Below are 56491 nucleotides of genomic sequence, written 5' to 3' on the forward strand. Positions count from 1 at the left end.
CACCGCGGCCCAGTGCTCGAGCCGGTCGGTCAGCCTGCGGGGCACCTCGCCCAGCGGCTCGGTGGACCGCCACAGCCGGGTGCCGTCGCCGCACTGCTCGACCGTCGCCTGCACGCAGCCGGCAAAACGCGCAGGGCGGTACGCGGTGGCTGCGCCGGGCTGCATGGCCGCGACCATGGTCAGTCCTGCGTGATCTTGCGTTCCTGGATGATCTTGGCGTAGCGCGCCATGTCGGCGCGGATGACGTCGCCGAACTCGCGCGGCGTGATCGGCTGCGGCTCGGCGCCGAGGGCGCGGATCGCCTCCACGACCGGCGGCGTGCCGAGCGCGCGGTTGATCTCGCGGTTCATGCGGTCCACGATGTCGGCCGGCGTGCCCGCGGGCGCCCAGAAGCCGTGCGTGGTGCCGGCGTCGAAGCCCGCCAGGCCCAGTTCGATGAGCGTGGGCGCGTCGGGGAACAACCGCGAGCGCCTGGCCGACCCCACCGCCAGCAGCCGCAGCTTGCCCGAGCGCACATGCGGGAACGCGATGCCGGGGTCGAAGGTGTAGTCCAGCGAGCCGGCGAGCAGGTCCTGCAGCACCGCCGCCGAACCGCGGTAGGGGATGTGCACGCTGAAGATGCCGGCCTGCGACTTGAGCATCTCCCCGGCGATGTGCGGGCTGGTGCCGTTGCCCGGCGAACCGTAGCTCAGCTTGCCGGGATTGCGCTTGGCGTGGGCGATGAACTCGGCGTAGGTCTTGTAGGGCGCGTCGGCGCGCGCCACCAGGAACAGTTCCAGGCGCGCCGCAGCGGCCACGGGGATGAGGTCCTTGGCCGGGTCGTAGGGCATCTTGTTGTTGAGCAGCGGCAGGATGGCCGCCGCGCTGCCCGAGCTGAGCAGGATGGTGTAGCCATCGGGCGCGCTCTTGGCCGCCGCATCGGCACCGATCATGCCGCCGGCACCGCCCCGGTTGTCGACCACGATCTGCTGCCCCAGGGCCTGCGACACCGGGCCGGCCACGGCCCGCGCCACGGCGTCGGGCGAGCCGCCGGCCGGAAAGTTGACGATCAGGCGGATGGGCCTGGCCGTGGGCCAGGCCGGCGTCTGCGCCTGGGCGGGCAGGCTGGGCACGGCTGCCAGACTGGCGGCGGTACCAGTGGCAAAAACGACTTGGCGACGGTTCAAGCAGCCGGTGTCAGGCATGGAGGTCCCTCGTATTGGAAGCTGGCCGCGATCAACGGAACCACTCGGGTTTGGTGCCGGTGCCCGGGCACGTGTCAACCGTTGATTCGATCCAATTCGATGGGTTCTTTCCATCATGGAGAACCTTAGCCGGCTTGGGATCCAAGCGATGACATGATGTGGGGCGAGGATCGGGCACACGCGAGTTCTGAGCGCGGCGTGCTGCAGCAGTGCCTGGCCCCCGGCGACGTGGCAGACGCGCGGCGCTGAGGGCCCGCTGCGGCGCCGCGCCGTGGTGCAATCGTCGCCACCATGGACGGCGCCGTCTCGCCCCTGTACCTGCTCGAACGCTTCGACGTCGGCGTGATCGAGCTCGACGCTGCGCGCAACGTGACCGCGATGAACGACTTCGCGAGCCGCGTGCTGCCCGTGGCCGAGAAGCAGCCCTTCGGCCGCAGGGTGCTGAGCTTCCACCCCGAGCGCTCGCAGCCCAAGGTGGAAGGTGGCCACGGCCGAGGGCCGGCGCTTCTGCAACCTGGCCATCGGCGACCTCGAAGGCCGGCTCGACCCCGGGCACTTCATGCGCGTGCACCGCAGCCACATCGTCAACCTGCGGTGCGTGGCGCAGCTGCAGCGCCTGGCCGGGCGGCTGCTGCTGCAACTGGGCGGCGTGGCCGAGCCGGTGCCGGTGTCGCGCAGCAGTGCGGCCGAGGTGCTGCGCCGCCTCGGCCTGCCGTCGGCGGCGCCGGCGATGGACGACCAGGGTTAACGAGGCCTGGGACTTTCCCGTATCCCGGCGGACGCGCGGCCCCGCCGCGGCCGCTGTTCGTGGCCTTCGGTTGCCACTCGTGCAGCCCAGCGCACCGTTCGTGCGAAATCAGGCCCCTGACGCCGCTGTGGCGCGGCATGCCCGCGTGATTCAGGAGGATTAGGCTGCGCATCCACCATCCGCGGCGCGGCCCAAGCCCCGCGAGCCGCGTGCGCCTGGGCCCGTCCAGGCGCCGCCCGAACAGGAGACGACGACCGTGATCCCCCCGTCCTTCGACTACCACGCGCCCAAGTCCGTGGGCGAGGCCCTGGGCCTGCTCGGCAGCTTGGGGCAAGACGCCAAGCTGCTGGCCGGCGGCCACAGCCTGCTGCCGATGATGAAGCTGCGCTTCGCACAGCCGGCCCACCTGATCGACCTCAACCGCATCCCCGAGCTGCGCGGCATCTGTGAGGACGGCAACGACGTGGTCATCGGCGCGATGACGAGCGAAAACGAGCTTATTGCCAGCCCCGTGCTGCGCGAACGGGTGCCGCTGCTGGCCGAGGCGCCCAAGCTCATCGCCGACCCGCAGGTGCGCAACCGCGGCACGATCGGCGGCGACATCGCCCACGGCGACCCGGGCAACGACCACCCGGCGCTGAGCCTGGCGCTCGACGCCACCTTGCACGTCGAGGGCCGCGGCGGCCGCCGTGCCGTGAAGGCCGACGACTTTTACCTGGGCCTCTACACCACGGCGCTGGCCGAGGACGAGATCCTCACCGCCATCCGTGTGCCGGCCTTCGCCTCGGGCACGGGCTGGGCCTACGAGAAGCTCAAGCGCAAGACGGGCGACTGGGCCACGGCCGGCGCGGCGGTGGTGATGAAGATGAGCGGCGGCACCGTGAGCCAGGTGCGCATCGCGCTCACCAACCTGGCGCCCACGGCCATCCGCGCGCACGACGCCGAGAAGGCGCTGCTCGGCCAGGCCGTCACGCCCGCCACGCTGCAGGCCGCGGCCGACGCCGCGATGGCGGTGTGCCAGCCCGCGGCCGACTTGCGCGGCGACGAGGAATACAAGACGGCGATGGCCGGCCAGATGGTCAAGCGCGCCCTCGCGGCCGCAGCGGCGCGTTGCGCCTGAAGGAGCAACTGAACATGGCAAAGAAGATCGTTTCCATGAAGGTCAACGGCAAGGCCGTTGAAGAGGCGGTGGAGCCGCGCACGCTGCTCGTGCACTTCCTGCGCGAGAAGATGCAGCTCACCGGCGCGCACATCGGCTGCGAGACCAGCCACTGCGGCGCCTGCACGGTGGACATCGACGGCCAGAGCGTCAAGTCCTGCACGCACCTGGCGGTGCAGTGCGAAGGCTCCGAGGTGCTCACCGTCGAAGGGCTGGCCCAGGCTGGTGTGCTGCACGCCGTGCAGGAAGGCTTCTACAAGGAGCACGGCCTGCAGTGCGGCTTCTGCACCCCCGGCATGCTGATGCGCGCCTACCGGCTGCTGCAGGAGAACCCGAACCCGAGTGAGACCGAGATCCGCGCCGGCATGGCCGGCAACCTGTGCCGTTGCACGGGCTACCAGAACATCGTCAAGGCGGTGCAGTACGCGGCCGCCAAGCTGGCCCAGAAGCAGGAGGTGACGGCATGAACGCTCCCGACAAGGACGCCATGGACCGCATGGCCGCGCTGCAGGGCATGGGTGACAGCCGCCTGCGCAAGGAAGACGCGCGCTTCATCCAGGGCAAGGGCAACTATGTCGACGACATCAAGATGCCCGGCATGCTGCACATGGACATCGTGCGCAGCCCCATCGCGCATGGCCGCATCGTCAAGATCGACAAGTCCGAGGCGCTCAAGGTGCCGGGTGTCATCGCCGTGCTCACGGCCGATGACCTCAAGCCCCTGAAGCTGCACTGGATGCCCACGCTGGCCGGTGACGTGGCCGCGGTGCTGGCCGACCAGAAGGTGCACTTCCAGATGCAGGAGGTGGCGGTGGTGATCGCCGAAGACCGCTACGCCGCCGCCGACGGCGTGGAAGCCGTGCAGGTGGAGTACGAAGAGCTGCCCGTCGTGCTCGACCCCTTCGCGGCGCTCGAACCTGGCGCGCCCGTGCTGCGCGACGACCTCGCCGGCAAGACCAGCGGCGCCCACGGCCCGCGCGAGCACCACAACCACATCTTCACCTGGGACGCCGGCGACAAGGCCGCCACCGACGCCGTGTTCGCGAGCGCGCCGGTCACCGTCCAGGAGCACATCTTCTACCCGCGTGTGCACCCGTGCCCGCTCGAGACCTGCGGCTGCGTCGCCAGCTTCGACCCCGTGCGCGGCGAGCTCACCACCTACATGACGAGCCAGGCGCCGCACGTGGTGCGCACGGTGGTGAGCCTGCTGTCGGGCATCCCCGAGAGCAAGGTGCGCATCGTCAGCCCCGACATCGGCGGCGGCTTCGGCAACAAGGTCGGCATCTACCCGGGTTATGTCTGCGCCATCGTCTCGAGCATCGTGCTGGGCAAACCCGTGAAGTGGGTCGAAGACCGCATCGAGAACATCAGCTCCACCGCCTTTGCGCGGGACTACCACATGGACGGCGAGCTCGCCGCCACGGCCGACGGCAAGATCCTGGCGCTGCGCACGCATGTGCTGGCCGACCACGGCGCGTTTGATGCCTGCGCCGACCCGACCAAGTTCCCGGCGGGCCTGTTCCACATCTGCAGCGGCAGCTACGACATCCCCGCGGCCTACGCGCAGGTCAAGGGCGTCTACACCAACAAGGCGCCGGGCGGCGTGGCCTACCGCTGCAGCTTCCGCGTTACAGAAGCCGTGTACCTGATCGAGCGCATGGTCGACGTGCTGGCGCAGAAGCTGGGCATGGACAAGGCCGAGATCCGCGCCATGAACTTCGTGCGCAAGGAGCAGTTCCCGTACAAGAGCGCCTTCGGCTTCGAGTACGACAGCGGCGACTACCACACGGCCCTCACGAAGGTGCTCGATGCGGTGGACTACAAGGCCCTGCGCGCCGAGCAGGCCGCGCGCCGCGCCGACCCTGCGGCCACGCACCTGATGGGCATCGGCCTCGTCACCTTCACCGAGGTGGTGGGCGCGGGGCCCAGCAAGATGTGCGACATCCTCGGCGTGGGCATGTTCGACAGCTGCGAGATCCGCATCCACCCCACGGGCAGCGCGATCGCGCGCATGGGCACCATCACGCAAGGGCAGGGCCACCAGACCACCTACGCGCAGATCATCGCCACCGAGTTGGGCATTCCCAGCGAGGTGATCCAGGTGGAGGAGGGCGACACCAGCACCGCGCCCTATGGTCTGGGCACCTACGGCAGCCGCTCCACGCCCGTGGCGGGCGCCGCGATTGCGCTGGCGGCGCGGAAGATCTTTGCGAAGGCGCGCAAGATCGCCGCGCACCTGCTGGAGGTGGGCGAGGCCGACCTCGACTGGGAGATCGACCGCTTCCACGTCAAGGGCGACCCGGCGCGCCACAAGACGATGAAGGACATCGCCTGGGCCGCCTACAACAACGTGCCCGCGGGCCTGGAGATGGGCCTGGAGGCGGTGCACTACTACGACCCGCCCAACTTCACCTACCCCTTCGGCATTTATCTGGCCGTGATCGACATCGACCGCGGGACGGGTGAGACGAAGGTGCGCCGCTTCTACGCGCTCGACGACTGCGGCACGCGCATCAACCCGATGATCATCGAGGGCCAGATCCACGGCGGCCTGACCGAGGGCTTCGCGGTGGCCATGGGCCAGCAGATGCCGTTCGACGCGCAGGGCAACCTGCTCGGCAACACGCTGATGGACTACTTCCTGCCGACCTTCGTGGAAACGCCGCACTGGGAGACCGACCACACCGTCACCCCGAGCCCGCACCACCCCATCGGCGCCAAGGGCGTGGCCGAGTCGCCGCACGTGGGCTCGATCCCCACGTTCACGTCGGCCGTGGTGGACGCGTTTGCGCACGTGGGCGTGACGCAGCTGACCATGCCGCACAGCGCCTTCAACGTCTGGAAGACGCTCAAGGCCACCGGTCTGGCCCTGTGATGGGCGGGCAGAGGTTCTAATCGCGGCATGGAAGTCAAACTCGACAAGCGCTATCCCGTTGCCGCCACGCTCGAGCAAGCGTGGTTGGTGCTCTCCGACATCCACGCCACGGCGGCCTGCATGCCCGGTGCGCAGATCACCGAGCAGATCGACAACACCCACTACAAGGGCACGGTCAGGAGCAAGGTCGGCCCGGCAGTGATGGTGTTCAGCGGCGACATCGAGCTTCAGGGCATCGATGCGACCGCGAAAGAGCTGAAGATGCTCGGCAAGGGCGCCGACAAGAGTGGCTCCTCGGCCTCGATGCAGCTGACGGCGCACCTGGAGCCTGGCGAAGCCGGCACCGGCTGCGTGCTCGCGGGCGTGGCCACCATCATCGTCAGCGGCAAGCTGGCGCAGTTCGGCAGCCGGCTCCTGGTGCCGGTGTCGGACGCGATGCTGGCGCAGTTCGCGGACAACTTCCGCGCCGCGGCGGCGGCGGTGCCGGTGGCTGCCGAGGCCGCGCCGGGCGAGCGCTCCGCAGTCCGCATGGTGCAGGGTGGCCAGGCGCCGGGTGCCCTCCCACCCGCTCCCCCGGTGAAGGAGCTCAACGCCCTGGCGCTGATGTGGACCGTCATCAAGGCCTGGTTCGCCGGCCTGTTCGGCAAGAAGGCCTGAAGGCCGGCACCGGGGGCGCATGACGACGGAGGCGAGCCCGCAAGCCCTGCGTGAGGCACTGCACCGCGCTGGCTATATCGCCGACGAGGCACTCGCCACCACGCTGTGGCTGGCCGACTCGCTGCAGCGCCCACTGTTGGTGGAGGGCGACGCCGGTGTCGGCAAGACGGCGCTGGCGCAGGCGCTGGCGGTGGCCGAGGGTCGGCGGCTGGTGCGGCTGCAGTGCTTCGAGGGCCTGGATCTCGCGCAGGCCGCCTACGAGTGGAACTACGGCCGCCAGCTCCTGGCCATCCGCCGCGCGGAAAACACCACCGCCTTCGCCGACGACACCGCCCTGTTCTCGCGGGAGTTCCTGCTGCAACGGCCGCTGCTCGAGGCCATCGTGGCGGACGAGCCCTGCGTGCTGCTCATCGACGAGATCGACCGCGCCGACGAGGCCTTCGAGGCCTTCCTGCTGGAGGTGCTGGCTGACTGGCAGATCACGGTGCCCGAGCTGGGCACCATCCGCGCCAGCCACGTGCCGCGCGCCGTGCTCACGAGCAATGGCACGCGCGAGTTGAGCGACGCGCTGCGCCGCCGCTGCCTGTACCACTGGCTCGACTACCCCACGCTGGCGCGCGAGATCGCCATCGTGCGCGCCACGCTGCCGCAGGCCGAAGGGCAACTCGTGGAGCAGGCCGTGGCCTTCGTGCAGCGCCTGCGCCGCGAAGATCTGGGCAAGACCCCCGGCGTGGCTGAGAGTCTGGACTTCGTGCGCGCGCTGCACCAGCTGGGCCACCAGCGCCTGCCCGACGAGCCCGCGGCGCTGGCCCATGTGCTGGCCTGCCTGCTGAAGACGCGCGAGGACCGCTTCCAGTTTGGCCCGGAGCGGCTGCTGCAGGTGCTGGAAGGCCGCAAGGCCGGCGGTGACGGCGTGGCGGTCAGGCAGGCGGCGCCCTTGTCATGAACATCGCGTCGCTGCCCACGGCCCAGCCGCTGGCGGCCCTGGCCGGCTTCGCGGCGCACCTTCGCGAACACGGTTTCGTCGTCGGCGTGGCCGAGCAGCAGGCCATGGTGCAGGCCGCCTTGCGCCTGCCCGGCGCGCTGGCCCAGCCGGCGCGGCTGGGCGAGGCCTGGCGCGCCATCGCTTGCCACGGCGCGCGTGACTGGCGGCGTTGGCCCGACCTGTTCCTACGCTACTGGCAGCCCCACCGCAGCACCGGCAGCACGCGCGTGAGCGGCCGTACGCGGCCGCCGCGCGACATCCGCCAACTCGTGCAGCACTTGCACGACAGCCTGGGCGAGGGCGGCAGCAAACCCGGCGTCAGTGCCGCCGACACGGCGCTGGCCGACAGCCCTGCCGAAGGCGATGCCTTGAGCCGCCATCAGGGCGGTGCAAGCCGCACCGAGGCCCTGCACGACCGCAGCCTGCACGAATGGCTGCCGCAAGACCTGACCCTGCTGCAGCGGCTGGCCGAGCGCATCGCGGCACGGCTGCGCCGCCGCCTCACGCGCCGCTGGCACGCGCAGGCGCGGGGCCAACGGCTCGATCTGCGCCGCACGCTGCGCAAGAGCCTGAGCACCGGCGGCGTGCCCCTGGCACCGGCCTGGCGCCAGCCGCGGCGCGAGCGGCCGCGGCTGTTTGTGCTGGTCGACGTGAGCCGCTCGATGGAAACACACGCGCAGCTCTTCCTGCGCATTGCGCGGGCCTTCGTGGTGGCGGCGCAGGCGCGCGTGTTCGTGTTCCACACCCGCCTGGCCGAGGTGACGCCGCTGCTGCAGCGCGACAGCGGCGCGGTGCAGGAGACGCTCAACGCCATGACCGAGGGCTTTGCCGGCGGCACGTGCATCGCCACCAGCCTGGACGACTTCCACCGCGCGCACGCCCGCGCACAACTCGGCCGCCGCGCCCGGGTGTGGGTGCTGTCCGACGGCTTCGATGCCGACGAACCGCACCGCCTGGCCGAGGCGCTGGCCAGCGTGCGCGGACGCGGGGCGCGCATCACCTGGTTCCACCCCTCGCCGGCCGTGCCCGCATCGGCCGCGATGACGGCCGCGCGCGCGCACGTGCAGCACTTCGTGCGACTGGCCTCGCTGCGCGACCTGGCACTGGCCGCCGACCTGATTGCCTGAAAGGACAGCTTCCATGAGCAGCCTCGATGTCCTCGCCCACGCCCTGCGCCTGCAGCAGCAGGGCGAGCCTTTCTGCCTGGTGAGCGTGTTGCGCGTGCAGGCCCCAGCCTCGGCGCGCCCCGGCGACAAGGCCGTGGTGAGTGGGCAGCGCATCGAGGCCGGCTGGATCGGCGGCGGCTGCGCTCAGCCGGCCGTGCTGCGCACCGTGAAGCAGGCGCTGGCCGACGGCCGCTCGCGCCTGATCCGCATCACGCCGTCGGATGCTGGCCCCCAGACGGCTTCGCCGTCGCCCCCTGAGGGGGTTGGGTCGTCCGGCGAAGCCGGCCCGTCCCGAGCAGGCACGGAACGCACGCTGCAGGACGTGCTCGAGTTCGGCATGGCCTGCCACAGTGGCGGCACGCTGGACCTGTTCGTGGATCCCGTGCTGCCGCGTGCGCGCCTGGTGGTGGTGGGCGACTCGCCGCTGGCCGCTGCGCTGGCGGGCTTGGCGCCGCGCGTGGGCCTGCCGGCGACGGTGGTGGCCCACGGCGCCGACTCGGTGCGCTTTGCCGATGCCGAGCGCGTGATCGCCAGCGACGACGCGGCCGAGGTGGCGGCGCAGGTGGCGCCCGGCGCCTTTGTCGTCGTCGCCACGCAGGGCCGGCGCGACTTGCAGGGTTTGCGCGCCGCGCTGGGGTTGCAGGCACGGCAGGTCTTCTTCGTGGCCAGCGCGCGCAAGGCGGCGGTGCTGAGGGCGGCGCTGGTTGAGGCCGGGCACGCGGCCGAGGCAGTCGGTGCCATCGTCGCGCCCGCTGGCGAGCCGATCGGCGCGCAGACCCCGGAGGAGATTGCGCTCTCGGTGCTGGCCACCGTGGTGGCGGCGCGGCGCGGCACCAGCGCTCCGACAGGCTCAGCGCGAACGGAGCCCGTCGACCACACCCACACCGATCGGGCTGAGCTGGTCGAAGCCCCGGCGCCGCGCCCGCAGCGCGTGGCACCGGCTGCATGGCCCGAGCTGCCGCCCATCAAGGGCTCCTGCTGCGGCGACTGAGCGCGGAGCGCCACGATGGGATGCATCCTCAAGGGCGGAGGCGGCCTGTACAGCCGCTTGGTGGTGGGCGCGGTGGTGCTGGCGGCCGGGGCGGGGTCGCGCCTGGGTGGGCGGCCCAAGTGCCTGCTGGAGCTGGGCGGCGTGCCGCTGATCCGCCGCACGCTGATCGCGCTGTCGGGCGCGGGGGTCGACGAGGTGGTGGTGGTGCTGGGCCACCACGCGCTTCAGATCGAGCCGCTGGTGCAGGACTTCCCCGTCACGCTGGCGCGCAACCCCAGCCCCGACGACGGTCCCGTCTCGTCGCAGCGCACGGGCCTGGCCGCGCTGGGCGGCAAGCTCGACGCGGTGCTCGTGGTGCTGGCCGACCAGCCGCTGCTGGGCGCGGCCGACATCACCGCGCTCATCGGCGCCTGGAAGAAGCGGCCCAAGGAGACGCGCGTGGTGCAGCCGCACGTGGGCGGGGAGCGCGCCAACCCGGTGATCTTCGACGCCGCGGTTCGCGATGAGATCCTCACGGGCGCGGCCAGCATCGGCTGCCGCCAGTGGCAGGCCGAGAACAGCGCGCAGGTGCATGCCTGGGCCAGCGACAACCGCCGCTACCGAGTCGACATCGACACGCCCGAGGACATCGCCGCCTTCGAGCGCGACACCGGCCACGTGCTGCGCTGGCCGGCCGGGCTGAGCGTGCCCGCATGACCCTGGGCCCGGGCCACCACACGCTGTGGCCGGTGCCACTGGCGGTGCACCGCCACCCCGATGCTGCGGCGCTGAACGCGCTGCTGGTGCGCGTGTTCGCGGCCCTGCGTGCCACGCAGCGCCATGCCCGTGGCGAGCCCGAGCGCGCCTTCTTTGCCAGCGACGACGACCTGCTGCAGCGCGTGAAGTTGCCCGAGTGGCAAGGCTTCGTGCAATGGCTGGTGGCCTGCCTGCGCGACACCGTCACGGCGGCCATTGCCGCCGCCTGGCCGGCGGCGTGGCGAGAAGGCGGCGTGCCGCTGCAGGTGGCCATCGACGGCCTGTGGTTCCAGACCAGCCGCGACGGCGCCTTCCACGACGTGCACACGCACGGCAACGCCTCGTGGTCGGCGGTGTACCTGGTGCAGGTGGACGACGAAGCCGAGCGCGTGGCGCACCCGGTCTACGGCGTGGCCAACGGCGTGACGCGCTTCTACGGCCCGCCGTTCCAGGCCCTGGGTGGCGCGCACGTGGACCTGGGCAACGCCTACCTGCAGCCGCCGCACCTGGACGTGGCGCCGGTGCCGGGGAAACTGGTGCTGTTCCCGGCCTGGTTGTCGCACCAGGCGCTGCCGTATTGAGCGGGTGACCAGGACCGCAGGCGGCGCGAGCGGTTTGGTCCTTCCCGGAGCCGTCAGTCACGCTCCCGGAGAGCGACCCTTCATGATGCTTTGCCACTGTCGGCATGAAACCCGGCGATCGCCCGCCACGTGTGCACCGGTTTGACGTCCATGGGGAAGTGGCCGCAGTCCGGAACCACCTCGCCGTGGATGCCATGGGCGCGCAGCCGTGGCAGGTGCGACTGCCACGCGTTCTGCTGTCCGTGCATGAACGTGTGGGGCTTCGGCAGTCCCAGGAACTTGTCCATCAACGCGCCATGGTCCGACAACCCAGGCTGGAACGGCCGCTCTTGCCCGTGCACTGCGTCACACCCCGCGGTGCCTGTAGGAATCTGCCTGACAAGGCCGCTGGAAGAACAAGGACTCCAGCCATCGAAATGGCCTCATGGGCAGGCCCCTGTCCGATGCCTAGAGTTCATGCCATCGATCAGCCCACCATGTCACCCAGGGAACCCAGCATGACCTCCGACCAGATCCTCGCCGAGATCCGTGAAGCCAACCTCAGCTACTTGATGCTGGCCCAGAGCCTGATCCGCCAAGACCGTGAGCAGGCCTTGTTCCGCCTGGGGATCAGCGAGGACAACGCGAATCTGATCACCACGCTGACCCCGGCGCAGATGATGAAGATCGCCGCCTGCAACACGCTGCTGTGTCGCTTCCGCATGGATGACGACATGGTGTGGAGCCTCATCACCAGCCACGGCAAGGGCGCCGCCAATGAAGGCATGAGCCGCCTGCACGCCAGCATCCTGATGGCCGGGCGCCACCAGGAAGCGGCCTGAGCCACCGGCCCAGAGCATCCCAAGGAGCGAGACATGGCCCGAACCAAGAGCATCCTGACCGAAGCGCGGCAGATCGAGCGTGCCGTCACGCTGATCAACCTCGGCGCCCGCCTGCAGGTCCTGGAGAGCGAGACCGATCTCAGCTACGAGCGCCTACTGCGCCTGTACAAGGAAGTCGCGGGGAAGAGCCCGAGCAAGGGTCAGTTGCCCTTCTCCACCGACTGGTTCATGACCTGGCAACCCAACATCCACGCCAGTCTTTTCCTGAACATCCACGAGTACCTCAACAAGGTGGCCGCGCTGGACGAGATCGACACCGTCATCAAGGCCTACCAGCTGTACCTGGAGCAGATGCAGTCCGAACGGCTGGACCCGCTGCTGAGCGTCACGCGCGCCTGGCGGCTGGTGAAGTTCGTCGACAACGGCATGCTGACGATGACGCCCTGCAGCAAGTGCGGTGGCCACTTCGTGACCCATCCGCACGAGATCGCCCGCCATTACGTCTGTGGCCTGTGCAACCCGCCGGCCCGCGCCGGCAAGGGCAGGGCGGCGGGTGCCTTGCGCATCGGCGAACGCGTCCACTGAAGCGGGCCGGCCCGTCGGGATCGAATCGGGCTTCAGGACGGGCCCCGCCAGCCGCCGCTGCACGGTGGGCCTGGAGCCCGGATCGGTGCGGCGCAGGATTCACTGTTCGTCTCCTCCTGGCACAGTCTCTGTGCCTTCCACGGGCCCCTCGGGGCCCGTTTTTTTTCGCCCGTCTTCAGCGCCTGCGCGCGGTTGCCGATAAACGCGCCGTGAAGCTTGTCGCCGTCAACCCCAAGGACCTGCCGCTGGACCGGGCTTTGCCGTTCACGCTTCGCGATGCCTCGGGCCGCCTGTTGCTGGGCGCCGGCACGACGGTGGCCAGCGATAGGCAACGTCGGGAACTGTTGCAGCAGCCGCTGTTCGCCGAGGAGCACCGCTGCGCCGAGTGGCGCCGCCGCATGAACGAGGCGATGGACCAGCAACTGCGCCAAGGCGCCCCGCTCAAGGACGTCGTCAGTGCCCGGCCGCAAGATCCCCCGCGCGAGGCCCTCGTGCGCAGCGTCTCCACCGGCGACGCCTGGTTCGAGCTGCGCAGCCGCCTCGACGCCGTGCTGCGCGGCGTGCGCCCTGGCGGTGACTGGCGGGTGCGACTGGCGGATCTGCATCGCCGCGGCCGTGCACTGGTGGAGCGCCGCGCCGACGAGTCGCTCTACCACCTCGTCTACGAGGCGGTGCACTTCAGCGAGCGCTACAGCGCCCACCACGCCTGGATGACGCTGGTGCTGGCCGAGCAGGCCGCCGTGCTGCTGGGCTGGCCGCAGCCTCAAGTCGACAGCCTGGGCCGTGCCGCGTTGACGATGAACGTCGCGATGCTGCGGCTGCAGGACCACCTGGCCAAGGCCCAGTTGCCCCCGACCGAAGACCAGCGCCGCGAGATCGCCGGTCATGCCGGACGGGGCGCGTCGTTGCTGGCCGCGGCCGGTCTGGAGGACGCCGTGGCTCTGGAGGGCGTGCGTCTGCACCACGACGCCGCAGCCGAGCGCGCGCCGTTGCAGGCGCAGCCGCCGGAACTCCAGGTGGCTCGGCTGTTGCGGCGCGCCGACGTCTTCGGCGCCATGATCAGCCGGCGTGCGTCGCGCCCGGCGATGTCGCCGCTGACGGCGGCGGGCGAGGCCTTCCTGGGGCCCGATGGCCGGCCGGACGAAGTCGGCAGCGCCCTGCTTCGTGCGGTGGGGTTGTACCCAACAGGCAGCTTCGTCGAGTTGGCCAACGGAGAAATCGGCATCGTCGTCGCGCGTGGCCGGCGGGCCAACCTTCCGCTGGTGGCCGCCCTTGTCTCGGCCCGCGGCGTGGTCTACGGCGAACCCGTGCCGCGAGACACCCTGGACCGCCGCCACGCCGTGAAGGCTGCCGTGGCGCCTGAACGCGTGAAGGTGCGCTTTCAGCATGACAAGGTGCTGGCGCTGGCCTCCGGCACCGCCCCGGCCGTCATCCCGATGCCGGTCAGCCTGCGATGAGCACCCGGCGACCCCCGCTGTTCTGAAGGTTCCGGAGCGCCAGCGGCGCCGACACTCTGGCGATGAAGGCCCGCTTCACGTCGCTGCTGCGCTGGCATCCGACCCATTGGCGCTGGCCGCTGCCGGCTCTGGCCGCCTGGCTGCTGGCCTGGGGCGTGTTCGGCGCTGCAGCGGCCTGGGACCGGCCGCTGCACGGACTGTCCTTGGCCTTGCTGCTGGGCGGCATCGCGGCTTGGCGGGTGGAGGGCGGGGCCCGCCGTGCATGGGTGGCGGCGGGCTTCCCGGCGTCGGCGATGGCGCTGGGTGTAGCGGGCGACGTACCCGGTTGGCTGTGGCTGCTGCCCGTCGCGCCCATGCTGCTGCTCTACCCCTTGCGTGCGTGGCGCGACGCGCCCTTCTTCCCGACCCCAGCCGCGGCGTTGGACGGCCTGGCCGGGGCCGTGGGCGAGCGCGGGCGCGTGCTGGAGGCCGGCTGCGGCCTGGGCCATGGGCTGGCGGCGCTGCGCCGGCAGTTCCCGCACGCCGAGATCGTGGGCCTGGAGTGGAGCCCGCTGCTCGCGCGGCTGGCCCGCTGGCGGCGCCCCGACGCCAGGGTGCGGCGCAGCGATCTCTGGGCCGAACCCTGGGGTGGGTATGACCTCGTCTACCTGTTCCAGCGTCCCGAGAGCATGGCCCGCGCCTGGGCCAAGGCCCTTGCCGAGATGCCGCCGGGCGGCTGGCTCGCGAGCCTGGAGTTCGCGGTGCCGGGCGTGCGCGCCAGTGTCTGTCTGCCCGGTGCCGAAGGGCGGCCGCTGTGGCTGTACCGCGTGCCGCGTGCCGTCGGCTCAATGGCCGAACCGCCCTGCCGATAACCCACGCAAAGCAGCGCCGCCCGTGGGTGGATGCTGCCCTCGCGGAACAAGCCACATGTTCGTCATCATTGGTTGGGTCGTCGTGCTCGGTTGCGTCTTCGGGGTGTTCATCGCCCACGGCGGCAACATGGGTCCGATCATGAAGGCGCTGCCCTGGGAGATGGCAATGATCGGTGGTGCCACGCTGGGCGCGTTCCTGGTGAACAACCAGATGACCGTGATCAAGGCCACGATCAGTGGCGCGCGGAGCTGCTTCAAGGGCGGCAAGCACACGAAACAACGCTACATGGAGCTGCTGGCCCTGCTCTACGACGTCTTGCAGAAGGCACGCAAAGAAGGCCTGTTGTCCATCGAGAAGGACGTCGAGGACCCCGGGAGCTCGCCGCTGTTCCAGAAGTACCCGGCGGTCGGCAACGACCACCACGTCACCGAGTTCATCACCGACTACCTGCGCATGATGGTGTCGGGCAACCTCAACGCCCACGAGATCGAGTCGCTGATGGACAGCGAGATCGAGACCCACCACCACGAGGCTCACGCTCCGGTGGCGGCGATCCAGCGCGTGGCCGGCGCACTGCCGGCCTTCGGGATCGTGGCCGCGGTGCTGGGCGTGATCAAGACCATGGGCAGCGTCGGCCAGCCGCCGGCGGTGCTGGGCGCGATGATCGGCTCCGCCCTCGTCGGCACCTTCCTGGGCATCCTGTTGGCGTACGCCTTTGCCGAGCCTCTGGCGGGCCTGCTGGAGCAGAAGGTCGAGGAAAGCGGCAAGGAGCTGCAGTGCATCAAGACCACCTTGCTGGCCAGCATGCAGGGATACGCGCCGCAGGTCGCCATCGAGTTCGGCCGCAAGGTGCTGCTGAGCACCGTGCGCCCGACCTTCAGCGAGCTCGAGGCACACGTGAAGGGAAAGAAGTGATGCCACGAGCCGCAGCCGAGGACATGCGCGGATCCGGCTTCGCCGGGCCGCTGCATGAGCCCCCTCGGGGGGTGGCGAGGACCGCGGCGCAGCCGCGACCGCAGCCTGGGGGCCCATGACCATGGCAGGCGACGCCAAGAAGCTGCAGCCCATCATCATCAAGCGCGTCAAGAAGGGCGGTCATGCCGCCCATGGCGGCGCGTGGAAGATCGCCTACGCCGACTTCGTGACGGCCATGATGGCCTTCTTCCTCCTGATGTGGCTGCTGGGCAGCACGACGGAGGGCGACAAGAAGGGCATTGCCGACTACTTCTCGAGCCCATTGAAGCTGGCACTGCTGGCCAGCGGCTCGGGAGCCGGCGACTCCGCCCACGTCGTCAAGGGCGGCGGGCAGGACCTCTCGCGCTCCACCGGCCAGGTCAATCGCGGCGACGTCGACGCACCGAGGGACACCGTCAACCTGCACCAGCTCAAGGCCGAGCAGGCCCGTGCCGAGGCCGTCCGCCTCGAGGACTTGCAGCGCAAGGTCGGGGAGGCGCTGGCGCGTGACCCGGAGCTCAAGGCTCTGGCGGCGCAGATCAGGATGGAGATGACGGCCGACGGGCTGCGCATCCAAATCCTCGACGAGGCCGGCCGCCCGATGTTCACCAGCGGCAGCGCCAGCGTCCAGCCCTACATGCGCAAGCTGCTGCAGGCCCTCGGCGGCCTATTGGCCACGGTGCCCAACAGGCTCACGCTGGAGGGCCATACCGACGCCCAGCCTTTCGTGGGCGGCGATCGTGCTCAGCTGTCCTACGGCAACTGGGAGCTGAGCGCCGACCGCGCCAACGCCTCCCGCCGCGAGCTGTTGTCCGGCGGACTGCCCGACGATCAGGTGCTGCGTGTGCAGGGTCTGGCTGCCAGTCACCCGTTCGACCGCCGCGACCCGCTCTCTCCTGCCAATCGACGCATCAGCATCGTCGTGATGACGCGTGAGGCCGAGGACCGCGTCTTTCGTGGGCCCGAGCCGCCGCAGGCGCTGGACGCGGCCGCGCCTGCCGCGCCTGAGCCGGCCTCAAGTCCGGACGGCCGAGCCCGATAAGTCCCGTAGTCTCCCGTTCACAATTTCCCGGTCAAGGCCCCGCTCATGAACACCACCGACCTGAAGTTCCTCATCGTCGACGACTTCTCCACGATGCGCCGCATCGTCCGCGGGCTGCTCAAGGAAATGGGCTGCAACAACGCCGACGAGGCCGAGGACGGCGCCGTGGCCCTGAACATGCTCAAGGGCGGCAAGTACGACTTCGTGGTCTCCGACATCAACATGCCCAACATGAACGGTTTCGAGCTGCTGAAAGCCGTCAAGGCCGACGATTCTCTGCGCCACATTCCGGTGCTGATGGTCACGGCCGAGGCGCGCAAGGAAGACATCGTGATGGCGGCGCAAAGCGGCGCCGCGGGCTACATCGTCAAGCCCTTCACCAAGGCCACCCTTGAGGAAAAGCTGCAGAAGATCCTGCAGAAGCTGGCCACCCCCGCCTGACCTTGCCCGCATCCGCCCCCCACACACTGGAGCCAAGAACATGAAGATGGACGCCGCAGAGCAGCTCAAGCCCGCCGAGGCGCTGGTGGTCTCGCCCGAGGTCTTCCAACAGATCGGCAGCATCACCCGGCTGCTGCACGACACGATGCAGCAGCTCGGCGTGATGCCCAAACTGCAGATCGCCACCGACGGGCTGCCCGACGCGCGCAGCCGCCTGAGCTACATCGCATCGAAGACCGCGGAGGCCGCCGACAAGGTGCTGAACTCGGTCGACCGGGCCAAGCTCGAACATGCCGCCATCAGCGACGCCACGCGCGAGATGGCCCGGGCGATCGTTGCCGACCCCGTCAAGGCCGTGGCCAGTGGCCAGGTGATGAACTTCGTGCACGACGTCGAGTCGCGCACTGCGGCCATCGACAGCCATCTCACCGACATCATGATGGCCCAGGACTTCCACGACCTGACCGGTCAGGTTGTCGCCAAGGTCGTGGCACTGGCCAACGATCTCGAGGACAGCCTCGTCAAGCTGCTGGTGCAGGTGGTGCCGCCGGATCAGCGCGACAAGGTCGACCCCAGCGTGCTCAACGGCCCGGTGGTCAACCCGGCAGGGCGCACCGACGTTGTCAGTGACCAGAGCGAGGTCGACGACCTGCTGGCGAGTCTCGGGTTCTGAGCCACCGCGCCGCGCAGGCGGTGCCCGCCGCCACACGCCGCACGAGCGGCGTCCAGCCCCCACACGCCGCATAAGCGGCGTCCAGCCCCCACACGCCGCATAAGCGGCGTTTGGCCGGCCCTTATTCGGCTCAAGCCCTGGCGTCGGGCGGGCACCATGCAAGGGCTCCTGCTCCTCAAAGGGCACGGGGCCTTTGCCCATGACTGACGACGACTCCCAGGACCGCAGGCTACCCGCGACACAACGCAGGATCGACAAGGCGCGTCGAGAAGGCCAGGTCGCGCGCTCGCGCGACCTTGGGCATCTCGCTGCCCTGGGATTGGGCATCGCGCTGCTGGCTGCCGCCGGCAGGCTGCTGGCCGAAGCCAGCGGCCGCCTGCTCGAGGCCGGGCTGCGCTTTGACGCTCGCCAACTCGCCCGGCCCGCGGCCATGGTGGAGCACCTGGCTGCCCAGGGCCTGCAGATGATGGTGCTGCTGGCGCCGGTGTTCGTGATCACACTGCTGGCGGCCCTGGCGGCGGGCGTGCTTTCAGGGGGCTGGAACTTCACGCTGAAGGCTCTGGAGCCCACCTGGGACAAGGTCAGTCCCTGGGCGGGATTGAAGCGCCTGGTCTCGCTCATGCAGCTCACCACCACCCTCAAGGCCTGCCTGCTGGCGCTGGTGCTGGGCGCGGTGGGCGCGATCTACCTCGGCCAGCACTGGATGCAGCACGCCGCATTGCTGGCGCTGCCGCTGCCGGCGGCCTTGGTCGAGAGCGGCCGGCTCTTGATGGGCGGCCTGATGCTGATGCTGGTGGTGCTTGTGCTGTTCGCCCTGGTCGACGTGCCGCTGCAGCGCCAACTGCTGCTGCGCAGGCTGCGCATGAGCGTCGAGGAGATGAAGAAGGAATACAAGGAGGTCGAGGGCAACGCGGAAGTCAAGGCCAGGTTGAAGCTCAAGATGCGCGAGCTCGCCAGCCGGCGCATGCTGGGTGCCGTGCCGCGTGCCGACCTCGTGGTGATGAACCCCACGCACTTTGCGGTGGCGCTGAAGTACGACGAGGCCACCATGGGTGCGCCGCGGGTGGTGGCCAAGGGCGCCGACCTGCTGGCTTTGCGAATCCGCGACATGGCCCGCGACGCGCGTGTGCCGGTGCTGCATGCGCCACCCCTGGCACGGGCCCTGTACGCGCACTGCGAGATCGATGCCGAGGTGCCGGCTCGCCTGTTCACCGCAGTGGCGCAAGTGCTGGCCTGGGTGTATCAGGTTCGCGACGCCCATCTGCGGCCGGACGCGACCGGGCGGGCGACCACCCAGCCGGCTCCGGTGCCCGAGGTGCCGGCCGACATGGACCCGCTGAACGCGGCGGCTGACGGCACCCGCCGCACCGAGGACCCGCCGCTGTGAACAGACTGACGCAACAGCTCAACACCTGGTTCGGCGGCGCTCGCGCCGGTGCCGTCAAGCAGCTCGTGCTGCCGGTCTTCATCATCATGATGCTGGCAATGATGGTGCTGCCGCTGCCGGGCTTCTTGCTCGACCTGCTGTTCACCTTCAACATTGCGCTGGCGCTGGTGGTCATCATGATCTCGGCACGGATGGTGAAGCCGCTGGACTTCAGCGCGCTGCCCAACGTTCTGATGCTGACCACGCTTCTGCGGCTGAGCCTGAACGTGGCCTCCACCCGGTTGGTCCTGATGGAGGGCCACACCGGCCCCGGCGCCGCGGGCCAGGTCATCGAGGCCTTCGGCCACTTCATCATCGGTGGCAACTTCGCGGTCGGCCTGATCGTGTTCGCAATCCTGGTGACCATCAACTTCGTCGTCGTCACCAAGGGCGCCGAGCGCATCGCCGAGGTCGGCGCGCGCTTCGCACTCGACGCCATGCCCGGCAAGCAGATGGCCATTGACGCCGACCTCAACGCCGGCGTCATTGACGAGAAGATGGCGCGTCAGCGCCGCGCCGAAGTGGCCGAGGAGGCCGACTTCTTCGGCAGCATGGACGGCGCCAGCAAGTACGTGCGCGGCGATGCGATGGCGGGGCTGCTGATCCTGTTCATCACTGTCGTTGGTGGCTTCATCATCGGCATGGCCAGCCACGGCATGGGTGCGGGCGAAGCGGCCCAGGCCTACGTGACGCTGGCCGTGGGCGACGCACTGGTGGCGCAAATCCCGGCGCTGCTCATCAGCGTGGCCAGCGCCATGGTGGTGTCGCGCGTCGGCAAGGAAGCCGACATCGGCACCCAGATCCGCGGCCAGGTGTTCGACTCACCCCCGGCCCTTGGTGTGGCCGCTGGTATCGTGGGCCTGCTGGGGTTGGTACCTGGCATGCCGCATCTGGTTTTCCTGCTCGTGGCCGGCGGCCTGGGCCTGCTGGCCTGGCAGCTCGACAAGGCCCGGCGACGCGCCGCCCAGGCGCCCGAGCAGGCCGGCCCCGGCGAGCTGCAGCCGGCCTCCACCGAGGCCACCTGGGACGACCTCACGCCTGTGGACACTCTCGGCCTCGAGGTCGGCTACCGGCTCATCGCGCTGGTGGACAAGGCGCGCGCCACCGCGGGCAGCGACCTGCTCGGACGCATCAAGGGCGTGCGCAAGAAATTCGCGCAGGACGTCGGCTTCCTGCCGCCGCCGGTGCACATCCGCGACAACCTCGTCGATCTCAAGCCCGGCATGTACCGCGTGACCCTGCGCGGCGCCGTGGTGGGTGAAGGCGAGGCCCTCCCGGGCCAGTGGCTGGCCATCAACCCCGGCGGTGCCACGCTGTCGCTGCCCGGCCAGCGCACCACCGACCCTGCCTTCGGCCTGCCTGCGGTGTGGATCGAGGAGCGCCACAGGGAGAACGCCCAAATGGCGGGGTTTACGGTGGTTGATTGCGCCACCGTCGTGGCAACCCACCTCTCACACTTGATGCAAGTGAACGCGGCCCGACTGCTGGGCCGTGTCGAGACGCAGAACCTCGTCGAACACGTCACCAAGCTCGCGCCCAAACTCATCGAAGACGTCGTGCCCAAGATGGTCGGGATCGCCACTCTCCAACGCGTACTCCAGCTGCTGCTGGAGGAGGGCGTTCACATCCGCGACATGCGCTCCATCGTCGAGTGCCTGGCCGAGCATGCCGCCACCGTGACGGACGCCGTCGAGCTGGCGCGCCGCATCCGCGTGCATCTGGCGCCGGCCATCGTGCAGCAGATCTACGGCGCCACGCGCGAACTTGACGTCATTGCGCTGGAGCCCGAGCTCGAACGGCTCGTTGCGCAGGCGCTGGGCAGCCCGCACGGCTCCGCGCTGGACCCCGGCGTGGCCGACACGCTCACGCGCAGCGCCGCCGACACCGCCAAGCGCCAGGAAGACCTCGGCCTGCCGGCCTGTCTGCTGGTGCCGGACCTCATCCGCGCGCCGCTGGCGCGGCTGCTCAAGCGTGCAGCCCCGCGCCTCAAGGTGCTGGGCCACAGCGAGATACCTGAAACCCACTCGATCCGCATCGGATCGATCATCGGCCACCGCCCGCTCGGCCAACTCGGATCAGCGACATGAACGTCAAGCGATTCACCGCCCGCACCTCGCGCGACGCGCTGACCCTGGTGCGCCAGGCCTTCGGCGACGACGCCGTCGTCATGAGCACCCGCCCCTGCGCCGAGGGCGTGGAAGTGTTGGCGATGGCGCCAGAGAGCATCCAGCAGCTGGAGCGTGTGCGGGCTGGTGCCGAGTCGGTGCGCGCCCAGCCGCTGGTTTCGGCTGCTTCGGCGGCGCATGCCGCCTCCCCGGTGCGCGGCCTGGAGCGCCAGGAACCGGCCTTCGACATTGACGGTCCCACGGGCCCGCGCGACGAGGTCGAGCGCGACGTGGCGCAGCTGCAGATGAGCACGCTGAGCTTCCAGGACTACGTGCGCCAGCGCATGCTCAGGCGCCGGCAGGCCGAGTTGACGGCCGACGCCGCCGGCGCCGAGGCCAACGCGGCTGATCCCATGCCGTCGAGCCCGGGTGTAAGCCCGATTGCCGCCGCGCGCAGCCGCCTGGCCGCCGCGCGCGCCGCACGGGAAGCAGCGGGCCCAGGCGCTGACCCGCTGGCCGGTCGCGACGTGCCGGTGCTGCGCGAGGCACTGTCGGAGCCTCGCCGCGAGGGGGCGGGCCAGCCACTGGCGGCCGCGGCCCCGATCCTGCTCAGCGGCGTGGCCGCTCCGCTGCCGCTGCCGCCGGCGGCCACGCGCGCCGAGCAGGAGGCCATGATGGGTGAGCTCCGGTCGATGCGCGGGCTCATCGAGCAGCGCTTCGGGGCTTTGGCCTTCATGGAGAAGCTGCAGCGCCATCCGCGGCAGGCCCACTTGTCGCAGCGGCTGCTCGACGCCGGGTTCTCGCCGGCCTTGATCCGCCAGCTGGTGCACAAGCTGCCGGCCGACCTGGAAGAGGCCACGTGGTCTGCCGGCGTGCTGGAGCGCAATCTCTTGACGGCCGAGCGCGAACCGGCGCTCGAAGACGCGGGCGGCGTGTTCGCGCTCGTCGGGGCCACCGGCGTGGGCAAGACCACCTCGACCGCGAAGCTGGCCGCGGCCTTCGCAGCGCGCCACGGCGCCGCGGAGCTGGGCCTGGTGACGCTGGACGCCTACCGCGTGGGGGCACAGGAGCAGCTGCGCACTTACGGCCGCATCCTCGGCGTGCCGGTCCACACGGCCCACGACCGCGCCTCGCTCGACGATCTGCTGGAGCTGCTGTCCGCCAAGCGCATGGTGCTGATCGACACAGCCGGCATGGCGCAGCGCGACAGCCGCACGCGGGATCTGCTCGAGATGGTGTCGCACCGCTCCATACAGAAGCTGCTGGTGGTGAACGCCTCGGCCCAGGGCGAGACCATCGAGGACCAGATCGCCGGCTATGCCGCCACGAACCCGGCCACGCACTGCCGCGGCGTGGTGCTTTCGAAGATCGACGAGGCCGTCAAGCTGGGCCCTGCCCTCGACGCGATGATCCGCCACCGCCTGAAGGTGCTGGCCGTGGCCAACGGCCAGCGCGTGCCCGAGGACTGGCACCGGCTGTCGGCCAACGCGCTGGTGCAGCGGGCGCTGAAGGCCGCCCCAGCCGCGGCCTGGCGGCTCGACGCGCAGGACGTCAGCCTCATCTTTGCCGGCATGCCGGCAGCCCAGGGCAACGCGGCTGGGCTCCAGGCCTGAACGCGGCCACACCCAAGCGAGTCCCGGCCATGCCCGACTTTTACCCTTCATCCAGCCCGGCGCCGCTGGACCAGGCCGACGGCCTGCGTCGACTGTTCGGTGGCCGCCGCCGTGCCGTGTTGCCACTGGTGGCCGATCCGCACGTCGGCTTCGGTGGCGTGGTGCTCGATCGGCTTGCGCAGGCGCTGGCGGCGCAGGGTCGCAACGTGCTGGTGGTCGACGCCGCCACTGGCAGCCCGCCGCCGGCCGAGTTGGCAGCCGTCGACCTGGCGTTGTGCATCGAGACGCTGGCGCCACGCGTGGCCTACCTGGCGGCTGGCGGTCTGACTTCGGCCTATGTGGACACACGAGGCTGTGCCGACGCACTGATCGACGCCGTCCAGCGCGCGCACCCTGCCGCCGACGTGGTGCTGCTGCACGCGGATGCGTCCGATCTGGCCCGCATCCTCAAGCGCCGTGCCGCGCGGCCTGTGCTGCTGGGGGCCGACCACCCAGACAGCATCAAGCACGCCTACGCCGGAGCCAAGCTGCTCGCCACGCGCTGCGGCCTGTTCACCTTTGACCTGCTGTTGGCGATGCCGGCGCGCTCGCCGCGCGCGACGGCAATCGTCCAGAGCCTCGCCGGGTGCGCCGAGACCTTTCTCGGCGCGCTGCTTGTGCATCACGCGCGCATCGACCCGGCAGGGAACACCGCCGCGCATGGCCCTGGCGCGGACGACGAGCTTGCCCGGCTGCTGGCCGCGCAGCTGGCACTCGATGAGGGCGGCTTCGTGCCGCTCGCCGCGAACCCCCCAATCCCTTCCGCCGCCGGCGCGCGCCATGCTGCCGGCCAATGCTAGAGGCCACACCGACCATGTACACCGCCAAGGGACAACTCGACTCCGGCGCCCTGCTCAAGCAGTACAGCCCCCTCGTGCGCCGGCTGGCGCACCAGATGATCGCCAAGCTGCCTGCCAACGTGGAGATCGACGACCTGATCCAGGTCGGCATGATCGGCCTGAACGACGCGCTCAGCCGCTTCGACGCCAGCCACGGCGTGCAGTTCGAGACCTTCGCCACTCAGCGCATCCGCGGCGCCATGCTCGACGAGCTGCGCGGCAACGACTGGATGAGCCGCGGCGACCGGCGTCGCCAGCGCAGCATCGAGGCCGCGGTGCACAAGCTGGAGCAGCGCTTCGGGCGCGCACCCAGTGAGAGCGAGATTGCGCGAGAAATGGGCCTGAGCCTGCAGGACTACCAGGAGCTGCTGGGCAAGGTGCGGGGCACCCAGCTGATCTACCTGGAGGACATGAGCGGTGACGACGGCGACGACGACTACCTGGACCGCCACGTCATCGACGAAGACGCCAACCCCATCGCGCGGCTGCAGGACCAGCGCATGCGCCAGGCCCTGGTCAAGGCCATCAAGAACCTGCCCGAGCGGGAACAGTACGTGATGAGCATGTACTACGAGCACGACATGAACCTGAAGGAGATCGCCGCCGTGCTGGGGGTGACCGAGAGCCGGGTCTGTCAGCTGCACAGCCAGAGCATTGCGCGGCTGCGCACCAAGTTGCGCGAATGGTGAGCCCGGCGATGCGGGCCCGGCTCTCCCGCAACAAGCAGGCGACGGCCTCTGCCGCCGCGCCGACAGTCCGCCGCCGGCGGCAGCGGACGAGCCCTGGCGCGGGCGCTGGGCGCGCGTCGCCTGTACGACCTGATCGACGGCAACCCCCTGTTCGTGTTCCAGCCCATCACCTGCCTGGCCATCAGCTCCGACGACGAGCGTGAGTCGCGCGGCGCCCCCCGCAGATGCTGCCGAAGGAGTCGGTGACGTTCGCGCGGACCGACATGCTTGACGTGATCACCGGATCGGGCATCGCCTACCCCTTCGGAAAGAGCCTGCGCGGGCACGCGCTGGCGCTCATCGACGTGGTGCACCCGAGGTTCCGCGCCGAACCGATCGAGGCCGCCCGCCGGCTGCGCTGCGTGGGGGGCGACCACAGGTCACACCGGCAGCAAGCTGCGCATCACGACCTGGCTCTGAGTGACCAGGCGCTCCGGCAGCGGCGGCGGTGCGCGCTGCGGGATCAGGCCGCCAGGGAGCCGGCACCGCCGAGGCGATCGGGCGGGCCATGCCCTGCATGCAGTGACGCCGGCGCGCTGCGCGAGATCAGCAGGTCGAATCCGCGGTCGAGCGTGGCGGCGGCGCGCGACGCAATCGCGGCGGAGCAGGCAGTCTGACCTGATGGCGCTGAGCGAGCATCAGCTCAGTCGGAACTGCCCGATTCGGTAGGCCAGGCTCTGGCCCTGGGCATGAAGATCCTTCGAGGCCTCAGCCAACTGTTGAACGCGCTGAAGGCCCAGCTCGGCGTCGCTGCGGATGAGCTGCAGCTGCTCGAGGATGCGGTTGGATTCGGTTCGTCCCTGATGCGACAGGTTTGCGACGTCGTCCATGGCGACGTGGATGTCGTCAACGTGCTGGTCGGCTCTGGAAAGGGCATCGCCCGTATCGTCCACCAGCAAGCGGCTGAGTTCGATGTCATCGGTGGATCGACCGACGATCTCACCGATTCGGCGGACCGCATCGGCACCCCGAGCGGCCAGGCTGCGCACCTCGTGCGCCACAACCGCGAAGCCGCGTCCGGCGTCGCCCGCCTTGCCCGCCTCCACGGCCGCGTTGAGAGCGAGCATGTTGGTGCGGAATGCGATGTTGTCGATCAGGCGCACGATCTCGCCGATCTCGGCGCTGCTGTTGCGCAGCGAGGCCATGCGGTCGCGCAGCCGCTGCATCTGCTTTCGATTGCGGGCGCTCTCCAGCCTGAGTGCATGCACCAGTGCCACGACGTTCTCCACTTGATGCCCGCAGGCAGCCAACTGCTCGGCGTTGCTCTGCACGCCCTCGAACACGTTGTTCACAGCCCGCGTCGTGGCTTGATTCCGCTCGGCGATGTCACGGTTGCCGCCGGCAACCACCTCCGAGGCCTGCTTCACCGCCCCGACTCCCTGCCTGACCGAGCCCAGCAGGTCGGAGAGCTTCGTCAGCGCCGTGGACATGCTGTTCATGGTGATGGCAACTTCGTCCCGGCCCAAGGGGTTGAGCTTCGCACTCAGGTCGCCATCCGCCATTCGGCGCGCCTGCTGCTGAAGCTGTCTCACACCTCCTCCCATCACCAGGATGAAGCAGTAGGTCAGATAGCCCGAGAGAAGCATCGCCACCACGAGAGCAACACACACGCGGATCCGCATCGCCTCGGCGTTGGACTGTTGACGTCGCAGCTGCTCGGTCACGTGCACAGCCAGAGTCTGGCGGAGCAGGCTCAAGTCGGTACTGGCTTGTCGATAGGCCAGGCGCACCGCCGACGGGTCGGGGCTCGCACCGAGCACCATCACGTCGCTTTGGACCAGGGCCGCAAAGTCCCGAACGGACTTGACCCGCTGCGCCACATTGCCATGGGCCACCGAGGCGTATTGACGCACCTGCTGTTCCAGCCGGAGGACGTCGGCGAACGCCATGGCCTGGCGCTGGACCAGCGCATGCCGCTCGAGCTCTCCGCCTCGGCTGTTGGCCAGCCCTGCATGCACCGCGCGATGAAGGTTCTCGATAGCTGTCTGCAGCGAGGGCAGCACTTCCGCCGCCAACTCGCTGGCTGCCTGAAGGCGCCCATCGCCATGCGACAACAGCCCCGAGCTGTAGACGGCATGGACGCGGAGATCCTGAAGTGTCGACAGCGCCGCCTGCAGCATGGGTTGGCTGCTGGACAGCTGGTCAGCTGGAGCGGCGACGGCGCGTTCGATGTCGACCCGACCGCGTTCCCAGACTTCACGCATGTCGAGGCCCCGATCCAGTGCCTGATGGTGCGCGCTCCAGAGCGCAGCACTGGCGCTGACGCGTCCGTCGGGCGGCCGCGGCTCACCGGACTCCAGCGCCGCAGCCGGTGCCAGCAGTTCGGCCTGCAGCCCGAGGGACGCGAGGGCCAACTCCATGCCCGCGAGGCGCTGTCCATTCAGCTGCACATCCTGGCTCTTTCCAAGGACCACGTAGCCGCCCAAGGGCAACATAGGGGTCGCCAGGATGCCCATGACCAGCAGCACCTTCGAGCGGATCGTGAGCTGCCGCAGACAGCGAACGCCCGGCGACCAGACGCCGTGATGGTTGAAGTACCTGCGGAGCTTGCCCAAGCCGGCTGCTGCCGTTGTGAACATGATGAATCGCAGCTTCAGGGCGTTCGGGTGCATCTGGCGTCCTCAGGTCGGGTAGCGGATAGCCGACAGGCTCTCTCGCTGGGTGTCGACCTCTTCAGTGGCGGGGAGATGTGCTTTCGGCAGGGCTGTTGAGCATCCTCGGTTGCAGCGCTGCCTCAAGATGCATTGGATATCGGTGCCTCGTTCGATGAGTGCGTCGGGCATCTGAGCTTAGGGTCGAGGCCGCGCGATGCCATGGCCAACCGGAAGCCGCTCAACGCCACGCCGAGCTGTTGCGCTTGCCGGCGGGGGCTCGCGGCAGCAGAGGCGCCCTCTCGGCCCGGCGCGGCGATCCGCAGCGTGATGCCGTCGAGGACGGCCATGCGCTGCGTGCAGGTCACGAGGTCGTTCATCGTCACGCCAGAGTCGGCCGGCAGCCGGGAGCCGATGTCGACCTTACTGACTCTGGCGCCCACCACGCCTCGATGTCGCGCAAGGCGGTGCCCGCCGCCTGCAAGACCCTGGGTGCGCTGCCCGCTCTGGCGCCAGCGCTGCTGGTCCGCGGTTCAGTGCGCGGCAGGTCAAAGCCACCGTACAGACCGGCCGTGCCTGGCGCAGCAGCGACGTTGCCCTTCGTCGCGATCTTCTTGCCGGCGCGCGCCGTCGGATGCGGATGCCGCCTCATGCCTGGCTCTCGCGCAGACGCTCGCCGTACACGGTCTTCGGCAGGGTCTTCCGGTTTGCGTCGGTCAGGCCGCTCGGGTCGCGACCTGCTTGACCGGCTTCTGCACCCTGTGCAAGGCACTTGTGGTGGAGGCCGTGGACCGCGGAGTGGGAGTCGCGGTCGACGATCGGGCCCTGCTTGAGGCTGGTCGCCGGGCGGCCCGCATCGGAGCATTCCGCCCTGAACAGCGCCACGCCGCCATCGACTGTGCCCAGGGCCTCGTCCTGCGCAGCATCCTCTATCCCAAGGGCTGACAACGAGAGGGCACCGGTCAGCAGCAGTGTGGCGAGGTAGGCAGGCTTGTTCATGGAAGACACCATTCGCGGCAGCGGTCTGTGAATTCCGGCGCTTCCAGGCTGTATCGGCCAGTTTGGCTGCACTCTTGAGGTCGGTCCTGCGATGACGGGTTGGTGACAAGCTGCTTCGCCCGCAGGAGCGTCGATGCCACCCAGACGCGTGCCTGGTTTGCCGCTGGAGAACGGCTTCGCCATCAAGACGGGCAGCGTCGCCCGTTCGCACCCTCTCGCCCGGCGTTCACGCCGGGGCGGGGGCAGGCTGGTTGTCGTGGTGCTCGCTCCGGTCTGCCCCTGCGGCCAGCGGCTGGATCACCGGCTCGGCCGTTGCGTCCCTGTGGACGCCGCATCCAAGCAGTGTTTCTTCGTCGAGCTGAACGATCCAGCTTTCCTTGGGCCTGACCAGCTGCGTGATGGGGTCGATGGCGGTGCACTGAACCCAGTCGCCACCGGCCTCGGCCGCCGCCCAGGCTGACCGCAGGAACACCTCGTCCTGTCCCTTCGTGACGCTGTACAGCTGCCCCACGTTGGCCGGCTTCGCGCCACAGGCTACGTATCGACCGTCGCGGCCCAAGGCGAACACGTACAGATCGCGGTCGATGAAGGCTCCTCCGGGGTCGTGAAAGTCCGCGACAGCCCTCTCCAGACCCGCTGCCTTCACGTGGGCGACCGCGCGCTCGACGAGGCCCAGAGCCTCATCCGCCGAGCCCTGGCGGAGGCGCATCGATGACACGGCATCACGCAGTCGATCTGCCCGGGTGACCAGCGCATGCGAAGCGGTGGCCGACTGTTCCACCAGCTTCGCGTTCTCACGCGTGATCTCGTCCAGACTGCCCACCGCATGAGTCACCTGTTGCAGATCCTGGCTGTGCTGAGTGCTGTGGTCGGAGATGATGCGCAGTGCGCCCGAGATGTCGCGGACCCCTCGCACCACCCCGTCGAGGCTGCTGCTGGCGGCATCCAGCTTCTCGGTCGACAGCTGCGCCTGAGCGCCGGTATTGCCGATCAGCACTCGAATCTCCTCGGCCGACTCGGCGCAACGCTGCGCCAGTTGGCCAACCTCGGTGGCCACAACGGCAAACCCTCGGCCGCTCTCCCCTGCGCGCGAGGCCTCGATGGCCGCGTTGAGCGAAAGCATGCTTGTCTGGAACGCGACTTCATCGATCACCCGGACCATCTCGGACACCTGCTCGACGGCCTGCTGCAGCTGACGCATCGAGGTCACCGTTTCCTGCATCGCCAAGTGTCCCTTTTCGGCCTGGCCCGTCAGGCTCTGCGCGAGCCTGTCAAGCTCGAGCGCGGCCTCGGCATTGCGCGCCATATCGACCGACAGGCTGCTGATGGCCGCGATCGAACTGCGCAGGCTGCCGGCCTGTTCGTCGGTGCGGCCGGCAAGGCGGGTGCTGCCGACGCTGACCTCCTGACCAGTCAGGTTGACGAAGCTGGCGCTGTTGCGAATCTCGGCCACCATAGTCGACAGCCGCGCGCTCATGGCTTCGACGATCCTGCCGATGTCGGCCAGCTCGTCGCGCCCGGCAACCCGCAGGGGGTGAGTGAGGTTCCCGGCCGCGATGGCTGCGGTGCCCCTGTGCAGGTGGTTCAGAGACCGGCGCATGCTCACGACAAGGGCCGACATCAGGTAGCCGATTGCGATCAGCACGGCGAAAATGCCTGTCGCCCGCGTGGTCAGCTCAAGCCAAAGCAGGCGCTCCTTGTCGGAGATGCGTTCCTGAAGCCGCAGGATCAGGTCACGCTGAAGCGCATGGACAAGCGCAAGGGCGTGAGTGCCTCGTTCGCGAAATCGATCGGCGTCCCCGCTACGGTCTGTCGTGCCCAAGCGCGCTTCTACATCGCGCATGAACTGCTCAACGGCCACACGGGCGGGCTCGGCCGATCCCGGTGCCTCACCCCCATGTCGTGCCACGGCCTCCAGGCGGTCGCTCAGGACAAGCTGCAGCCGCGCGGCAAGCTGGCCCTCGGACAACACCTCGGCCAACTCAGCAGGGTTCCTGCTCGGTGCTGCATGCGCAGCGCCACCGAGCGCCAGGGTCTTGGCCAGAGCCTCAGAAAGCGGCGGGTCGACGTTGACCAGCAGATCGATCATCTCGAAGGTCACGGCATCCCCGTTGAAGAGCAGGCCCGAGACCTCGGCCACCCGTCGAATCTGGCGCAGCAGGGAGTCCAGCAGCGCCGACTGCGCGGCGAACCCGGTCTCGGTGCCCCTAATGCTCGCCTGCAGCCGTTCTTGCAGGGGGTGCCAAGAGTCCAGCGCCGGGGCCAACGGGCCGTTGGTCATGGCTCTTTCCAGAGCCAGCATCGCCTCGTCCACATTGCGCCGGCTTGTGGCCAGCGAGTTCGCTTGAGCAGGTGCGGGCGCGCTCGCCTCGTCCATCAACTGTGCACGTTGCAGCTGCAGTTCGGGCACCACCCGGACGAGCTGTTCCAGTGCCTGCAGACCTGCGCTCTGGCGCTGCCCTGCTTGCAGCGCGCGCCACAGGTCCTGCATGCTGAGTGCTCCAAGCAACAGCAGCGGAGCCACCACCAGCACGCCGAGCAGCGCAAGCTTGCTGTGCAGCCGCAGGTGGCTCATCAGCCGCTCGCCTGGGGCCAGTGCCTGCATCAACCGGGCGTAGGCCCAGTGGGTCTGGCGAGTGCGGTTTCGTTCGATCATGGCGGCACTGACGGTGAGACGTCGAAGATCGATGTTGGACCGAAGGCCATCCGGGCGTGTGCCCGAGAAGCAGCCGTCATCCTGCGCTGTTCGGGGCGCTGAGAAGCTTCAAGCGGCTGTAGCGGCATGGCCGACCCTTTGCAGCCAGTCCGGCACCGCGTGCAGCGGCACCACATCAGCGGCTGCACCCAGCCTGATGGCCTCTCGAGGCATGCCGAAGACCACGCTGGTGGCCTCATCCTGCGCCGCCGTGCGGGCTCCTGCCCGCCGAAGCTCGAGCAGGCCGCGCGCGCCATCGTCGCCCATGCCGGTGAGCAGCACCGCGGCGGCATTGCCGCCTGCATGCTGCGCCACGCTTCGGAACAGAACGTCGACACTCGGCTTGTGACGATTGACCAGCGGGCCGTCGCTCACGGTAACCAGGTACTGCGCGCCGCTGCGCACGAGCTGCATGTGACGCCCCCCCGGGGAGATGAGCACGCGCCCGGGGATCACGCGATCGCCGTCGCGAGCCTCGCGCACATCGAGCACGCACACGCTGTTCAGTCGTCCGGCGAAGGCGGCAGTGAACGACTCCGGCATGTGCTGCACGATCACGATCCCGGGCGTCGTGCGCGGTAGGCCGGTCAGCACCGTCTCGATGGCCTGCACGCCGCCTGTGGAGCTCCCGATGGCCAGTACGCGGTCGGTGGTCTCGGACATCGCGTGGGATGCGGCAGGTGGTGGCTCGCCTGCGCGCGACATCACGCTGCCGGCGTTTGCTGCGCCCGTCGCTGGCAATCGAAGCCTTCGCACATTGGCCAGCGCCGCCGCACGCACCGCCGCCACGAGGCCGTTGCTCGGATCGCCGAGGAAGTCGCGCAAGCCGATCTTGGGCTTGGCAACACAGCTGACGGCGCCCTCGGCCAGTGCCTGTATCGTGGTTGCAGCGCCTGCAGCAGTGAGTGTGGAACACATCACGACCGGAGTCGGTCGTTCGCTCATGACCTTGCGAAGGAAGCTCAGGCCATCCATGCGTGGCATTTCCACGTCCAGCACAATGACATCGGGCCAGCGCGCCTCCATCTTGGGCCAGGCAAACAAGGGATCGCTCGCGGTTGCGATGACCTCGATTCCTGCGGAGGTGAGCAACTCGTGCAGGTGCTTGCGCACCACGGCGGAGTCATCGATCAGGATCACTCCTATGCGACGGTCGGTCATGTCTTGCTCCTGGCGAGACTGGCCTGAAGATGGGGTTGGGGCGCCGCGCCATCGCCCCGCCGCATGGTGACCTCTCCGGTGGCCAGAGTCAGGACCACGGTGCGTGGGATGTCCTCGCCGACGTCAACTCCCTGGATCTGAAAGCCATAGCGGTCGACGAGATTGAAGCCCTGCTCGATGTTTCGCTCGCCCACGTTGAACTTCAGCGCGCCTTCCGGCATGGTGTCGGCCCCCCCGTACAGATGGGCATGGAATTCGGTAGGTGCGCTGCGCGTGGCGCGCAGCAAATTCACCAACGCCTCCAGCGCCTCGTCGCCGTACCGCCCGTCAAGCGGTTCGTCACCCTTGCGTTGACGCGAGGGCAGAAGGAAGTGGCACATGCCGCCCAGGCGGCGCTCCGGGTGCCACAGGGTGACGGCCAGGCACGAGCCGAGCAGGGTGCGCAAGGACGCTGCATGGCCGCCGAAGTGAAGTTGGCCAGGCATCAGCGTCAAGTGCTCGCCCGGGCGAGCAGCAAGCTGCGAATGCATCGTGGGTGCGCTCACCGCGGAGTTCGTGCGCACGCCGCCGCGCGCCTCACGTTCGGCGGCGCTGCGCTCGGCCGCGCAGGCCATGCGCATCGCCAAGGTCATGCGCTCAGACGCGGACATGGATCGCGGTCGCCAACGCCCGCACCGGCAGGTTCAGCGTCGCCAACGACTCTGCATGGCCGGTGTACAGCACGCCGTCGGGCTTGAGATGCTGCAGCACGCGGCGCACGATCTGCGACTTGGCCTCGTTGTCGAAGTAGATCAGCACGTTGCGCAGAAATATCACGTCGAACATGGGTAGCTGCGGCAGCTCAGCCATCAGATTGGCGGGCAGGAAGCGCACGCGCTGTCTCAGGGCTTTGCTCACCAGCAGATCGCCTTTGTGGGCTCCGTGGCCCTTGAGACAGAAGCGTCGCAGGTAGTCAGCCGGCACCAGACGGGCTCGCTCCATCGAGTAGAGCCCTCGGCGCGCGCTGTCCACCATGGCCGTGGACAGGTCGGTGCCCCACACCTGCCAGCCACCTTCGCCCAGTTGGTCGGCCAGCAGCATCGCGATGCTGTACGCCTCTTCTCCGCTGGAGCTGGCGGCGCTCCACACACTGAACTCTCCACCGTCGGCAGCCCATTGCGACTGCAGCCTCTCGGCCAGGTCGTTGAAGTGCTGCGGCTCGCGGAAGAAGTAGGTCTCGTTGGTGGTCAGGCGGTCGATGACACGGGTCATCTCGGCAGCTGGGGCGTGGCCGCCCACCAAGCGTTCAACATAGGCCTCGAGGTCGTCAACGCCGTGCTCCTGAGCCAGTCGGTTCAGTCGACCGACCACCAGGGCTTCCTTGTTGTCGCCGAGGCGGATGCCCGACGCCTCGTGGAAAAGCTGTGTGACGGCCTCAAAGGCTTTGCGCGACAGCAAGGTCATGCGATTCCCTCAGTGCGCGCGCCACGCTGCGATGGCGCTGGACAGTTCGTGGGCGGACAGTACCTGCTGCAGCGCCAGCACGCCGATCAGCTGGCCGCCCGACCGGGTGATCCCCCTCAAGAAGCCCGGTGAGATGCGGGTGCCCAGCGCCGGCGCCGGCTCGATCTCGTGCGCCGCGCGGTCGAAGACCTCGTACACCGCATCGACCAGCAGCCCCACGGTCAGGGATTGACCCGGGCTCTCCGAGTCGCTGCCATCGGCGTCGGCCTGCGCTGCGTCCGTGGCATCGACAACCACGATGCACGAGCGGCGCCCGGTCACCGTTGCGGGTCGGCCTAGCCGCGCCGACAGGTCGATCACGGGCACCACGGCGCCACGCAGGTTCATCACGCCACGCACGAACTCCGGCGTGCGCGGCAGCGGGGTGAGACGTGCGACCTGAAGAATCTCGCGCACATCATCGATCGACACGGCCAGGGCTTCGTCGCCCACCGACATGCGCAACAGCGACAGCGGCGCTTCGGCGTCGTAGCCGGTGCCTGCCGGCAGGGTTTGGGCCGAGAGGGTGTTCAGGGATTCGAGCATGGCGTTCAACGGTGTGCAGGGCGTTTCGATGCCTGGGGTTGGCTCAGAATCGTCCGAAGGAAGCCTCGTCGGCTGCGTCCTCGGTCACTGCGGGCGCGGGTCGCTTGGCGGGCGTTGGCGCCTGGCCGAAGCGCAGAGCGCCCGTGGCGGATGGCGCCGCCCGCGTCGCGCGCGGCTTGGCTGCACCACCTCGCGCCGCAGCAGTCGCGACCTCGCTGCCGTCGTCCGCGAGGCGGAAGAAGCCCATCAGCTCCTGAAGCTGCTCGGCCTGGGCAGAGAGCTCTTCGGCTGTGGCGCTCAGCTCCTCGCTCGCGCTGGCGGTCTGCTGCGTGGCGCTGCTCAGTTGGTTCATGGCGCCCGTGATCTGTCCGACGCCGTCGCTCTGCTCGCCGCTGGCGGCGGCGATTTCCTGCACCAGCTCGCTGGTCTTCTGGATGCTGGGCACCATGCCCGACAGCAGCGTGCCGGCCTTTTCGGCGAGTCCCACGCTGTGCGTGGCCAGACTGCCGATCTCCTGCGCGGCCACCTGGCTGCGTTCGGCGAGCTTGCGCACCTCGGCGGCAACGACAGCGAAACCCTTTCCATGCTCGCCGGCACGCGCGGCCTCGATGGCTGCGTTCAGCGCCAGCAGGTTGGTCTGGTAGGCGATGTCGTCGATGATGCCGATCTTGGTGGCGATCGACTTCATGGCCTCGACCGTCTCTCCGACGGCGGTGCCACCGTCAGCCGCCTCCTTGGCGGCCTTGCTTGCGATGCCGTCGGTGACGTTGGCGCTCTCGGCGTTGCCCTTGACGCTGGCGCTGATCTCCTGCAGCGAGGCCGTGGTCTCTTCCACGCTGGCGGCCTGCTGGCTGGCACCGTGGCTCAGGCTCTGGCTGGTCTGGCTGACTTGACCGCTGGCCGCGCTGAGCTGGTTGGCGGCGATGCGCACCTGGCGGATCGTGCCGCTGACGGTGTCGATGAGCTGGTTGAACTTGCTGCAGAGGTCGGCGTGGAAGGCTTCCTTGCCTTCCAGCGCGATGCGGCGGGTGAAGTCGCCCTGCGTGGCTCCGTCCACCGCTGCGCCGATGTCCGCCGCCACCTGACCTGCGGCCCGTGCGCCCGCCTCGGTGGCGGCCAGCCGTTCCGCGTCTTCGGTCCGGCGACGGCGCAACTGGCCCTGCATGTCGCCCAGGCGCTGCAGGAGCTGAGACACCTCGTCACGGCCGTTCGTGGCGATCGCAAAGTCCAGGTTGCCCTCGCCAACCGCGTTGGCCGCCTCAACGGCGTGGGCCAGCGGCTTGGTGACCGAGCGCGAGATGGCAAAGCCCAGCCCCACCGAGATGAGGCCCAGTCCACCCAGAAGTGCCAGCAGGAGGTTTCGCGCCTCCTGCGTTGCCGCGACGCGGTCGAGAAGCTTGGTTTCCAGTGCAATGGCCGTCTCGTCGAACAGCTTGTACTGCGCATCCACGGCCTGCGTGCCGGCGCGGAAGTAGTCCTGCGCGTTCAAGGTCGGCTTGGTGCCTGACAGCAGTTCCTTCTCGACGAGCTTGAAGAATCGGTCGGATTCCGCCGCCGCCGTCGCCATGGCGGCCACCTGGGGCTTGAGCGCCGGATCAATGCCAATCGCCTTGTCGATCTGTGCGGTCGCCCTCGAGAGAAGGTACTGGGCCTGCTCGGTGAACAGAGACAGGCGAGCCCGATCGCTGCTCGTGATCTCCTTGGACGACAGCAGCTGCGAGCCCAAGCCACGCGTCATGGCCAACACCTCGGCCAGGCGCGGGACGTGGTCCACCATGGCCGTCATCAGGTAATAAGTTTCAGATACCGGATCGAGCGACAGTCCCGATGCATCGGCCACCTGGTCGATCAGGGTGATGCTGGCCTGCACCATGGCCACGTGGGCTGCATAGCTTTCAGCCGGCGTGATGCTGCGGCTGTCGACCTGCTGCTGCAGCCGCTCCCAGTTGACCTTCAAGGACTTGGCGCTGTCCACCGGCAGGGTGTAGGCCAGATCGACCAGCTGCTTGTTGAGGGTCGCAAGTTCAGCGGCAACTTCATTCGCGCGAACCTTGCGGTCGCCCTCGGAGGCCGCGTTGCCGCTCAGGACTATCCCCGAGTACCCCCGGTGCGCCTGCAGGCTGCGCTGCAGCGCGATGGCGGAGCGAACGGGGTTGATGCCGGCGCCCTCACTCTTGGCGACGGCGATCTCGCCATTGCGGGCCTTGATCACGTGATAGGTGGGCAGCGCGGTCATGATCGCGCCGATGACGCCCAGCGCGGCGAACTTTTGCCACAGCTGCATGGAACGAAGGATGTGTTTCACGGCGGTCCTCTCTGGATTACGCGTTGGGAGCGATAGGGGTTCGGGGAAGGGGCTGCACCGGCTCAGCCGTCCCGGACGGGGCTGCTCTCGAGGGCAGGGATAGGCGTGGCGGCACGGGCTCGGGCGCCTGCAGTGCCGGACCGGGTGGCCGCGGCCATGAGGCCCCGCATGTCGAGCACGAGCGCCACGTCGCCCGAGCCCAGGATGGTGGAACCGGCCAGAGCCTCCAGAGGCTTGAAGATGCCGGCAAGCGGCTTGATCACGGTCTGGTGCTCGCCCAGCAGGCGATCGACGATGAGTCCGACGCGCACTGCGCCCTGGCGTACGACCACCAGGCTCCGGCGGCCACGCACAGAGTCAGTTGTGGCTTCGACGCCATAGAACAGTGCCAGGTCCAGGTATGGAAGCACCTCGCCTCGAAGGTCGAAGGTGCCTGCAGTGCGGTCGGGGTGCTCTCGACACTCGCGCGGCAGGTCGATGCACTCGCTCACCACTGACAGCGGCAACACGTAGTGCACGCTGCCCACCAGGGTGAGGAATCCGTCGATCATGGCCAGCGTCAGCGGAAGCCGGATCTGCGTTGTGGTGCCTTTTCCGGCGGTGCTGGCAAGGCTGATCTGGCCGCGAAGCGCCTCGATGTTGCGCTTGACCACGTCCATGCCGACGCCGCGGCCAGAGATGTCGGTCACCTGGTCAGCGGTCGAGAAGCCTGGCGCAAAAATCAGTTGCCATACTTCTGGGTCGGACAGTACGGACCCTTCGGGCACCAGACCGCGCTCGACCGCCTTCTTCAGGATGCGGTCACGCGACAGGCCGCACCCATCGTCGCTCACCTCGATGACGATGCTGCCGGCCTCGTGGTAGGCGTTGAGACCCAGCCGGCCTTTGCGGGCCTTGCCGGCAGCGGTGCGCTCGCCCGGACCCTCGATGCCGTGGTCCAGGCTGTTGCGGACGAGGTGCATCAGCGGGTCGCCGATAAGCTCAACCATGCTCTTGTCGAGTTCGGTGTCACCCCCGGTCACGATCAGATCGATCTCCTTGCCCAACTGCTTGCTGATGTCGCGCACCACGCGCGTGAAGCGGCTGAAGGTCTCACCCACTGGGACCATGCGCAGGCTCAGCGCACCGTCTCGTGTGGCCTGTACCAGGTCGCTCACGCGCTGCGCTGCCTCCAGGAAGCTCGCGCTGCCCTCGGCGTTGGCGGCCATTTGCGCGCCGCTGCCGGCGATGACGAGTTCGCCTATCAGGTCAATGAGACGGTCGAGCTTGTCGGCGCGCACCTTGATGTGGCGAGCTTCATCACCGCGTCGACCCGTGGCCGCACGGCGATCAGGGCCGCTGGCCCGACGCTCGGGCGTCGCAGGGGAAGGCGCGACTGCTGCCGCCGTGCTGGCCACCGGCCCCGCCGTCGGTGGGGCATCGTTCGCATGCTGGTGGACACCCATGCGGAGCCACACGCCTCGCAGTGCGTTGGCCGCTTCGACATCGTCTCCGCAGCGTTCGGCCAGCAAGGCCTCGTACTCGGGCCCGCCTGCGCTTGGCGCCAGTATGGTCAGCGCACAGTCGTCGAGCGCGAACTCGAACACCCGCTCAATGTCCTGTCGGGTCCGTTCGGTCTGCAGGCGCAGTTCAAAGCCCAGGTGGCAGGACTCGGCATCCATGGCCGCCAGCGGCGGCACGGCGTCCGCCATGGTGTGGATTTGGGTCACCTTGCCCAGCGTGCCCAGATACCGGAGGAAGGCCAGCGGGTCGAGTCCGTTGCGCAGCGCGTCGGAGCCGAATCGCAGCGAGACGTGCCACAGGCCTGCGGCGGCGTTTTTGCCCGCGGACGCACCGGCCGTCGCCACGGGGTTGGCGTCCTTGCTGGCAGCGCCCGCATGAGCGGCAGCCTCGCCCTGGCGCAGGTTCTGGAGATGACGCCCCAGCGCGATACTGCGCGCCTGCACTTCTGGGTCGCAGTCGCCGGTGCGCACTTCGGCAATCAAGGCCTCCATCTGGTCACGGCCCTCGAGAAGGGCAGCCGAGATGGCCTCATTGACGGCCAGGTCGCCCGAGCGCAGCGCTTCCATCAGAGTCTCGACCTCGTGTGTGAAGGACACCACCGCGTCGCAGCCGAACAGACCTGCAGTGCCCTTGATGGTGTGCGCTGCCCTGAACGCTGCGTTCAGGTTCTCGGCGTTGCCGGGGTCGCTTTCCATCACCAGCAGTGCGGCCTCGAACTGCCGCAACATGTCGGCGGCTTCGTCCAGGAAGCCGGCCCGTGCGGCGGCGATCACCTCGGCGTCGTCGTCCATTCCCATGTCTTGCTCCTCAGGGCTTTGCAGGCTCGAGCAGGTCGCCCAGGCCGAAGGTCGCCAGCGCTTCGCGCACCGGGGCGCTGGGTGCGTGCAGGGTCAGCGCGTCGCCGCGTTCGGCCAGGCTGCGTCGCGTGGCCAGCAGCAACTGCACGCCGCTGCTGTCGAAGTCGGAAACGCCGCTCAGGTCCAGAGTCAGTGGCCCGGCGCAGCTCAGTGTTTCGATCAACTTCCTGCGCCTCGCGGCGGCGAATGGAATGGTCATCTCGGGGCCGAAGGCCAGCAGGTTGGGTGTTGACATGGGTAAGCCCGGTTCAGCGGCACAGGCGCCGTACGGCGGTGACCAGTTGCATTGGTGTGCAGGGCTTGCGCAGCACGCCCTGGGCGCCCATCGCGCGTGCCGATTGCTTCACCGGCTCGCGTGTCTCGGTGGTCAGTATCAGCACGGGCGTGAACTTGTATCTCGGGTGCACGCGCAGCCAGCGCAGGAATGACAAGCCGTCCATGCGTGGCATTGACAGGTCGCTGACGATCAGGCCAAAGGGCTGGCCGTCAAGCTTGTCCATCGCGTCTTCGCCGTCGCAGGCCTCGACGACGTTGAACTTCTTGCGCTCAAGTGCGCCTCGCATGAGCGTGCGCACGCTCTGCGAGTCGTCGATGAGCAGTATCGGCTGTGCCATGTCTGGCCTCAGACACAAAGCCTGTTGACGGCGTCAACCAGCTGGCTGGGCAGGAACGGCTTGGTGAACCAAGCCCGGGCGCCAGCCGCCTTGCCCTCGGCCTTCTTGGATTCCTGACTCTCCGTGGTGAGCATGATCACGGGGGTGAACTTGTATGCACCCGTTGTCTTGATGTGCCTCAGAAAGGAGAGCCCGTCCATGTTGGGCATGTTCACGTCGCAGACGACCAGGTTCAGCTTGCGCCCGTCCAGCTTGGTCACGGCGTCCTTGCCATCCACCGCCTCAACGGTTTCGTAGCCCGCCTTCTGGAGGGCGAGCTTGACGACGGTGCGAAAGCTGCCGGAGTCATCAACAATCAGTACGGTCTTGCTCATGGGAAGATTCCCTCACGGTCTCAATCAGAAGAACTCGACGCCTGCACCTCTGTTCACGTGCACATTGCCGTGATGGGTGGAGCGCTGTTCGTCCATGGTGTAGCTGGACTCCAGGGCCGTCAGCCACTGCGCCGCATCGGTCTGTGTGCAGCGGGGGTTGTCGGCGACCCATCGTGCGAAGCTCATCATGTCGCCGCCCACGATGCTCAGCATCTGCCCCACCCGGTCACCGAACTGGAAGTTGACGAAGGCGGTCTCGAGCTGCTCCCTCAGTTCGCGGCTGGTGTCGCGCAGCGACTCGTTGCCCGACAACGAGTTGCCAAGTGAACCGAGCAATGCGCGCAGCGCAGCGCGGGCGGATACGTCGATCTCCATGCGAAGTTCCGATGCACTCGTATCGGCCGCTGCGAAGGCCCGTCGAGGACCGGAGATGCTGCCCTGCAACTGCGCCACCACGCATGCGATTCGCTCGCCAGTCTCGGCCATTCGAGTGGCCAGCGCGCGCAGTTCGCCGGCCACGGCCAGGCTTCCCCCGTCGTTGCTACCGATCTTCTGGCGATTGGCCTCGATCGAGGCGTTGAACGCCACCAGCTTTGTGCTGCGACCGATCTCCCGGGTCAGCTTCCCCAGTCGTTCCAGCTCGCCAATGGCGTCGGCAAGTCGATGCAGTTCCGCGAGCATGGCGTCGCGCTCGTCGAAGGCTCGGCGGCTTGCCGCCGTCAACGTGTCCAATGCACCTGACTCGCGGCGCACCGCTTGGTCAATGGCCCCAGGCTCGGCTCCGATCTTCATCGAGTCCAGCGTCTGGCCGAAGCTTTCCAAGGCCCCGAACATGTGGCTGAACGAGTCAAGCAATTGCTGCAGCCCGCCCGAGACGGCGTCTCGGGTCGCCTCCATCTGCCTGGCCCACACTGGGACAACCTCACTGACCATGACTTCGGCGCCGACGCGACCGGTGGCGGAGGCGCGAGCATCCGGGGCTGAGGCAGACTCCGGCGCAGCAAGGGTCAGAGACAGATGCTTGGCTGCCCGTCCCTGCAGCAGCCACCAGCCAGCGATCGAGCTGGTGAATGCCGGCAACACGGCCCACCCACCAGGCCAGGCCAGCAACGGACCCGCCGCCAGCAGAACCCATCCAAGCAGGCTCTTGAGGGGCCAGCCGGACAGGCCTTCACCGATTGGATGCGTGGTCTCGTGATTCATGTATCGCTAGGGGCGTTGCCGCCATGGCACGCAGTGGCTTTCGACAAGTCCGCGGCATGAACGTGACAACTGGTTTTCGGAAGGAGCCGCTGGCGCTTTAGGGTCACAGGCTTGCGGCGTGTGAAGTTGTCGCAGGTCCTTTGGTCGGGCGGGCCGCCTGGGCCTGCTGACTGAAGTGGGCACCCATTGAGCTGGGTGTGGCGCTGGGCCAGGAGCGGCCAGTGCACGTCGTCACCGACTCCCAGTGATGGCAGCACGCCGCGACGATGCCAAGCCCAAGACCGAGGATGGTCGGGTCGACTACCGCAAACGCAACTGGACCTCCGAGCCACCCAAAGGCCGGAGCAGGAACGCGTTACGCCACCAGCGCGCTGCCGAAGCGATCGCTGCCGATACCCGCGGACGAACCCTGAGAGGAGTACAGGGTCGCTGGCGCGCTGCGCGGGATCAGCACATCGATGGCGCGGTCCAGCGAGGCGGTGGCGCGCGCCAGCGCTTCGCGCTGCAAGGCCACCTGGCCGCCGGCCTGGGCCAGGCGCCGACGCAGCGGCGCCGGCACGTTGCCCTGGCGGGCAGCCAGCGTGAAGTGGTCGACCGCAGCGGCCAGGGCCAAGTGGAGTTCGGCTGCGGCGGCATCGACTGCGGCCGCGTCCTGGCGGTGCAGGGCCGTACCGAGAGCGACCAGTTGCTGCTCGACGGCCCCCAGGGGCCGTTCGAGCGCAGCCGCCAGCGCGGCGGCATCGCTGATGGAATCGAATTCGTGCTGACTGTGCCTCATGGCCGCGCGTCCCTGCTCAGCTGGGCTTGCGGCTCAGCAATTCCTGGGCGTTGACGATCAGCTTGTCGGCGATGGCCTCGGGGTTCACCTTGAACTGCCCGTCGCGGATGGCCTGCGCGATGCGCTCGACCTTGGCGCCGTCGAAGGCCGGGTCGCCCTCGGTTGCCTGCAGCCCTTGTGCCGCGGTGGAAAGCCTGACCTGCGCGCTGGGCTCGGCCGAGGCGGGCTGCGGCGAGGCTTTGCGCTCGGCACTGGCCGGTGCGGCAATGGTCTTGGGTTCGAGTGGACCGATCTTCATGGTGGACTCCTGGCCAGGACGGTGTCAGGAGGACACACCCGGCGACATGGACGCACTTTCGGCAGCGCTGGCAGCGGACTTTAGGCCTTTCGACTGAAATCTCGCCGAACCCCCTGCCTTGTGGGGGTGCAGCTCTGCCGGTCCGCGGGCCCGGTCGGTCACGGCCGCGCCTCGGCCTGCCGCTCGGCCACCGGGGTGGCGCTGAAGACTCGGCCGTTGGCGGCCTGCAGCCGTGCAGGAAGGCCCTCGAAACCAGGCGTCAAGGCCTGGGCTTCGGCCTGCACGGAGAAGCCGGACCCCCGCGCCGTGACGCGAACCGTGTCGCCGGCCGCGAACCACTGCCGGCTGCGCAGGTCGGCCTCGCGCAGCGGCGCGCCAGCATCCAGTGCGCGCGCCAGCATGCGGCCTGTGACGGGCTGCGACAGCGGCAGCGGCGGGGTCGCTGCGGCAGCCCAGTCGACGACGCCGGGAACAACATGATCTGCCGCCAGCTTCTCGCCGGCCGTTCGTGGCCTGGCGGCAACCCAGGCCGGCGCCCAGACCTGCACCGTCACCGGCAGCGCGATGCGCCAGGCCACCGGGCCGCGCACGCAGTGCAGCAGCACACGCGTGCGGCCCCAGGCCGGAGCACCCGGGCTGGCCGTGGCGCGGTACTCGTCGCAAGGTGCGAGCCGCAATCGCGCGTCGGGCGCGCCCGGCTCGACGACCACGCGCGCGGGTACTGGCGCCCGCTCGAGCGCGAGGGCCTCGGCAACGGCCACAGCTTGGTGCAGCGCACGCTCGGGCAGCTGCGCTGCCGCCGGGGCTGCGACCGCAGCCAACCCCGCGGCGGCCAGAACCCACAGGATGCCCGTGCTGGGACGGACGTCCTTGAGGGCGGAGGCCGGGAGGCTCCAGGCAGCATCTGTCATGACCGCCACTGTAGGCCCCGGGGCTGCGGCGCACGGCCCGGAAATGCATGGCCTGGGCAGCGCTTTTTGGGCGGTCGCGGGGCGGCCAGCGTCTCAACAATGTCCGAACGCACCCCGTCCGCGCCCCATCCGCTGCCGATCATGATCAACCGCCTCACCGACGCCCTCGACTTCCACGGCCAGGCCCTGACGCTGCGCGCGCAGCGTCAGCAGTTGATCGCCGGCAACATCGCCAACGCCGACACACCCGGCTACCAGGCGCGCGATTTCGACTTCGCAGCGGCGCTGCGGGCTGCTCGGGGCAGCGCCGGCACCGGCGAGGGGATCGCGAGGGACATCCTCACTTCTCAGGGTCGCCCGCAGCCGGCGCTGCGCTTCCTGCACCCGGCGCAGACGAACCTCGACGGCAACAGCGTCGACATGGACCGCGAACGCGCGAACTTCATGGACAACGCGCTGAAGTTCGATGCCACGCTGCGCTTCATCAACGGCAACGTCCGCACCACGCTCGATGCCATGAAGAGTCCGAACTCTCCCTGATGCAAGGAACTGAAGCATGAGCATGTTGCGCATCTTCGACGTCGCCAGCAGCGCCATCAGCGCGCAGAGCCAGCGGCTCAACGTCGTTGCCTCCAACCTCAGCAACGCCGACACCGTGGCCGGTCCCGACGGCCAGCCCTACAAGGCGCGGCAGGTGGTGTTCCAGACGGCGCTGGTGGGCAGTCGCGATGCCTTCGTGCCCGCGACCGACACCCATGCCGGCGTGCGCGTGAGCACCGTGGCTGAAAGCAACGCCCCGGGGCGCCGCGTGCACGATCCGCGCCACCCCAGCGCGGACGCCGAGGGCTATGTCACCTACAGCAACGTCAACCCGGTCGAGGAGATGGTGAACATGATCAGCGCATCGCGCTCCTACCAGAACAGCGTCGAGGTGATGAACACCGCGCGCAGTCTGCTGCAGCGCACCTTGCAGATGGGGCAGTCCTGATGAGCGCCGTCGGCGGGGCGCTGGCGGGCGCCAACCCCTTTGCTGCCGTGTCAGGAGGCGGCGCGGCGACGACCCCCGCCAACGAAGCCGGTGGAGCGGACCGCTTCCTGAAGCTGCTGGTGACCCAGCTGCAGAACCAGGATCCGATGAATCCGATGGACAACGCCCAGATCACGAGCCAGATGGCGCAGATCAACACCGTCACCGGCATCGAGAAGCTCAACACCACCGTCGAAGGCCTGAACACCCAGTTTGCCCAGTTGCAGGCGCTGTCGGGGGCCTCGCTGGTGGGGCGCGAGATCACCGTGCGCGGCAACAAGCTGCAGCTGAAAGGCGGCCTCGCCGTCGGCGGCTTCGAGCTCGCAGGCGCCGCCGGCAGCGTGAAGGTGGAGGTCCTCAACGGTGCCGGTCGTGTCGTCGATACGCTGAATCTGGGCATCAAGGACGCCGGCCGCCACCCCTTCAACTGGCGTCCGACCTCCCTGGCCGATGGCGCCTACAGCTTCCGTGTCGTCGCCGCGCAGGGAACCCAAGCCGTCACGGCCACGCCGCTGATGCGTGACCACGTCGAGGCCGTGCGCACCACCGGCAACGCCCTGACGCTGGAGACCGCAGCCAGCGGCCTCGTCGCCTGGCGCGATGTGCAGGGCTTCAACTGACACCGACCTCTGACCGCAACGCAGGACCTCTCCATGAGCTTCCAGCAAGGCCTCTCCGGACTCAACGCCACCAGCAAGAACCTGCAGGTGATCGGCAACAACATCGCCAATGCAAACACCTTCGGCACGAAGGTCTCGCGGGCCGAGTTTGCCGACATGTACGCCTCGGCGCTCAGCGGCGCCGGCAGCAGCGCCATCGGCATCGGCACCAAGCTCGCGACGGTGGCGCAGCAGTTCACCCAGGGCAACATCAAGACCACCGAGAACCCGATGGACCTGTCGATCAACGGCGCCGGTTTTTTCCAGGTGGGCGACGGCGCCAGCCCTGTCACCTACACGCGAAACGGCCAGTTCAAGGTCGATCGCGACGGCTACATCGTCAACAACGCCGGCCTGCGACTGATGGGCTATGCCGCCGACGGCCTGGGCCAGATCCAGCCCGGCCTGGCCGTGGCGCTGCAGCTGCCGACTGGCGGCGTGGCCCCCACGCCAACCACGGAAGTGAGCCTGCGGCTGAACCTGGACTCGCGCGGCAGCGTCACGGTGCCCAGTGGCACGCCGGCGATCGACTTCAGCGACGCGGCCACCTACAACAACGCGACCTCGCTCACGGTCTACGACCTCCAGGGCCGTGAAGTGGCGTTGACCTACTATTTCCAGAAGAGCGGCAACGACACCTGGAACCTCTTTGCCACAGCCAATGGCGCCACCCTGGCCGGAACCGGTGCCGCTCCGCTGCCGGTGAGCACGCTGACCTTCGCCGCGGACGGCAGCGAGCCCACCGCGCCATCCGGGCCGATCACGCTTGACGTGCCGGCCACGACGCGCCCCGACGGCAGCACGACCCAGCCCATCCCCGGTGTCTCGCTGGACCTGGGCGCGGCCACGCAGTTCGGCTCGGCCTTCGGCGTGACCGACGTGAGTCAGGATGGCTTCTCGGCCGGACAGTTGACCGGTGTCCTGTTCGAGAACAACGGCATCATCACCGTGCGCTACAGCAACGGTGAGAGCCGGCCGGCAGGCCAGATCGAGATCGCCAACTTCCGCAACCCTCAGGGGCTGCAGCCTTTGGGCGACAACCAGTGGGCTCGCACCAATGCGTCGGGCGATGCCACGGTCGGCGTGCCGGGCGAAGGCAACCTCGGCGCGCTGCAGTCCGGGGAGCTGGAGGAGAGCAACATCGACCTCACCGGCGAGCTCGTCAACATGATCGTCGCGCAGCGCATCTACCAGGCCAACGCGCAGACCATCAAGACGCAGGACCAGGTCTTGCAGACGCTGGTCAATCTGCGATAAGGCCCACCCCCGGAGCGGCTGACGCCGCTCCCCCTCAAGGAGGCGCTGCCAGCGGCCCGGCAGAGCCGGTTCCGCGGCGGCCGCTTGACCCGGAGCTCACATGGATCGACTCATCTACCTCGCGATGGCGGGCGCCAAGGCCACGCTGCAGCGGCAGGACTCGCTGGCCAACAACCTGGCCAACGCCTCGACCACGGGCTTTCGTGCCGAGATGCAGGCCTTCCGAGCGGTGCCGGTGCGCGGCGAAGGGGCCACGACGCGGGCCTACGTGCTGGAGAGCACGATCGGCCACGACACCCGGCCCGGCGCCATGCAGGCCACCGGGCGCAGCCTCGACGTGGCGATGCAGGGCAACGCCTGGCTGGCGGTGCAGGGGCTGGACGGCACCGAAGCCTACACCCGCGCCGGGGCGCTGGAGGTCAACGCCGACGGACTGCTCGTCACACCGGCCGGGTTGCCCGTGCAAGGCGACGGCGGGCCCATCACCGTGGGGCTCAACGCCCAAGTCGAGATTGCCGCCGACGGCACGATCACCAGCACCGTCGGCAACGCGCGGCCGCAGCCCGTGGGGCGGCTGAAGCTGGTCACGCCCGAAGCGCCGTTGGTGCGCGGGGCCGACGGCCTGTTCCGCGCGGGCGACGGCGAAGAGCAGCCGGCCGATGCCACCGCCCGCGTAAGCAGCGGCGTGCTCGAGGGCTCCAACGTCAGTCCGGTGGAGACCATGGTGGCCATGATCGCCGCGGCGCGGCAGTTCGAGCAGCAGATGAAGGCGCTGCAGGGCGCCGAGCAGCGCGAACAGCAGGCGGCACGTCTGCTGGCGCCCAGCGCCGGCTGAGCCGCCGCGCCGCCGCCGAACTGGCCCCCCCGGGGGCCTTTTTTCTGCCCTTGCCCGGCCTCAAGTGCGCCGCAAGATGCAGAGCATCCAAAAAAGGGGCCGCAGAGGCCCAAGGCGCCACACCATGATTCGCTCGCTCTGGATCGCCAAGACCGGCATGGAAGGCCAGCAGACCAAGCTGGACGCGATCTCCAACAACCTCGCCAACGTGGGCACCAACGGCTTCAAGCGAGCCGGCGTGCAGTTCGAGGATCTGATGTACCAGACCTTGCGCGCCGCCGGCTCGGCCACCACCGAGCAGACCACGCTGCCCACCGGCCTGCAGGTGGGCCTGGGCGTGCGCGCCGCCTCGGCCACGCGCAACTTTCAGCAAGGTGCGCTGCAGCAGACCGGGAACGCCTTTGACATCGCGATCATGGGCCAGGGCTTCTTCCAGGTTTCGCTGCCCGACGGCAGCACCGGCTACACGCGCGACGGCGCGTTCCAGGTCGACGCCAACGGCCAGCTCGTCACCAACGCAGGCTACTCTGTGCAGCCGGGCATCACCGTGCCGGCCAACGCCCTGGCCGTGACGGTGGGAGCCGACGGCACCGTCAACGCGACGCTGCCGGGCCAGACGGCGCCACAGAACCTGGGGCAGCTTCAGCTCGCGTCGTTCGTCAACCCGGCGGGGCTGGAGAGCCGCGGCGGCAACCTCTTCGCCGAGACCGCCGCCAGCGGCGCGCCGCAGACGGGCGCGCCCACCGCCAACGGCCTGGGTGCGCTGCAGAGTGGTTTCGTCGAAGGCAGCAACGTCAATGTGGTGGAGGAGCTGGTGAGCATGATCGCCACGCAGCGCGCCTACGAGCTCAACTCGAAGGCCATCCAGACCTCCGATCAGATGCTCCAGCGCCTGGGGCAGCTGTGATGCGCCCCGCCGCCTGTTTGCTGCTGGCAGCGGCGCTGCTGCCGGGCTGCGCCTACGTCGGCCCGCGCGTCGACGTCGGCGATACGGGGCCCGTGGAGCCGACCTCGGCGTCGCCCGCGACAGGGCCGGCCACGGGTTCGATCTTCGCAGCTGGCGCCTATCGCCCACTGTTCGAGGACCATCGCGCGCGTCTGGTGGGCGACGCACTGACGGTGAACATCGTCGAGCGCGTCACCGCGACCGCCACCAGCACCAGCTCGGTGGAGAAGACTGGAGCCCTGTCGGGCGGCCTGGCGGCGCTGCCCGGCATCAGTCCGAATGCGCTGCGCCGCGCCACGGCTGATGCGAACACGTCAGCCAGTTCCGAAGGCAGCGGCAGCACCGAGAACCGCAACGAGTTCAGCGGCACCATCACCGTCGTTGTGCGCCAGGTGCTGCCCAACGGCCACCTGCTGGTGGCGGGGGAGAAGCAGTTGGGCGTCAACCAGAACATCGACGTGCTGCGCTTTTCGGGCCAGGTCGACCCTCGCGCGATCCAGCCCGGCAACAGCGTGCCCAGTGCGGCGATCGCCAATGTGCGGCTCGAGCAGCGCGGGCGCGGTGCCGCCGCCGAGGCCCAGGCCATGGGCTGGCTGCAGCGCTTCTTCATCAACGTCCTGCCGATATGACCCCCCCCCGTGGCGCCTCCGGCGCTCCCCCCCAGGGGGGCACCCCCAGCGGCCCGGCGAAGCCGGCGCCGCGGCGGCCGCTTGGCCTGCGCCGGTTTCGAAGCGCCGACGCCTTGATGCGGATGACCCTCGCCCTGGCCGCGCTGGCCGCAAGTACGGCCGTGTGGTGGCCGCTGCCGGCCGCCGCGTCGCGGGCCGCTGCCGCGGCCGCACCGGCTGCGCCGGCGGCCACCGTGCGCATCAAGGAGCTGGCCGCCGTGCAGGGCGTGCGCGCCAACCAGCTGCTGGGCTACGGCCTCGTCGTGGGCCTGGACGGCACGGGCGACCAGGCCACCCAGTCGCCCAACACCACCCAGAGCCTGCAGTCGCTGCTGCAGCAGCTGGGCGTGACGCTGCCACCCGGTGTCAGCTTGTCGCCGCGCAACGTGGCGGCGGCGCTGGTGACGGCACAGCTGCCGGCGTTTGCCCAACCGGGGCAGACCATCGACGTCACCGTGAGCTCGATGGGCAACGCCAAGAGCCTGCGCGGCGGGACGCTCATCGCCACGCCACTGCGGGGGGCCGACGGCCAGATCTACGCCCTGGCGCAGGGCAACCTGGTGGTGGGCGGTGCCGGGGCCTCGGCGGGCGGCAGCAAGGTGCAGATCAACCACCTGTCGGCGGGCCGCATTCCCGAGGGCGCGACCGTGGAGCGCGGGGTGCCGACGCCGCTGCTCGACGGCGACTCGCTGACGCTGGGTGTCAATGCGAGCGACTTCGCCACCGCTGCGGCCATCGCCGAGGCCATCAACCGGGACCAGGGCGACGAGATCGCGATGCCGCTGGACGGGCGCAGCGTGCGCGTCAGGATGCCGGCCCAGCCAGGCGCGCGGCTGGCCTTCCTGGCCCGCATGGAAAACCTGCCGGTCGCGCTGGCGCGGCCGGCTGCGCGCGTGGTGCTGAACGCGCGCACGGGCTCGGTGATCGTGAACGACGCGGTGACGCTGGGTCCGTGCGCGGTCGCGCACGGCAACCTGTCGGTGACGATCAGCACGACCCCGGTGGTCAGCCAGCCAGGGCCGTTCAGCGGCGGCAACACGGTGCAGGCCGAGCGCAGCGACATCGCCATCGCGCAGCAGGGCGGCTCGCTCATCGCGCTTCCGGCCGGCGCCAAGCTCGCCGACGTGGTGAAGGCGCTGAACTCGCTGGGCGCCACGCCGATGGACCTGCTGGCCATCCTGCAGGCCATGAAGGCCGCCGGCGCGCTGCACGCCGAGATTGAGGTCATCTGACGATGGCATCGGCGCCCATGCTGTCGACACCCTTGCCGCAGGTGGCCACCGGCGGCCTGGCCCAAGACACGCGTTCGCTCGATGCGCTGCGCGGTCGTGCCGCCAGCGATCCGCGTGGCGCCGCGCGCGAGGCCTCGCGCCAGTTCGAGGCCCTGTTCATGAACGAGCTGATGAAGTCGATGCGTGCTACCACCCTGGAGGCGGACGACGGCAGCGGCAGCCTGTCGGGCCGCAGCCTGTCGACCTCGATGCTCGATGGTCAGTTTGCGCAACAGCTCTCGGGTCGACTGGGTGGCCTGTCCGAGGCCATCCAGCGCCAGCTGGAGCGCCAGATGGGCCTGTCGCCGGGGCCGATCCCGGTCACGGGCAGCGCCAACAACACACCCGCGCCGCTGTCGGCCCGGCCGCAGCCGGTGCGTGTGCCGCAGACCGGCGCGGCCGGATTCGTGCAGCAGCACATGGGCGCGGCGCAGCGGGCCGAGACCGAGACCGGCATTCCGGCGGCCTTCATGGTGTCGCAGGCGGCGCTGGAGACGGGCTGGGGCCGCAAGGAGATCCGCCACGCCGACGGCTCGCCTAGCTTCAACCTGTTCGGCATCAAGGCTGGCGCGGGCTGGAAGGGTCCGGTGGCGGAAATCGTCACCACCGAGTACATCGACGGTCGCCCGCAGAAGGTGACGGCGAAGTTCCGCGCCTACAGCAGCTATGGCGATAGCTTTGCCGACTATGCGCGCTTGATGAGGACGAGTCCGCGCTACGCCGCCGCGACTCAGGCGGTGGCCGCTCAGTCACGCACCGCCAGCGCCGGAGATGCCACACACGCGACGCGGTTCGCACAAGGCCTGCAGCAATCGGGTTATGCCACCGATCCGACCTACGCGGACAAGCTCACGCGTGTGATCAACACCACGCTGCGCCTGCATCGTTCCCTGACCGCCTGACGGAGCAAAGACCATGAGCCCTTCACCGCTGATGTCCCTGGGCATGAAGGCCATGGCGGCCAGCTACGCCGGGCTTCAGGTCACTGGACACAACATCGCCAACGCCGGTGTCGAGGGCTTCTCGCGCCAGCAGGTGTCGCTCACCACGCCCGAGGGCCAGTTCACCGGGTCGGGCTTCTTCGGCCGGGGCGTGGTGGTGGAGTCGGTCGTGCGGGCTCATGACGCCTTTCTCACGCGCGAGGCGGCGACCGCACGCTCGCTGTCGGCGATGGACGCGTCCCGCCTGACCCAGCTGCGCCGCCTTGAGGAGGTTTTCCAGCTTGGCGAGACCAGCCTCGGCGCCGCCACCACGGAGCTGGTGGACGCTTTCGCCGACCTGGCCAACCGGCCTGCCGATTTGTCCACGCGCCAGGTGGTGCTGGCACGGGCTCGTGACCTCGCCGACCGCTTCACCGAAGCCAGCGGCCGCCTGGACACGCTTCAAGATGGCGTGGCCGCTTCGCTGCGCGTGAGCGTGCAGCAGATCAACAGCCTGGCTGGAAGCATTGCCGAGGTCAACCGCCGCATCGCCGACCTCAAGGGCCTGGGGCAGCCGGCCAACGATCTGCTCGACGAGCGCGACCGTCTCGTCTCGCGGCTGGCCGAACAGGTCCAGGTCACGCGCATGGAGTCCTCGGACGGCACGCTCTCCGTGTTCATCGGTGGTGGCCAGCGCCTGGTTCTGGGCTCTCAGTCCACGCCGCTGGAGGTGGAGCAGGACAGTGCCGATCCGGAGCGCCTGGCGGTGGCGCTGGCAGAGGGTGGCGCGCTGCGCACGCTCGAGGAGGGCGTGCTTGCCGGCGGCGCTCTGACCGGCCTGCTGCGGTTCCAGAATACCGACCTCGTGGCGGCGCGCACGCGCATCGGTCAGCTCGCAGCCAGCGTTGGCGAGGCCATCAATGAACAGCATCAACGCGGCATGAATCTGCAGCCACCTGTGGGCAGCGTGGCGTCTTCGGCGCTGTTCGCCATCGGCGCGCCGCAAGTCACCCGCAACCTTGACAACCAGCGCGACAGTGCTGGGGCCCTCATCGGCTCGGTGTCCATGGCCATCGAGGACGCCGCGCAGCTGCAGGCCAGCGAGTACACGCTGCAGGAAACGGTGCCTGGATCCGGCAGCTGGATGCTGTTGCGCCTGAGCGACGGCCGCCAGACCGCGGTGGCGGACGGCGACCTCGTCGACGGCATGCGCATCACCTTCGGCACGCCGCCGCCGCAAAACGGCGACCGCTTCCTGCTGCAGCCGGTGTCGCGTGCGGCGGGCGGTTTCGCGGCCTTGCTGGACGATCCGCTGGACATTGCCGCTGCCTCACCGCTGACGGCCACGCCGAGCCCGGCCAACACCGGCACCGCCGCCGTGAGCTCGCTGCGCATCACCGGCACCCCGATCATCGCCAACGCCATGACCACCGTCAGCTTCGTCAGCAACACTGGCAGCTACACCTGGGCGCTGCGCGACGGCGGCGGTGCCCTGCTCGACAGCGGCTCAGGCACCTGGACGCCGGGCGCGACGCTGCCGCCGGCGGGTGTGGACATCAACGGCTTCTCGCTGCGGCTGACGGGCGTGCCCCTCAACGGCGACGTGATCACGGTGGCGCCCACGCCCGGCAGTGCCGTGGCGTCGAACAACGGCAACGCGACGGCGCTGCTGGCGCTGCGTGACGCTGCCCTCACCGGTGGCCGTACACCCACTGACGCCTGGAGCGAGGCGCTCGCCGACATCGGTGTGCGTGTGCAGAGCGCGGAGACCACGTCGACGATTTCGCAGACCGTTGCCCAGCAGGCCGAGACCCAACGGGCCGACAAGTCCGGCGTCAACCTCGACGAAGAGGCCGCGCGGCTGATCCAGTACCAGCAGAGTTACCAGGCCGCGGCCAAGGTGTTGCAGGTGGCGCAGGCCGTTTTCCAGGAGCTCATCGACGTCGCTGGGAATTGATGGCCCCGACCCGACACCACACCATGCGCATTTCGACCGCCAACGCCTACGAGACCTCGATCAGCAATCTGCAGAAGCGCCAGACGGCGCTGAGCGACGCACAGGAGCGCCTCACCAGCGGCAAGCGCGTGCTGCGGCCGAGCGACGATCCCAGCGCAGCTGCCGTGTCCGAGCGGGCGCTGGCCGCGCAACAGCGCAGCGACGCCCAGCTGCGGGCCCTGGGCGCCAGCCGCAACGCGATGCAGTTGTCCGAGGCGGCGTTGGGCGACGCTGGCGAGCTGATGGCGCAGGCCCGCGAGCTGCTCGTGTCCGCCGGCAACGGCAGCTACGACGACAGCGACCGCCGGTCCATTGCCCAGGCCATCCGCGGGCTGCGCGACGACCTGCTGGCCGTGGCCAACCGCCAGGATGGCGCCGGCCGCTACCTGTTCGGCGGCCAGGGCAGCAACACGCCGCCGCTCGTCGACGCGCCCGGTGGCGTGAGCTATGTCGGCACCGAAGGCCAGCTGCTGGCGGCCGGCGGCACCGCCACGCCCTTGTCCATCGACGGCCGCGCCGCCTGGCTGTCTGGCGAGGATCCGGCGGCCCCGGGCACGCCGGTGTCGCTCTTCGACGCGCTGGACCGGGCCGTCACCGAGCTGTCGACGCCTGGACGCAGTGGCGCTGCCATCGCCGCCACCGTCAGCCACGGGCTCGGTGAGTTCGACATCGCGGCCAATCAGCTCGCCTCGTGGCGCTCTCGCGCCGGAGAGGCGCTCAACCGCATCGAGGGTCTTGAGCAGCGCGTGCAGCAGGCCAAGCTGGATGCGCAGACCGAGCGCTCCGAGGCAGAAGACCTCGATCTGCTGGCGGCAATCTCCGACTTTCAGAACCGGCAGACCGGCTACGATGCCGCACTGAAGACGTACTCCATTGTCCAGCGCATGAGTCTGTTCGAATACCTCCGCTGACGTCTCGGAACGCCTCGACGACCCCTCTGAGGGGCACGCTCGCCATGTTCGATCATCCGGTTCTGGATCAGCTGGTACTGGGCTACAGCCCCGTCGTCGACCGACAGCGCGCCGTGTTGGCCACGCGCTTGACGCTGTTCCCGGCGAGTCCCGACCCGGCCCAGGCGGCTTCGCTCCAAGCCCTGCGCGCCGTCAGCACCGTGCGGGCCGGCGCGCGCACCACGGCCGATGCCGATGCGGCGTTTGGCTGTGGCGCCGTCGCGGTGCAGGGTTGGCCCGTCGACGACCCGCCGCGGGCGGCCGGCTCGCGTGTCAAGGTCGCGACCGAAATGCAGATGGTGATGGATCTGATCCAGGGCGTCGACCGCAAGCAGCCGGTGTCTCAGCTGGAGGCGGTGCTCAGGCGAGATCCGACGCTGGCCTTTCGGCTGCTGGGCCACCTGAACTCGCTGGCCTTTGGGCTCCGCGCGGAGTTCACGAGCTTCGGCCACGCCATCTTGATGCTCGGCTATCCGCATCTCAAGCGCTGGCTGTCGCTGCTGCTGGCCTCATCGAGCGCGGGTGCCCACGCCAAGCCACTGCTGTTCGCGGCCGTGCGACGCGGCCTGCTCATGGAGGCGCTCGGGCGCGCGCCGGGCGACGCCGAGATGCGCGGCGAAATGTTCATCTGCGGCGTGTTCTCGCTGCTCGACAGGATGCTGCAGCAGCCCTTTGGCGATCTGCTCCAGTCCGTGCCGGTGCCCGATCGCGTGCGCCAGACGCTGATCGCCACGCCCGGGACTGAGCGCGGCGGCCCCTACAGCCCCTATCTGGAGCTGGTCGGTGCGATCGAGCGAGAGTCCTTGTTCGACATCCGCGACTGCAGCGAGTGGCTGCTTCTCAGCCCGGATGAGGTCAACCGCGCACTGCTGTCCGCGCTGCGCCATGCGCAGCTCCTCGAAGGATGACAGCCGCGAGCGGCGACGCCGGGATCCCGTCCGCGCTGCCGCCGGGGCTGTGGGACTCGGCGGTGCCGATGTGGCTGCAAGGGCCGGACTTCCGTGTCGTTGACGTCAACGAGGCTTGCGCCCGGCTTCTGGGCCGGGCGCGCGAGCGCCTGCGCGGACTGGATGCGGTCGACTGGCTGCCGCCCGAAGACCGCGAACGGGCGCGCCAGGAGCGGCGCCTGGGCGGCATCGGCGGGGTTGTGCGTTGCCGCCTGCCCGACGGCGATGGCCGATTGCGCTGGCTGGTCCAGACGTCGGTCGATCTCGGCGTGCCGGGCCGGCCGTCTTTGTTGCTGGTGCAGCTTCATGACGACCCCATCGGGCACGAAGTCCACGAGCGGGCACGTCGCGCCGATGACGAGATTGCGCGCTGGTTCGAACTCAGTCCCGTGGGCATGGTGGTGTACGACAGCCGCGGGCTGGTGCTGCGCAGCAATGCGGCGTTCGAGACCCTTGTCGGCCGCGTGCCGGCGGCACTGGCCGATGCGTTGCCCGAGCTGCAGCGTCTGCTCGCTTGGGTGTCGACGGCCACTGGTGGCATGCTCGAGCCCGCGCTGGCCGAAGGCGAAGACGCCGTCGAGCGCCAAGCCGCATTGCCGGGGCCCCAGGGCAGGCGACGGGTGTGCGCCAGACTCGCTCGTCAGCAAGGCTGGCCGGGCCAAACGCGCGTCATGGCCGTGGTGCAGGACCGCAGCGCGGAAGACGAGCGCGACCGCGCGCATCGCGAGCTGGCGCTGCTCATGGACAGCGGCAGCATCGGTGTGTCGACCTTCGACCCAGCCCAAGGTTGGCTGCAACCGCTACCGGCCGGGCCCGCTGCACAGCCGGGCGGCGAGGCCACGCAGGCCAGCGCGCTGGTGGGCGTGGGCCGCGACAGCGTGCTGCCCGAGTCGCGGCCCGACTACGAGCGGCTGCTGCAGGCGCTGAAGGCCGGCGAAGCGGTCGACGTGACTTACGCCGTGCGCCACGCGCAGCTGGGGCTGCGCTGGCTGCACACCCGTGTCAGCCCGAATCTCGGCGGCGCTGTCGGCCGCACGACATCGGTCATCACCCGCGACGTCACCGACCGGCACGGTGCCAACCTGCGCAACGAGCGGCTGATGCACGAGATGACAACCATCCTCGACAGCTCGCCAGCCGGCGTGGCCTACCTGCGCGGCCTTGCGCTGGTCCGTTGCAACCGTCGCTTCGAGCGCATGCTGGGCTTCGCGGTCGGGGCCGCTGCCGGAGCCTCACTCAAGGAGATCCTGGCCCGCAGCATAGGGCCGGTGCGTGCCGTGCAGGACGCGCTGGTGGCGCTGGCCGAGGGCGGCAGCTTCGAGGCCGAGCTGCCCTTGGTACGCGACGAGGCCCCGCCCCGTTGGTTCTCGTTCAGCGTGCGACGAGTCGGCCCGGCAGGCGACCAGGCCGAGGCGGTGGCCGTGCTCACCGACATCACCCGGCTGAAGATGCAGCAGGCCGAGCTCGAGAAGTCGGTGCGTGATCGCGAGCTGATGTTCAACGTCTCCGAGGTCGGCATCGTCTGGCAGCGAGGCACACGCATCGAACGCGCCAACCAGGCCATGGTCCTGCTCAGCGGCTGGAGCGCCACCGAGCTGGCCCTGCTCGACCCGGCAGAGCTCTACCCCGACACCCGAAGCTGCGTCGACTTCGAGGCGCGCATCGACCAGGGACTGCGGGCCGAGGCCCGCTTCGTGGGCGAGCGGCTGCTGAAGCGACGTGACGGCCGGCACGTCTGGGTGCAGGTGGCGGTGCGCCAGGTCGACCCCGAGGAGGCAGGCGCTGGGGTGATCAGCAGTTTCGTCGACATTGACGAGCGCAGGCGCGCGCGCGAGTCGCTCAGCGAGCAGGCCGAGCGCACGCGCGCCATCCTGGACTCGGTGCTGGTCGGCATTGTCACCGTCTCCGAGCGCGGCATCGAGTGGATGAACCGCTCGGCGCGGCGCATGTTTGCCGGCGAGCTGGCCGACCTCCTTGGCGAGCCGACGTCGATCGTGGCCACCTCCGAGCCCGGGCACCCGCTGCGCCGCGACGACTGGCTG

General features: G+C 69.3%; 57 protein-coding genes (2 of these 57 only partly in view). 37 read left to right on the forward strand and 20 right to left on the reverse strand.

Features of this window, described 5'->3' with window-relative positions; translation table 11 throughout:
• Positions 1 to 177, reverse strand: the beginning of a protein-coding gene (locus KA711_16135; protein MCM0610499.1) for a feruloyl-CoA synthase. The gene continues 1707 nt to the left of window position 1, outside the view; 177 of the gene's 1884 nt are visible here — the first part of the coding sequence; the start codon lies at positions 175 to 177; the stop codon falls past the left edge of the window.
• Between the two features lie 2 nt (positions 178 to 179).
• Entirely contained in the window at positions 180 to 1184 is a 1005-nt protein-coding gene (locus KA711_16140) for a tripartite tricarboxylate transporter substrate binding protein (GenBank protein MCM0610500.1), read from the reverse strand.
• A 481-nt stretch (positions 1185 to 1665) separates the two neighbouring features.
• On the opposite strand from KA711_16140, the gene KA711_16145 reads away from it, so the two are divergent.
• The 10 genes from KA711_16145 (at position 1666) to KA711_16190 (ending at position 11081) form a co-directional block, all read left to right on the forward strand.
• On the forward strand, positions 1666 to 1932 hold the full coding sequence (locus KA711_16145; protein ID MCM0610501.1) for a LytTR family transcriptional regulator: 267 nt from the start codon (positions 1666 to 1668) through the stop codon (positions 1930 to 1932).
• A gap of 256 nt (positions 1933 to 2188) precedes the next feature.
• Positions 2189 to 3052: a xanthine dehydrogenase family protein subunit M gene (locus tag KA711_16150; GenBank protein ID MCM0610502.1), complete on the forward strand. Its 864-nt coding sequence runs from the start codon at positions 2189 to 2191 to the stop codon at positions 3050 to 3052.
• A gap of 14 nt (positions 3053 to 3066) precedes the next feature.
• Positions 3067 to 3558, forward strand: a complete 492-nt coding sequence (locus tag KA711_16155; protein MCM0610503.1) for a (2Fe-2S)-binding protein — start codon at positions 3067 to 3069, stop codon at positions 3556 to 3558.
• Positions 3555 to 5966 (forward strand): carbon-monoxide dehydrogenase large subunit, encoded by a 2412-nt coding sequence (locus KA711_16160; protein MCM0610504.1) that lies wholly within the window; start codon positions 3555 to 3557, stop codon positions 5964 to 5966. Before KA711_16155 ends, KA711_16160 begins: the two co-directional genes overlap by 4 nt.
• Before the next feature lie 27 nt (positions 5967 to 5993).
• Positions 5994 to 6623, forward strand: a complete 630-nt coding sequence (locus KA711_16165; protein MCM0610505.1) for an SRPBCC family protein — start codon at positions 5994 to 5996, stop codon at positions 6621 to 6623.
• A 19-nt stretch (positions 6624 to 6642) separates the two neighbouring features.
• Entirely contained in the window at positions 6643 to 7569 is a 927-nt protein-coding gene (locus tag KA711_16170) for a MoxR family ATPase (protein ID MCM0610506.1), read from the forward strand.
• The gene (locus KA711_16175) at positions 7566 to 8735 is read left to right on the forward strand and encodes a VWA domain-containing protein (protein MCM0610507.1); all 1170 of its coding nucleotides are present in this window, start codon (positions 7566 to 7568) and stop codon (positions 8733 to 8735) included. The genes KA711_16170 and KA711_16175 overlap by 4 nt, the downstream gene beginning before the upstream one ends.
• 13 nt (positions 8736 to 8748) lie before the next feature.
• A complete protein-coding gene (locus KA711_16180) occupies positions 8749 to 9765 on the forward strand; it encodes an XdhC family protein (GenBank protein MCM0610508.1) in 1017 nt (338 codons plus the stop codon).
• Positions 9766 to 9780: 15 nt separating this feature from the next.
• On the forward strand, positions 9781 to 10461 hold the full coding sequence (locus KA711_16185; protein MCM0610509.1) for a nucleotidyltransferase family protein: 681 nt from the start codon (positions 9781 to 9783) through the stop codon (positions 10459 to 10461).
• Positions 10458 to 11081: a hypothetical protein gene (locus KA711_16190; protein ID MCM0610510.1), complete on the forward strand. Its 624-nt coding sequence runs from the start codon at positions 10458 to 10460 to the stop codon at positions 11079 to 11081. Before KA711_16185 ends, KA711_16190 begins: the two co-directional genes overlap by 4 nt.
• A gap of 80 nt (positions 11082 to 11161) precedes the next feature.
• On the opposite strand, the gene KA711_16195 is transcribed toward KA711_16190, so the two are convergent.
• Entirely contained in the window at positions 11162 to 11368 is a 207-nt protein-coding gene (locus KA711_16195; GenBank protein ID MCM0610511.1) for a hypothetical protein, read from the reverse strand.
• A 210-nt stretch (positions 11369 to 11578) separates the two neighbouring features.
• Between KA711_16195 and flhD the strand changes: the two genes are divergently transcribed.
• From flhD to KA711_16265, 14 genes are all read left to right on the forward strand, one after another.
• On the forward strand, positions 11579 to 11902 hold the full coding sequence (gene flhD, locus KA711_16200) for a flagellar transcriptional regulator FlhD (GenBank protein ID MCM0610512.1): 324 nt from the start codon (positions 11579 to 11581) through the stop codon (positions 11900 to 11902).
• Between the two features lie 33 nt (positions 11903 to 11935).
• Complete coding sequence (gene flhC / locus KA711_16205; protein ID MCM0610513.1) at positions 11936 to 12487, forward strand: flagellar transcriptional regulator FlhC; 552 nt, start codon at positions 11936 to 11938, stop codon at positions 12485 to 12487.
• Between the two features lie 209 nt (positions 12488 to 12696).
• Positions 12697 to 13944, forward strand: a complete 1248-nt coding sequence (locus KA711_16210; protein ID MCM0610514.1) for a hypothetical protein — start codon at positions 12697 to 12699, stop codon at positions 13942 to 13944.
• 62 nt (positions 13945 to 14006) lie between these two features.
• On the forward strand, positions 14007 to 14795 hold the full coding sequence (locus KA711_16215; protein ID MCM0610515.1) for a class I SAM-dependent methyltransferase: 789 nt from the start codon (positions 14007 to 14009) through the stop codon (positions 14793 to 14795).
• Between the two features lie 55 nt (positions 14796 to 14850).
• Complete coding sequence (gene motA / locus KA711_16220; protein ID MCM0610516.1) at positions 14851 to 15711, forward strand: flagellar motor stator protein MotA; 861 nt, start codon at positions 14851 to 14853, stop codon at positions 15709 to 15711.
• A gap of 121 nt (positions 15712 to 15832) precedes the next feature.
• Complete coding sequence (gene motB / locus KA711_16225; GenBank protein ID MCM0610517.1) at positions 15833 to 16792, forward strand: flagellar motor protein MotB; 960 nt, start codon at positions 15833 to 15835, stop codon at positions 16790 to 16792.
• A gap of 45 nt (positions 16793 to 16837) precedes the next feature.
• Complete coding sequence (cheY, locus tag KA711_16230; protein MCM0610518.1) at positions 16838 to 17233, forward strand: chemotaxis response regulator CheY; 396 nt, start codon at positions 16838 to 16840, stop codon at positions 17231 to 17233.
• 40 nt (positions 17234 to 17273) lie between these two features.
• Positions 17274 to 17906 (forward strand): protein phosphatase CheZ, encoded by a 633-nt coding sequence (locus tag KA711_16235; protein MCM0610519.1) that lies wholly within the window; start codon positions 17274 to 17276, stop codon positions 17904 to 17906.
• A gap of 199 nt (positions 17907 to 18105) precedes the next feature.
• The gene (locus KA711_16240) at positions 18106 to 19293 is read left to right on the forward strand and encodes a flagellar biosynthesis protein FlhB (protein MCM0610520.1); all 1188 of its coding nucleotides are present in this window, start codon (positions 18106 to 18108) and stop codon (positions 19291 to 19293) included.
• Positions 19290 to 21419 (forward strand): flagellar biosynthesis protein FlhA, encoded by a 2130-nt coding sequence (gene flhA / locus KA711_16245; protein MCM0610521.1) that lies wholly within the window; start codon positions 19290 to 19292, stop codon positions 21417 to 21419. Before KA711_16240 ends, flhA begins: the two co-directional genes overlap by 4 nt.
• The gene (flhF, locus tag KA711_16250; GenBank protein MCM0610522.1) at positions 21416 to 23050 is read left to right on the forward strand and encodes a flagellar biosynthesis protein FlhF; all 1635 of its coding nucleotides are present in this window, start codon (positions 21416 to 21418) and stop codon (positions 23048 to 23050) included. The genes flhA and flhF overlap by 4 nt, the downstream gene beginning before the upstream one ends.
• Positions 23051 to 23079: 29 nt before the next feature.
• Positions 23080 to 23889 carry a flagellar biosynthesis protein gene (locus KA711_16255; protein MCM0610523.1) on the forward strand — a complete coding sequence of 270 codons (810 nt, stop codon included), beginning with the start codon at positions 23080 to 23082 and terminating at the stop codon, positions 23887 to 23889.
• A gap of 14 nt (positions 23890 to 23903) precedes the next feature.
• Complete coding sequence (locus tag KA711_16260; GenBank protein ID MCM0610524.1) at positions 23904 to 24617, forward strand: RNA polymerase sigma factor FliA; 714 nt, start codon at positions 23904 to 23906, stop codon at positions 24615 to 24617.
• Positions 24618 to 24841: 224 nt separating this feature from the next.
• A complete protein-coding gene (locus KA711_16265) occupies positions 24842 to 25273 on the forward strand; it encodes a hypothetical protein (protein ID MCM0610525.1) in 432 nt (143 codons plus the stop codon).
• A 21-nt stretch (positions 25274 to 25294) separates the two neighbouring features.
• On the opposite strand, the gene KA711_16270 is transcribed toward KA711_16265, so the two are convergent.
• The 17 genes from KA711_16270 to flgA all read right to left on the reverse strand — a co-directional run bounded on the left by KA711_16270 (position 25295) and on the right by flgA (position 42973).
• On the reverse strand, positions 25295 to 27268 hold the full coding sequence (locus KA711_16270) for a methyl-accepting chemotaxis protein (GenBank protein MCM0610526.1): 1974 nt from the start codon (positions 27266 to 27268) through the stop codon (positions 25295 to 25297).
• A gap of 122 nt (positions 27269 to 27390) precedes the next feature.
• Positions 27391 to 27627: a hypothetical protein gene (locus KA711_16275; protein MCM0610527.1), complete on the reverse strand. Its 237-nt coding sequence runs from the start codon at positions 27625 to 27627 to the stop codon at positions 27391 to 27393.
• A 268-nt stretch (positions 27628 to 27895) separates the two neighbouring features.
• The gene (locus KA711_16280; GenBank protein ID MCM0610528.1) at positions 27896 to 28246 is read right to left on the reverse strand and encodes a hypothetical protein; all 351 of its coding nucleotides are present in this window, start codon (positions 28244 to 28246) and stop codon (positions 27896 to 27898) included.
• Positions 28247 to 28472: 226 nt separating this feature from the next.
• A complete protein-coding gene (locus KA711_16285) occupies positions 28473 to 30902 on the reverse strand; it encodes a HAMP domain-containing protein (protein MCM0610529.1) in 2430 nt (809 codons plus the stop codon).
• A gap of 108 nt (positions 30903 to 31010) precedes the next feature.
• On the reverse strand, positions 31011 to 32102 hold the full coding sequence (locus KA711_16290) for a chemotaxis response regulator protein-glutamate methylesterase (GenBank protein ID MCM0610530.1): 1092 nt from the start codon (positions 32100 to 32102) through the stop codon (positions 31011 to 31013).
• Positions 32099 to 32632 carry a chemotaxis protein CheD gene (locus KA711_16295; protein ID MCM0610531.1) on the reverse strand — a complete coding sequence of 178 codons (534 nt, stop codon included), beginning with the start codon at positions 32630 to 32632 and terminating at the stop codon, positions 32099 to 32101. The genes KA711_16290 and KA711_16295 overlap by 4 nt, the downstream gene beginning before the upstream one ends.
• 106 nt (positions 32633 to 32738) lie before the next feature.
• Positions 32739 to 33545, reverse strand: coding sequence for a methyltransferase domain-containing protein (locus KA711_16300; GenBank protein ID MCM0610532.1), 807 nt, complete (start codon positions 33543 to 33545; stop codon positions 32739 to 32741).
• Positions 33546 to 33554: 9 nt separating this feature from the next.
• A complete protein-coding gene (locus KA711_16305) occupies positions 33555 to 34139 on the reverse strand; it encodes a purine-binding chemotaxis protein CheW (protein MCM0610533.1) in 585 nt (194 codons plus the stop codon).
• A gap of 34 nt (positions 34140 to 34173) precedes the next feature.
• Positions 34174 to 35697, reverse strand: coding sequence for a HAMP domain-containing protein (locus tag KA711_16310; GenBank protein MCM0610534.1), 1524 nt, complete (start codon positions 35695 to 35697; stop codon positions 34174 to 34176).
• Between the two features lie 800 nt (positions 35698 to 36497).
• Positions 36498 to 38729, reverse strand: a complete 2232-nt coding sequence (locus KA711_16315) for a chemotaxis protein CheA (GenBank protein MCM0610535.1) — start codon at positions 38727 to 38729, stop codon at positions 36498 to 36500.
• Positions 38730 to 38745: 16 nt separating this feature from the next.
• Complete coding sequence (locus tag KA711_16320) at positions 38746 to 39030, reverse strand: STAS domain-containing protein (protein ID MCM0610536.1); 285 nt, start codon at positions 39028 to 39030, stop codon at positions 38746 to 38748.
• A gap of 13 nt (positions 39031 to 39043) precedes the next feature.
• Positions 39044 to 39409 carry a response regulator gene (locus KA711_16325; GenBank protein MCM0610537.1) on the reverse strand — a complete coding sequence of 122 codons (366 nt, stop codon included), beginning with the start codon at positions 39407 to 39409 and terminating at the stop codon, positions 39044 to 39046.
• Between the two features lie 8 nt (positions 39410 to 39417).
• The gene (locus tag KA711_16330) at positions 39418 to 39783 is read right to left on the reverse strand and encodes a response regulator (protein ID MCM0610538.1); all 366 of its coding nucleotides are present in this window, start codon (positions 39781 to 39783) and stop codon (positions 39418 to 39420) included.
• 24 nt (positions 39784 to 39807) lie between these two features.
• The gene (locus tag KA711_16335) at positions 39808 to 40986 is read right to left on the reverse strand and encodes a hypothetical protein (GenBank protein MCM0610539.1); all 1179 of its coding nucleotides are present in this window, start codon (positions 40984 to 40986) and stop codon (positions 39808 to 39810) included.
• A 355-nt stretch (positions 40987 to 41341) separates the two neighbouring features.
• A complete protein-coding gene (locus tag KA711_16340) occupies positions 41342 to 41764 on the reverse strand; it encodes a hypothetical protein (protein ID MCM0610540.1) in 423 nt (140 codons plus the stop codon).
• Between the two features lie 16 nt (positions 41765 to 41780).
• The gene (gene flgM / locus KA711_16345) at positions 41781 to 42062 is read right to left on the reverse strand and encodes a flagellar biosynthesis anti-sigma factor FlgM (protein MCM0610541.1); all 282 of its coding nucleotides are present in this window, start codon (positions 42060 to 42062) and stop codon (positions 41781 to 41783) included.
• A 158-nt stretch (positions 42063 to 42220) separates the two neighbouring features.
• A complete protein-coding gene (gene flgA, locus KA711_16350) occupies positions 42221 to 42973 on the reverse strand; it encodes a flagellar basal body P-ring formation protein FlgA (GenBank protein ID MCM0610542.1) in 753 nt (250 codons plus the stop codon).
• Positions 42974 to 43114: 141 nt separating this feature from the next.
• Here flgA and flgB point away from each other — a divergent pair, with 141 nt between their 5' ends.
• The 13 genes from flgB to KA711_16415 all read left to right on the forward strand — a co-directional run.
• Positions 43115 to 43513 carry a flagellar basal body rod protein FlgB gene (flgB, locus tag KA711_16355; protein MCM0610543.1) on the forward strand — a complete coding sequence of 133 codons (399 nt, stop codon included), beginning with the start codon at positions 43115 to 43117 and terminating at the stop codon, positions 43511 to 43513.
• A gap of 16 nt (positions 43514 to 43529) precedes the next feature.
• Positions 43530 to 43961, forward strand: coding sequence for a flagellar basal body rod protein FlgC (flgC, locus tag KA711_16360; GenBank protein MCM0610544.1), 432 nt, complete (start codon positions 43530 to 43532; stop codon positions 43959 to 43961).
• Positions 43961 to 44620: a flagellar hook assembly protein FlgD gene (locus tag KA711_16365; GenBank protein ID MCM0610545.1), complete on the forward strand. Its 660-nt coding sequence runs from the start codon at positions 43961 to 43963 to the stop codon at positions 44618 to 44620. The genes flgC and KA711_16365 overlap by 1 nt, the downstream gene beginning before the upstream one ends.
• 33 nt (positions 44621 to 44653) lie before the next feature.
• Positions 44654 to 45916 carry a flagellar hook protein FlgE gene (flgE, locus tag KA711_16370; GenBank protein MCM0610546.1) on the forward strand — a complete coding sequence of 421 codons (1263 nt, stop codon included), beginning with the start codon at positions 44654 to 44656 and terminating at the stop codon, positions 45914 to 45916.
• Between the two features lie 100 nt (positions 45917 to 46016).
• Positions 46017 to 46751, forward strand: a complete 735-nt coding sequence (flgF, locus tag KA711_16375; GenBank protein MCM0610547.1) for a flagellar basal-body rod protein FlgF — start codon at positions 46017 to 46019, stop codon at positions 46749 to 46751.
• Between the two features lie 124 nt (positions 46752 to 46875).
• Complete coding sequence (flgG, locus tag KA711_16380) at positions 46876 to 47658, forward strand: flagellar basal-body rod protein FlgG (GenBank protein ID MCM0610548.1); 783 nt, start codon at positions 46876 to 46878, stop codon at positions 47656 to 47658.
• On the forward strand, positions 47658 to 48326 hold the full coding sequence (locus KA711_16385) for a flagellar basal body L-ring protein FlgH (GenBank protein MCM0610549.1): 669 nt from the start codon (positions 47658 to 47660) through the stop codon (positions 48324 to 48326). The genes flgG and KA711_16385 overlap by 1 nt, the downstream gene beginning before the upstream one ends.
• Positions 48327 to 48448: 122 nt before the next feature.
• A complete protein-coding gene (locus tag KA711_16390; GenBank protein ID MCM0610550.1) occupies positions 48449 to 49597 on the forward strand; it encodes a flagellar basal body P-ring protein FlgI in 1149 nt (382 codons plus the stop codon).
• A gap of 17 nt (positions 49598 to 49614) precedes the next feature.
• The gene (gene flgJ, locus KA711_16395) at positions 49615 to 50538 is read left to right on the forward strand and encodes a flagellar assembly peptidoglycan hydrolase FlgJ (GenBank protein ID MCM0610551.1); all 924 of its coding nucleotides are present in this window, start codon (positions 49615 to 49617) and stop codon (positions 50536 to 50538) included.
• Positions 50539 to 50569: 31 nt separating this feature from the next.
• Positions 50570 to 52513, forward strand: a complete 1944-nt coding sequence (gene flgK / locus KA711_16400; GenBank protein ID MCM0610552.1) for a flagellar hook-associated protein FlgK — start codon at positions 50570 to 50572, stop codon at positions 52511 to 52513.
• Between the two features lie 23 nt (positions 52514 to 52536).
• A complete protein-coding gene (flgL, locus tag KA711_16405) occupies positions 52537 to 53463 on the forward strand; it encodes a flagellar hook-associated protein FlgL (GenBank protein ID MCM0610553.1) in 927 nt (308 codons plus the stop codon).
• Positions 53464 to 53507: 44 nt separating this feature from the next.
• Positions 53508 to 54410 carry an HDOD domain-containing protein gene (locus KA711_16410; protein MCM0610554.1) on the forward strand — a complete coding sequence of 301 codons (903 nt, stop codon included), beginning with the start codon at positions 53508 to 53510 and terminating at the stop codon, positions 54408 to 54410.
• On the forward strand, positions 54407 to 56491 hold the 5' portion of the coding sequence (locus KA711_16415; protein ID MCM0610555.1) for a PAS domain S-box protein. 1206 nt of this gene lie beyond the right edge of the window; only the first 2085 of its 3291 coding nucleotides appear in the window; the start codon lies at positions 54407 to 54409; its stop codon lies off the right edge, out of view. Before KA711_16410 ends, KA711_16415 begins: the two co-directional genes overlap by 4 nt.

The organism is Ideonella sp. WA131b (assembly GCA_023657425.1).
Lineage (GTDB): Bacteria > Pseudomonadota > Gammaproteobacteria > Burkholderiales > Burkholderiaceae_C > Rubrivivax.

Coding starts and splice junctions, on each gene's coding strand:
- KA711_16140 (MCM0610500.1), bottom strand. CDS start 1,184: ATGCCTGACACCGGCTGCTTGAACCGTCGCCAAGTCGTTTTTGCCACT.
- KA711_16155 (MCM0610503.1), top strand. CDS start 3,067: ATGGCAAAGAAGATCGTTTCCATGAAGGTCAACGGCAAGGCCGTTGAA.
- KA711_16160 (MCM0610504.1), top strand. CDS start 3,555: ATGAACGCTCCCGACAAGGACGCCATGGACCGCATGGCCGCGCTGCAG.
- KA711_16165 (MCM0610505.1), top strand. CDS start 5,994: ATGGAAGTCAAACTCGACAAGCGCTATCCCGTTGCCGCCACGCTCGAG.
- KA711_16170 (MCM0610506.1), top strand. CDS start 6,643: ATGACGACGGAGGCGAGCCCGCAAGCCCTGCGTGAGGCACTGCACCGC.
- KA711_16175 (MCM0610507.1), top strand. CDS start 7,566: ATGAACATCGCGTCGCTGCCCACGGCCCAGCCGCTGGCGGCCCTGGCC.
- KA711_16180 (MCM0610508.1), top strand. CDS start 8,749: ATGAGCAGCCTCGATGTCCTCGCCCACGCCCTGCGCCTGCAGCAGCAG.
- KA711_16185 (MCM0610509.1), top strand. CDS start 9,781: ATGGGATGCATCCTCAAGGGCGGAGGCGGCCTGTACAGCCGCTTGGTG.
- KA711_16190 (MCM0610510.1), top strand. CDS start 10,458: ATGACCCTGGGCCCGGGCCACCACACGCTGTGGCCGGTGCCACTGGCG.
- KA711_16195 (MCM0610511.1), bottom strand. CDS start 11,368: ATGGACAAGTTCCTGGGACTGCCGAAGCCCCACACGTTCATGCACGGA.
- flhD (MCM0610512.1), top strand. CDS start 11,579: ATGACCTCCGACCAGATCCTCGCCGAGATCCGTGAAGCCAACCTCAGC.
- flhC (MCM0610513.1), top strand. CDS start 11,936: ATGGCCCGAACCAAGAGCATCCTGACCGAAGCGCGGCAGATCGAGCGT.
- KA711_16215 (MCM0610515.1), top strand. CDS start 14,007: ATGAAGGCCCGCTTCACGTCGCTGCTGCGCTGGCATCCGACCCATTGG.
- motA (MCM0610516.1), top strand. CDS start 14,851: ATGTTCGTCATCATTGGTTGGGTCGTCGTGCTCGGTTGCGTCTTCGGG.
- motB (MCM0610517.1), top strand. CDS start 15,833: ATGGCAGGCGACGCCAAGAAGCTGCAGCCCATCATCATCAAGCGCGTC.
- cheY (MCM0610518.1), top strand. CDS start 16,838: ATGAACACCACCGACCTGAAGTTCCTCATCGTCGACGACTTCTCCACG.
- KA711_16235 (MCM0610519.1), top strand. CDS start 17,274: ATGAAGATGGACGCCGCAGAGCAGCTCAAGCCCGCCGAGGCGCTGGTG.
- KA711_16240 (MCM0610520.1), top strand. CDS start 18,106: ATGACTGACGACGACTCCCAGGACCGCAGGCTACCCGCGACACAACGC.
- flhF (MCM0610522.1), top strand. CDS start 21,416: ATGAACGTCAAGCGATTCACCGCCCGCACCTCGCGCGACGCGCTGACC.
- KA711_16255 (MCM0610523.1), top strand. CDS start 23,080: ATGCCCGACTTTTACCCTTCATCCAGCCCGGCGCCGCTGGACCAGGCC.
- KA711_16260 (MCM0610524.1), top strand. CDS start 23,904: ATGTACACCGCCAAGGGACAACTCGACTCCGGCGCCCTGCTCAAGCAG.
- KA711_16265 (MCM0610525.1), top strand. CDS start 24,842: ATGCTGCCGAAGGAGTCGGTGACGTTCGCGCGGACCGACATGCTTGAC.
- KA711_16270 (MCM0610526.1), bottom strand. CDS start 27,268: ATGCACCCGAACGCCCTGAAGCTGCGATTCATCATGTTCACAACGGCA.
- KA711_16275 (MCM0610527.1), bottom strand. CDS start 27,627: ATGAACGACCTCGTGACCTGCACGCAGCGCATGGCCGTCCTCGACGGC.
- KA711_16280 (MCM0610528.1), bottom strand. CDS start 28,246: ATGAACAAGCCTGCCTACCTCGCCACACTGCTGCTGACCGGTGCCCTC.
- KA711_16285 (MCM0610529.1), bottom strand. CDS start 30,902: ATGATCGAACGAAACCGCACTCGCCAGACCCACTGGGCCTACGCCCGG.
- KA711_16290 (MCM0610530.1), bottom strand. CDS start 32,102: ATGACCGACCGTCGCATAGGAGTGATCCTGATCGATGACTCCGCCGTG.
- KA711_16295 (MCM0610531.1), bottom strand. CDS start 32,632: ATGCATTCGCAGCTTGCTGCTCGCCCGGGCGAGCACTTGACGCTGATG.
- KA711_16300 (MCM0610532.1), bottom strand. CDS start 33,545: ATGACCTTGCTGTCGCGCAAAGCCTTTGAGGCCGTCACACAGCTTTTC.
- KA711_16310 (MCM0610534.1), bottom strand. CDS start 35,697: ATGGCGACGGCGGCGGCGGAATCCGACCGATTCTTCAAGCTCGTCGAG.
- KA711_16315 (MCM0610535.1), bottom strand. CDS start 38,729: ATGGACGACGACGCCGAGGTGATCGCCGCCGCACGGGCCGGCTTCCTG.
- KA711_16320 (MCM0610536.1), bottom strand. CDS start 39,030: ATGTCAACACCCAACCTGCTGGCCTTCGGCCCCGAGATGACCATTCCA.
- KA711_16325 (MCM0610537.1), bottom strand. CDS start 39,409: ATGGCACAGCCGATACTGCTCATCGACGACTCGCAGAGCGTGCGCACG.
- KA711_16330 (MCM0610538.1), bottom strand. CDS start 39,783: ATGAGCAAGACCGTACTGATTGTTGATGACTCCGGCAGCTTTCGCACC.
- KA711_16335 (MCM0610539.1), bottom strand. CDS start 40,986: ATGAATCACGAGACCACGCATCCAATCGGTGAAGGCCTGTCCGGCTGG.
- KA711_16340 (MCM0610540.1), bottom strand. CDS start 41,764: ATGAGGCACAGTCAGCACGAATTCGATTCCATCAGCGATGCCGCCGCG.
- flgM (MCM0610541.1), bottom strand. CDS start 42,062: ATGAAGATCGGTCCACTCGAACCCAAGACCATTGCCGCACCGGCCAGT.
- flgA (MCM0610542.1), bottom strand. CDS start 42,973: ATGACAGATGCTGCCTGGAGCCTCCCGGCCTCCGCCCTCAAGGACGTC.
- flgB (MCM0610543.1), top strand. CDS start 43,115: ATGATCAACCGCCTCACCGACGCCCTCGACTTCCACGGCCAGGCCCTG.
- flgC (MCM0610544.1), top strand. CDS start 43,530: ATGAGCATGTTGCGCATCTTCGACGTCGCCAGCAGCGCCATCAGCGCG.
- KA711_16365 (MCM0610545.1), top strand. CDS start 43,961: ATGAGCGCCGTCGGCGGGGCGCTGGCGGGCGCCAACCCCTTTGCTGCC.
- flgE (MCM0610546.1), top strand. CDS start 44,654: ATGAGCTTCCAGCAAGGCCTCTCCGGACTCAACGCCACCAGCAAGAAC.
- flgF (MCM0610547.1), top strand. CDS start 46,017: ATGGATCGACTCATCTACCTCGCGATGGCGGGCGCCAAGGCCACGCTG.
- flgG (MCM0610548.1), top strand. CDS start 46,876: ATGATTCGCTCGCTCTGGATCGCCAAGACCGGCATGGAAGGCCAGCAG.
- KA711_16385 (MCM0610549.1), top strand. CDS start 47,658: ATGCGCCCCGCCGCCTGTTTGCTGCTGGCAGCGGCGCTGCTGCCGGGC.
- KA711_16390 (MCM0610550.1), top strand. CDS start 48,449: ATGACCCTCGCCCTGGCCGCGCTGGCCGCAAGTACGGCCGTGTGGTGG.
- flgJ (MCM0610551.1), top strand. CDS start 49,615: ATGCTGTCGACACCCTTGCCGCAGGTGGCCACCGGCGGCCTGGCCCAA.
- flgK (MCM0610552.1), top strand. CDS start 50,570: ATGTCCCTGGGCATGAAGGCCATGGCGGCCAGCTACGCCGGGCTTCAG.
- flgL (MCM0610553.1), top strand. CDS start 52,537: ATGCGCATTTCGACCGCCAACGCCTACGAGACCTCGATCAGCAATCTG.
- KA711_16410 (MCM0610554.1), top strand. CDS start 53,508: ATGTTCGATCATCCGGTTCTGGATCAGCTGGTACTGGGCTACAGCCCC.